Origin of the sequence: Solitalea longa (assembly GCF_002920915.1) — a bacterium.
GTDB lineage: Bacteria > Bacteroidota > Bacteroidia > Sphingobacteriales > Sphingobacteriaceae > Solitalea > Solitalea longa.
Genome location: NZ_PQVF01000012.1, coordinates 1 through 57,671 on the forward strand (window position 1 = coordinate 1; position 57,671 = coordinate 57,671).

The 57,671-nt window shown below is 38.3% G+C and carries 46 protein-coding genes and 2 tRNA genes (1 of these 48 running past the window's edge); 27 read left to right on the forward strand and 21 right to left on the reverse strand.

The window, feature by feature from the left end:
- Positions 1-136: 136 nt before the first annotated feature.
- From C3K47_RS15720 to C3K47_RS15730, 3 genes are all read right to left on the reverse strand, one after another.
- Positions 137-209: transfer RNA gene (locus tag C3K47_RS15720), tRNA-Lys, on the reverse strand.
- Between the two features lie 141 nt (positions 210-350).
- Positions 351-423, reverse strand: a tRNA-Lys gene (locus C3K47_RS15725).
- A 192-nt stretch (positions 424-615) separates the two neighbouring features.
- Positions 616-1,737 (reverse strand): GNAT family N-acetyltransferase, encoded by a 1,122-nt coding sequence (locus C3K47_RS15730; protein WP_103790118.1) that lies wholly within the window; start codon positions 1,735-1,737, stop codon positions 616-618.
- A gap of 88 nt (positions 1,738-1,825) precedes the next feature.
- On the opposite strand from C3K47_RS15730, the gene C3K47_RS15735 reads away from it, so the two are divergent.
- The gene (locus C3K47_RS15735) at positions 1,826-2,347 is read left to right on the forward strand and encodes a redoxin domain-containing protein (RefSeq protein WP_103790119.1); all 522 of its coding nucleotides are present in this window, start codon (positions 1,826-1,828) and stop codon (positions 2,345-2,347) included.
- A 213-nt stretch (positions 2,348-2,560) separates the two neighbouring features.
- On the opposite strand, the gene C3K47_RS15740 is transcribed toward C3K47_RS15735, so the two are convergent.
- The 5 genes from C3K47_RS15740 to C3K47_RS15760 all read right to left on the reverse strand — a co-directional run bounded on the left by C3K47_RS15740 (position 2,561) and on the right by C3K47_RS15760 (position 8,627).
- A complete protein-coding gene (locus tag C3K47_RS15740; protein ID WP_103790120.1) occupies positions 2,561-4,450 on the reverse strand; it encodes a hypothetical protein in 1,890 nt (629 codons plus the stop codon).
- 421 nt (positions 4,451-4,871) lie between these two features.
- The gene (locus C3K47_RS15745; protein WP_103790121.1) at positions 4,872-6,566 is read right to left on the reverse strand and encodes a lipocalin-like domain-containing protein; all 1,695 of its coding nucleotides are present in this window, start codon (positions 6,564-6,566) and stop codon (positions 4,872-4,874) included.
- Between the two features lie 238 nt (positions 6,567-6,804).
- Positions 6,805-7,017, reverse strand: coding sequence for a hypothetical protein (locus C3K47_RS15750; RefSeq protein WP_103790122.1), 213 nt, complete (start codon positions 7,015-7,017; stop codon positions 6,805-6,807).
- Positions 7,018-7,162: 145 nt separating this feature from the next.
- On the reverse strand, positions 7,163-7,723 hold the full coding sequence (scpB, locus tag C3K47_RS15755; protein WP_317043039.1) for an SMC-Scp complex subunit ScpB: 561 nt from the start codon (positions 7,721-7,723) through the stop codon (positions 7,163-7,165).
- A gap of 151 nt (positions 7,724-7,874) precedes the next feature.
- Positions 7,875-8,627 (reverse strand): hypothetical protein, encoded by a 753-nt coding sequence (locus C3K47_RS15760; protein WP_103790124.1) that lies wholly within the window; start codon positions 8,625-8,627, stop codon positions 7,875-7,877.
- Between the two features lie 301 nt (positions 8,628-8,928).
- Between C3K47_RS15760 and C3K47_RS15765 the strand changes: the two genes are divergently transcribed.
- The 8 genes from C3K47_RS15765 to C3K47_RS15800 all read left to right on the forward strand — a co-directional run bounded on the left by C3K47_RS15765 (position 8,929) and on the right by C3K47_RS15800 (position 18,450).
- On the forward strand, positions 8,929-11,391 hold the full coding sequence (locus C3K47_RS15765) for a thrombospondin type 3 repeat-containing protein (protein WP_103790125.1): 2,463 nt from the start codon (positions 8,929-8,931) through the stop codon (positions 11,389-11,391).
- A 349-nt stretch (positions 11,392-11,740) separates the two neighbouring features.
- Complete coding sequence (locus tag C3K47_RS15770; RefSeq protein ID WP_103790126.1) at positions 11,741-13,852, forward strand: DNA topoisomerase 3; 2,112 nt, start codon at positions 11,741-11,743, stop codon at positions 13,850-13,852.
- Between the two features lie 21 nt (positions 13,853-13,873).
- Positions 13,874-14,485 (forward strand): hypothetical protein, encoded by a 612-nt coding sequence (locus C3K47_RS15775; protein ID WP_103790127.1) that lies wholly within the window; start codon positions 13,874-13,876, stop codon positions 14,483-14,485.
- Between the two features lie 228 nt (positions 14,486-14,713).
- The gene (locus C3K47_RS15780; RefSeq protein ID WP_103790128.1) at positions 14,714-15,154 is read left to right on the forward strand and encodes a VOC family protein; all 441 of its coding nucleotides are present in this window, start codon (positions 14,714-14,716) and stop codon (positions 15,152-15,154) included.
- Positions 15,155-15,211: 57 nt separating this feature from the next.
- Entirely contained in the window at positions 15,212-15,571 is a 360-nt protein-coding gene (locus C3K47_RS15785; RefSeq protein WP_103790129.1) for a hypothetical protein, read from the forward strand.
- A 226-nt stretch (positions 15,572-15,797) separates the two neighbouring features.
- Positions 15,798-16,628, forward strand: coding sequence for a helix-turn-helix domain-containing protein (locus C3K47_RS15790; protein ID WP_103790130.1), 831 nt, complete (start codon positions 15,798-15,800; stop codon positions 16,626-16,628).
- A gap of 65 nt (positions 16,629-16,693) precedes the next feature.
- Entirely contained in the window at positions 16,694-17,203 is a 510-nt protein-coding gene (locus tag C3K47_RS15795) for an SgcJ/EcaC family oxidoreductase (protein WP_103790131.1), read from the forward strand.
- Positions 17,204-17,217: 14 nt separating this feature from the next.
- Positions 17,218-18,450, forward strand: a complete 1,233-nt coding sequence (locus C3K47_RS15800; protein WP_103790132.1) for an MFS transporter — start codon at positions 17,218-17,220, stop codon at positions 18,448-18,450.
- Between the two features lie 177 nt (positions 18,451-18,627).
- On the opposite strand, the gene C3K47_RS15805 is transcribed toward C3K47_RS15800, so the two are convergent.
- Both C3K47_RS15805 and C3K47_RS15810 read right to left on the reverse strand, forming a co-directional pair.
- The gene (locus C3K47_RS15805) at positions 18,628-23,205 is read right to left on the reverse strand and encodes a PAS domain-containing hybrid sensor histidine kinase/response regulator (RefSeq protein ID WP_103790133.1); all 4,578 of its coding nucleotides are present in this window, start codon (positions 23,203-23,205) and stop codon (positions 18,628-18,630) included.
- 76 nt (positions 23,206-23,281) lie between these two features.
- Positions 23,282-23,704: a DUF2141 domain-containing protein gene (locus C3K47_RS15810; RefSeq protein WP_207765314.1), complete on the reverse strand. Its 423-nt coding sequence runs from the start codon at positions 23,702-23,704 to the stop codon at positions 23,282-23,284.
- A 231-nt stretch (positions 23,705-23,935) separates the two neighbouring features.
- On the opposite strand from C3K47_RS15810, the gene C3K47_RS15815 reads away from it, so the two are divergent.
- Positions 23,936-25,111 carry a serine hydrolase domain-containing protein gene (locus C3K47_RS15815; protein WP_103790134.1) on the forward strand — a complete coding sequence of 392 codons (1,176 nt, stop codon included), beginning with the start codon at positions 23,936-23,938 and terminating at the stop codon, positions 25,109-25,111.
- Positions 25,112-25,244: 133 nt separating this feature from the next.
- Entirely contained in the window at positions 25,245-26,330 is a 1,086-nt protein-coding gene (locus C3K47_RS15820) for an acyltransferase family protein (protein ID WP_103790135.1), read from the forward strand.
- 50 nt (positions 26,331-26,380) lie between these two features.
- On the opposite strand, the gene C3K47_RS15825 is transcribed toward C3K47_RS15820, so the two are convergent.
- Entirely contained in the window at positions 26,381-26,683 is a 303-nt protein-coding gene (locus C3K47_RS15825; RefSeq protein WP_207765315.1) for an antibiotic biosynthesis monooxygenase family protein, read from the reverse strand.
- A gap of 155 nt (positions 26,684-26,838) precedes the next feature.
- Here C3K47_RS15825 and C3K47_RS15830 point away from each other — a divergent pair, with 155 nt between their 5' ends.
- The 4 genes from C3K47_RS15830 (at position 26,839) to C3K47_RS15845 (ending at position 31,084) form a co-directional block, all read left to right on the forward strand.
- The gene (locus tag C3K47_RS15830) at positions 26,839-28,134 is read left to right on the forward strand and encodes a Xaa-Pro dipeptidase (protein ID WP_103790136.1); all 1,296 of its coding nucleotides are present in this window, start codon (positions 26,839-26,841) and stop codon (positions 28,132-28,134) included.
- A gap of 122 nt (positions 28,135-28,256) precedes the next feature.
- Complete coding sequence (locus C3K47_RS15835; RefSeq protein ID WP_103790137.1) at positions 28,257-29,576, forward strand: hypothetical protein; 1,320 nt, start codon at positions 28,257-28,259, stop codon at positions 29,574-29,576.
- Positions 29,577-29,855: 279 nt separating this feature from the next.
- Positions 29,856-30,665: a mechanosensitive ion channel family protein gene (locus C3K47_RS15840; protein ID WP_103790138.1), complete on the forward strand. Its 810-nt coding sequence runs from the start codon at positions 29,856-29,858 to the stop codon at positions 30,663-30,665.
- Between the two features lie 11 nt (positions 30,666-30,676).
- The gene (locus C3K47_RS15845; protein WP_103790139.1) at positions 30,677-31,084 is read left to right on the forward strand and encodes a VOC family protein; all 408 of its coding nucleotides are present in this window, start codon (positions 30,677-30,679) and stop codon (positions 31,082-31,084) included.
- 94 nt (positions 31,085-31,178) lie between these two features.
- Here C3K47_RS15845 and C3K47_RS15850 read toward each other — a convergent pair whose 3' ends face one another.
- The 3 genes from C3K47_RS15850 to mqnC form a co-directional block, all read right to left on the reverse strand.
- Positions 31,179-32,567, reverse strand: coding sequence for a sulfatase family protein (locus C3K47_RS15850; RefSeq protein ID WP_103790140.1), 1,389 nt, complete (start codon positions 32,565-32,567; stop codon positions 31,179-31,181).
- A 455-nt stretch (positions 32,568-33,022) separates the two neighbouring features.
- Positions 33,023-33,316 (reverse strand): GNAT family N-acetyltransferase, encoded by a 294-nt coding sequence (locus tag C3K47_RS15855; RefSeq protein ID WP_103790141.1) that lies wholly within the window; start codon positions 33,314-33,316, stop codon positions 33,023-33,025.
- Between the two features lie 173 nt (positions 33,317-33,489).
- Positions 33,490-34,614 carry a cyclic dehypoxanthinyl futalosine synthase gene (gene mqnC, locus C3K47_RS15860; protein ID WP_103790142.1) on the reverse strand — a complete coding sequence of 375 codons (1,125 nt, stop codon included), beginning with the start codon at positions 34,612-34,614 and terminating at the stop codon, positions 33,490-33,492.
- Positions 34,615-34,869: 255 nt separating this feature from the next.
- Between mqnC and C3K47_RS15865 the strand changes: the two genes are divergently transcribed.
- The 3 genes from C3K47_RS15865 (at position 34,870) to guaB (ending at position 39,161) form a co-directional block, all read left to right on the forward strand.
- Positions 34,870-36,108: a M16 family metallopeptidase gene (locus tag C3K47_RS15865; RefSeq protein ID WP_103790143.1), complete on the forward strand. Its 1,239-nt coding sequence runs from the start codon at positions 34,870-34,872 to the stop codon at positions 36,106-36,108.
- A gap of 27 nt (positions 36,109-36,135) precedes the next feature.
- Positions 36,136-37,416: a M16 family metallopeptidase gene (locus C3K47_RS15870; protein ID WP_103790144.1), complete on the forward strand. Its 1,281-nt coding sequence runs from the start codon at positions 36,136-36,138 to the stop codon at positions 37,414-37,416.
- A gap of 272 nt (positions 37,417-37,688) precedes the next feature.
- Positions 37,689-39,161, forward strand: a complete 1,473-nt coding sequence (gene guaB, locus C3K47_RS15875) for an IMP dehydrogenase (RefSeq protein ID WP_103790145.1) — start codon at positions 37,689-37,691, stop codon at positions 39,159-39,161.
- Between the two features lie 114 nt (positions 39,162-39,275).
- Here guaB and C3K47_RS15880 read toward each other — a convergent pair whose 3' ends face one another.
- From C3K47_RS15880 to gpmI, 3 genes are all read right to left on the reverse strand, one after another.
- On the reverse strand, positions 39,276-39,815 hold the full coding sequence (locus C3K47_RS15880) for a hypothetical protein (protein WP_103790146.1): 540 nt from the start codon (positions 39,813-39,815) through the stop codon (positions 39,276-39,278).
- A gap of 66 nt (positions 39,816-39,881) precedes the next feature.
- Positions 39,882-41,483 (reverse strand): DUF6345 domain-containing protein, encoded by a 1,602-nt coding sequence (locus C3K47_RS15885; RefSeq protein ID WP_103790147.1) that lies wholly within the window; start codon positions 41,481-41,483, stop codon positions 39,882-39,884.
- A 230-nt stretch (positions 41,484-41,713) separates the two neighbouring features.
- Positions 41,714-43,237, reverse strand: coding sequence for a 2,3-bisphosphoglycerate-independent phosphoglycerate mutase (gpmI, locus tag C3K47_RS15890; RefSeq protein WP_165784716.1), 1,524 nt, complete (start codon positions 43,235-43,237; stop codon positions 41,714-41,716).
- 120 nt (positions 43,238-43,357) lie between these two features.
- Here gpmI and C3K47_RS15895 point away from each other — a divergent pair, with 120 nt between their 5' ends.
- The 4 genes from C3K47_RS15895 to C3K47_RS15910 all read left to right on the forward strand — a co-directional run bounded on the left by C3K47_RS15895 (position 43,358) and on the right by C3K47_RS15910 (position 46,163).
- Positions 43,358-43,750: a DUF4783 domain-containing protein gene (locus C3K47_RS15895; protein WP_165784717.1), complete on the forward strand. Its 393-nt coding sequence runs from the start codon at positions 43,358-43,360 to the stop codon at positions 43,748-43,750.
- Between the two features lie 55 nt (positions 43,751-43,805).
- Positions 43,806-44,648: a carboxylating nicotinate-nucleotide diphosphorylase gene (gene nadC, locus C3K47_RS15900; RefSeq protein WP_103790150.1), complete on the forward strand. Its 843-nt coding sequence runs from the start codon at positions 43,806-43,808 to the stop codon at positions 44,646-44,648.
- 66 nt (positions 44,649-44,714) lie between these two features.
- Positions 44,715-45,356 (forward strand): glycerol-3-phosphate 1-O-acyltransferase PlsY, encoded by a 642-nt coding sequence (gene plsY, locus C3K47_RS15905; protein ID WP_103790151.1) that lies wholly within the window; start codon positions 44,715-44,717, stop codon positions 45,354-45,356.
- A gap of 6 nt (positions 45,357-45,362) precedes the next feature.
- The gene (locus tag C3K47_RS15910; protein ID WP_103790152.1) at positions 45,363-46,163 is read left to right on the forward strand and encodes a M48 family metallopeptidase; all 801 of its coding nucleotides are present in this window, start codon (positions 45,363-45,365) and stop codon (positions 46,161-46,163) included.
- A gap of 66 nt (positions 46,164-46,229) precedes the next feature.
- On the opposite strand, the gene C3K47_RS15915 is transcribed toward C3K47_RS15910, so the two are convergent.
- The 4 genes from C3K47_RS15915 to C3K47_RS15930 form a co-directional block, all read right to left on the reverse strand.
- A complete protein-coding gene (locus C3K47_RS15915) occupies positions 46,230-47,516 on the reverse strand; it encodes an anthranilate synthase component I family protein (RefSeq protein ID WP_103790153.1) in 1,287 nt (428 codons plus the stop codon).
- A 45-nt stretch (positions 47,517-47,561) separates the two neighbouring features.
- On the reverse strand, positions 47,562-48,839 hold the full coding sequence (locus C3K47_RS15920; RefSeq protein ID WP_103790154.1) for an adenylosuccinate synthase: 1,278 nt from the start codon (positions 48,837-48,839) through the stop codon (positions 47,562-47,564).
- A 114-nt stretch (positions 48,840-48,953) separates the two neighbouring features.
- Positions 48,954-49,439, reverse strand: coding sequence for a Fur family transcriptional regulator (locus C3K47_RS15925; protein WP_103790155.1), 486 nt, complete (start codon positions 49,437-49,439; stop codon positions 48,954-48,956).
- A 118-nt stretch (positions 49,440-49,557) separates the two neighbouring features.
- Complete coding sequence (locus C3K47_RS15930; RefSeq protein WP_103790156.1) at positions 49,558-51,771, reverse strand: RelA/SpoT family protein; 2,214 nt, start codon at positions 51,769-51,771, stop codon at positions 49,558-49,560.
- A 296-nt stretch (positions 51,772-52,067) separates the two neighbouring features.
- Between C3K47_RS15930 and C3K47_RS15935 the strand changes: the two genes are divergently transcribed.
- The 5 genes from C3K47_RS15935 to C3K47_RS15955 all read left to right on the forward strand — a co-directional run.
- Positions 52,068-52,727, forward strand: coding sequence for a DUF4294 domain-containing protein (locus tag C3K47_RS15935; protein ID WP_103790157.1), 660 nt, complete (start codon positions 52,068-52,070; stop codon positions 52,725-52,727).
- Positions 52,684-53,178 (forward strand): glutathione peroxidase, encoded by a 495-nt coding sequence (locus C3K47_RS15940; protein ID WP_103790158.1) that lies wholly within the window; start codon positions 52,684-52,686, stop codon positions 53,176-53,178. Before C3K47_RS15935 ends, C3K47_RS15940 begins: the two co-directional genes overlap by 44 nt.
- 78 nt (positions 53,179-53,256) lie before the next feature.
- Complete coding sequence (bshB1, locus tag C3K47_RS15945) at positions 53,257-53,982, forward strand: bacillithiol biosynthesis deacetylase BshB1 (RefSeq protein WP_103790159.1); 726 nt, start codon at positions 53,257-53,259, stop codon at positions 53,980-53,982.
- 89 nt (positions 53,983-54,071) lie between these two features.
- Complete coding sequence (locus tag C3K47_RS15950) at positions 54,072-55,196, forward strand: TlpA disulfide reductase family protein (RefSeq protein ID WP_103790160.1); 1,125 nt, start codon at positions 54,072-54,074, stop codon at positions 55,194-55,196.
- 132 nt (positions 55,197-55,328) lie between these two features.
- Positions 55,329-57,671: the 5' portion of a TonB-dependent receptor gene (locus tag C3K47_RS15955; RefSeq protein WP_103790161.1), read on the forward strand. 48 nt of this gene lie beyond the right edge of the window; the window shows 2,343 of its 2,391 coding nt (coding positions 1-2,343); it begins with the start codon at positions 55,329-55,331; its stop codon lies beyond the right edge, outside the window.

A 57,671-nucleotide genomic window follows, 5' to 3' on the forward strand; every position in this document is an offset into this window, starting at 1 on the left:
CAGCTGAGCTACGGAATCTAATGTTTTTGATTCTTTCTTTCCGCCAGGACCCTCCCGATAAATCGGGATGCTCTACCAGCTGAGCTACGGAATCATTGTTACCTTTATTTGAAACTGTGTAACATTTCAGTTTTTGTGATCCCGCTGGGATTCGAACCCAGGACCCATACATTAAAAGTGTATTGCTCTACCAGCTGAGCTACGGAATCTAATGTTTTTGATTCTTTCTTTCCGCCAGGACCCTCCCGATAAATCGGGATGCTCTACCAGCTGAGCTACGGAATCNTACCAGCTGAGCTACGGAATCATTGTTACCTTTATTTGAAACTGTGTAACTTTTCAGTTTTTAGTGATCCCGCTGGGATTCGAACCCAGGACCCATACATTAAAAGTGTATTGCTCTACCAGCTGAGCTACGGAATCTAATGTTTTTGATTCTTTCTTTCCGCCAGGACCCTCCCGATAAATCGGGATGCTCTACCAGCTGAGCTACGGAATCTTTTCCCTGTTTAAACCATCTCTAGGGCGGTCTGTTTTGGGACTGCAAATATACAGGCTTTGATTAGTTTTGCAAACTAAATATTCAGCTTTTTTTAAATTAAAATTAACTGCCTGTTATTCAGGAAAAATAAATCGATATGTAGCATGAGTTTTAGATCGGGTTGCCCCCAATGCAGCATGAATAGCCTGCATTTTAGTGTTAAAATCACCTACCCATGATAGTTCCGCTTCGGTATAATGATTTTGCGGCAAAACATAAAACTGAAGTTTTCGAAACAATGCAGATTCAAGGCCGTGTTTCTGATAAGCTTGTTTGGTTCCCATCACCACCACTCGAATTCGATCCATTTTACCTCTCCATTTATAGTAAACAAATTTTAGCTTACCCCAAAGGTTAAGCTTGCCGTTCAGGTGCTTAATTATTTGGTTGGCGTCTGGTAAACAAACAATGAATGAAGCTGGTTCATTATTAATGTAGGCAAACCAAATCAACTGCTCATCCATTATGGGTTTCATTTTTTCAAAACTATCCAATAAGATCTCTTTCGAAATCGGAACAAAGTTTTCAAAATCCTGCCAGGCATCATTATAGATCTCCTCAAAATCGGCTGCAAACTTATCAAACTTGTTTACGGTTAAATATTCAAATGAATAGCCCGGCTTAGCAATTACCCAGTCTGCGATTTTTTCTACCCGTGCAGGAAGAGCAATAGGTATCGTATTAGTGTATTGCTGATAAGCCTGTGTAAACCCGTATGACTCAAAAAACTTTTGATAGTAAGTAGGATTGTATTGCATACCAAATGAAGGATGCACAAATCCATCGATAAGTAAGCCCCAATAGGTATCGTTTTCGCCAAAGTTGATGGGGCCATCCATCGCTTTCATTCCACGTTGAGCAAGCCAATCTTTACAGGTATTAAATAGCAGGAATGCAGCTTCTTTATTGTCGATACATTCAAAAAATCCCATTCCTCCGGTTGGATGCTCAGATTGATATGCTTTCTTCTGATTAATAAACGCTGCCACACGACCTATAAGATTACCATTGTTATCTTTTAAAACCCATCTGGTAGCTTCTCCGAAAGAGTGAAAATTATTGCGTTTAGGGTCAAAAATAGATTCAATATCACTATCGAGTGGTCTAACCCAAACAGGATCTTTCTTGTTAATAATTACTGCAACTTCCAGAAATTCCTTTTTCGTTTTGGCGTCTTTAACCTCAATAATAGTCATATAAAAATTTTAGTGTCCAAAAATATAAAATTGCTTGTGGCTTAGTTAAAAAAACAGAGATTTGTCGAAATAACCATTCAATAATCTTATGATAATAGGCGACAAACTTCCGGCATTTAACCTTAAGGGAGTAGACGGAGAAATGAGCAATCAGTATGCATATGCTGATAGATATGCGTTGTTGGTAGTATTTACGAATAATAGCTGCCCGGTAGCTGTAGCATATCGCAATCGGATTAAAAATATGCTTAAGCGTTATGAAGAGGATAATTTGGGTATCATTCGAATCAACTCGACAACAAAAAACAGTGAAGCTGAATCGTTGGAAGAGATGAAAAAAATGTATGATGAATTAAAACTCCCTCATTTGTATTTAATGGACGAGGATCAAACGGTGGCTAAGGCATTTGGTGCTACTAAAGTTCCCGAAGCATTTTTATTTAACTCAAAAAGAGAGTTGGTTTATAAAGGTGCAATAGATGATAGTTGGGAAAATGAAAATATGGTTACCAGGGTCTACCTGGAAGATGCCATTGAATCAGCACTGGACGGCATTGACGTAGATTATCCGGAAATCGATCCAATTGGGTGCGATATCATATTAAGTTAAACGTTGGATATCAACTATAGCTTGACTTACTTGGGTTGCTAAGATTGGAGTTCCAGTATAATAAAAAAGGTTGTCAGAATCATTTGGCAACCTTTTTTGTTTAGCTAATCTATATAAAACCTAATTACCGGATGGTTTAGGTTTAAATTTCATAACTAAAAGAGCTTCAATCATTAAATAGATTGAAGCTCTTTTTAGATTATTGATTTTCCATTAAAAAGTTATTGTTTTTCCGGATCCACCTGCCGCAATAAAGTCATTAATTGCTTTTAACTCTGCAGCTGTAAGTGTTGATGGCGCTGTTTTTCCTTGGTACGGAGCATTTACAAAAGGTTCATAACTATATTTACAGCCTCCGTCACAATCAGATAACGATCCTGTATAACTGGTTTCTGTGCGGTCAATGGTAGTTAATTTTTCATTCCGAGCCACATATAAGGGTCCGAATTCAAATTTTTTTAGAATGTTATTACCTAAGATATACTCCCATCCTCCTCCTCCAAAAGTAAGTTGGGGATCTCTTATGTCTGCAACCCACAAACTTCCAATTATATTGGGTATTCCGGGCAGGATGCTCTTTGCATAAAAAACGGAGTTGTAACCAAGGGTTTTCTCGTTATAATAAAAATATACATAGAAAGATCCCTTTTTGCCTAAATCAGGTCCTCCTTGTATCAGACTCAAAGCAGAAGGCATTGCCAATGTATAGTCACCAGCATACCAACCCAAACCATCTTTGGGTTCATATTTCGCCGTAATTTTTTTTCGATTGGAGATACCCATTGCCGGGTAGCTGTATACAACATCAAAAGTAAAAGTATGTATATCTTTAACGTTACCAGTAGCTGTAATTTTCAAGATATCTGCCACTGTGGTATAAGTTATTTTGATTTCAGGGTCAGAAACATTTTCAATTTTGATAAGATTGGCCGGGCTATTACGAGTTTCCTCAGTTGGCGTTGTGGCTATACCGCTGGCAAGTTCAATCAATTTTGGATCACCCGAAAACCATGATTTAATTCTGTTTACGGCTTTAACCACCCCATTATAGATGGATGTGGCTTTATTGGTAACCAACACAATATTTCTAAAAAATGCATTTGTGCTCTTTTCATCAGCAATTGAAACACCTTGATAGGCAGAGCTTACATTAAAAGAACGTTGAACACCTGTTTGAAAAACAAATTCAGGTTCTGCCGTAGTAACCGCTTCAGCCGTTTTTGTGTTGCTGTTTTGTCCGCTTAAGAGGATTTTAAGATTGATTACTTGCTTATTCTGTCCATTGTAAGCAAATAATACTTTCTTATAATCCAACGCTTTTTTGAAGGTGTAAAAAGAAGCTCCTAAGCCAGCAAGTCCCAGTACTTGTGTATAACCCGTAGGAGCAGCAATTGCCTCTGCAGAAAGGGCCAAAAGAGCCATCGACTCAGTTGCAAGCCCTACATAAGCAATAACCCCTGCACGATATTCCTGATCACTGTTGAATTTTGCAGGCACATCAATACCTAATCCATTGGTGCTTTTGGTATGAATTGCCTGTTCCGAAATATCAGGCATGTCAAAGTTTAATTTTTGAAGAACAAAAGCCAGTTCCTTCTTTTCTGTATCAGTTAAAGCTGCATATTTAGCCTTAAAAGTTTCTTTAAATACGGTTAAGGTATTGGCATCTTCAGTGCTTGAAACATCGGTAATGGCATCATCAAGTTGAGCCAAATAAGCATCTTTAACCTGGTCGGGATTGGTAATAGGTGAATAAGCTGAAATAGTTAAGGTCGGTTTCTCCTTAGCTCCAACAATAGAAAAGTCTAAATTCAACTGACCTGAAGGAATAACGGGAACTAAAAATGCAGCTGTTGTATCATCAATTTTAGTTAAGGTGACTTTTTTCTCCCCAATCAACATTTCCCATGATGATTTATCTTTTGGTAGTTCATAGTTTACTTTTACCAGGTCTCCAGGAGTAACAGTGGTTTTATCAAGTACTAAAATGTTTTCTTTTGGTATTGCAGGGTCAGAATCTCCCTTTTTACATGCAATGGGTAAGAAAAGAATAAATATGATGACGAGAGAGCAAAGCTTGAATGAAAGTAAGTTTTTTTGCATATCAACAGGTTTATTTTTTAAGTATATCGAGTGGCTAAAATGGATACAAATATTTGATTACGAAATACCTGTTACTAGGTAAATTGTAAAATATTTAAAATAGGACTGTTTAGTCAGTCTGTAAGAAAAAGAGCTTCGATCATTAAATAGATCGAAGCTCTTTTAAGATCATTAATTCATCTGTACCTATTAAATAGTTATTGTAGTTAAACTTCCATTAGCAATAAAGTCATTAATTGCATTTAACTCCACAACTTTTGAGTCTGCTCGGGTTTTGGGGCATAATTAATGGTTGGTAGTATGAAGAAAAAGAAAAAGGGTGACCGGAACTTTGTTAGGCCGGTCACCCTTCTTTATTTTGGTAGAGGGGTAATTTCTCGTCTCCTCTTTTCGACTATCAATTATTGATGAGTACTATTAATTATTGTCTGGTATAGGTTTCTAAATAAGAACCATGATTATCCGTGAATCTCAACTTTAAGGTTGTACCTGAAAGTAGAATAACCTGGGCGGATTGCGGACTTCCAATTACGTTTACCGATAAATTAAGCGTTCCGTTGTTTAAGGTATAAGTTCCCGAATATTCCGACTCGAGCTGGCAAGCACCATTAAATGGCTTATGAGACTTTCCAACATACGTGTTTTTTGAAGAGTTGAAACTTAACGTATTATTACCACTGCAAGGTGTGATAATGTCCGTTTGATTGCTTTCATCAACTTCAGAGATTAATTTCCAGGTTCCATTCAAAGAAGGATTATTTAATTTGGCGGTAATTTTTTTCCGTTTGCTAATACCCATTGCCGGGTAGCTGTAAACCACATCAAAGGTAAAGGTTTGATCTTCTTTAATAGTGCCTGTGGCTGTGATTGTTAAAATGTCTCCGTTCGCTGTTGTACTCAATTTAATGGCTGAATTGGAAACGTTCTCAATTTTAATCAGATTGGCAGGGCTGTTTCTAATTTCAGAAGCTGGAGTAGCCGGTATTCCACTTGCAAGTTCAATCAATTTTGGATCTCCCGAAAACCATGATTTAACCTTGTTTACCACTTTAACCACCCCATTATAGATGGAAGTTGCTTTATTGGTAACTAAAACTATTTTTCTAAAGAAAGCATTAGTACTCTTTTCATCAGCAATTGAAACACCTTGGTAAGCTGAACTAACATTAAATGAACGTTGAACACCAGTTTCAAAAACAATTTCAGGGTCTGCAGTAGTAACTGCTTCAACCACTTTTGTACTGTTGTTTTGGCCACTTAAAAGGATTTTAAGATTGATTACCTCTTTGTTTTGGCCGTTATACAGGAATAATACCCGTTTATAATCCAGCGCTTTTTTGAATGTATAAAAAGTAGCCGCTAAGCCTGCGAGGCCTAATGCCTGTGTAAAACCTGTAGGGGCAGCAATTGCTTCAGCAGAAACGGTCAAAAGAGCTATTGACTCGGTTACAAGTGCTACATAACCAATTACCCCTGCGCGATACTCCTGATCAGTATCGATTCTTGAAGGCACATCAATTAAATCGTTGGTGCTTTTACTATGAATTGCCTGTTCTGCAATATCAGGCATATCAAACTTTAATTTTTGAAGAACAAAAGCTAATTCCTTCTTTTCTGTATCAGTTAAAGCTGCATATTTAGCCTTAAAAGTTTCTTTAAATACAGTTAAGGTATTGGCATCTTCAATGCTTGAAACATCGGCAATAGCATTGTCAAGTTCAGCTAAATAAGCATCTTTAACCTGTTCTGGATTGGAAATAGGTGAATATGCTGAAATAGTTAAGTCCGGTTTCTCCTTAGCTCCAACAATAGAAAAGTCTAAATTCAACTGACCTGAAGGAATAACGGGAACTAAAAATGCAGCTGTTGTATCGTCAATTTTAGTTAAGGTGACGTTCTTTGCTCCAATCAATATCTCCCATGATGATTTATCTTTTGGTAGTTCATAGTTTACAGTAACCAGATCTCCCGGGGTAACGGTGGTTTTATCAAGAACCAAAATGTTTTCTTTGGGAATTTCCGGGTCGGAATCGCCTTTTTTACATGCTATAGGTAAGAGGAAAGTAAATAGAAAAACGAGAGAGCTGAGCTTAAATGAAAGTAAGTTTTTTGTCATATTAACAGATTGGTTTATAAAAGTATATCCAAGGGGCGAAAATGCCTACAAATATTTAATTACGAAATACCCATAAGTAGGTATTATTGTAAAGGGGGTTATTAATAGAAAATTTGTGGTCAGGAGGATCAAAAAAGAGGGGAGCCCTTGTAAAAGGGGAAGAGTAATATTGGGGTTATTCCCTTTTAATTCAAAAGTCCCCAATTTTTTTGGGGACTTTTATGTTTATGAAATAAGGTTAAAATCTGTCGTCGTCTTCAAACTCATCAATATCATCGAACGATCCGAAATCATCCATAGGCATTCCCATGTCATCATCATCATCGTCATCTAAAAAACGATTTTTAACGTTTTTGGCATCTTTAGGATTAAGAGGCTTCATACTTTTCTTCGGATCCTCTGTTGCACTTTTGCCGCTGGTTTTTTTAATTGGTTTCTTTGGCGTTTTCATTTACCTCTTCAAATTTAAATTTTCTACTAATAGATTCTTGGTTTAGATTTACTAGGTTATGGCTTATTTTTCTAGTTGTTTATTTCTTTAAATTCTATTTATGCAAAATTAAAAAGTTTTTAAATTCTAAAAAGCAGGTAAGAAATTAATTTTCCACCTGTTCTCCAATTTCGCTTCCGTTAGTGGCCTGTATATCTTTTAATTGCGGCAAATCATTCAATGAATTCAAGCTAAAGTAATCCATAAATAACTTGCTGGTGGTATATAGTAGCGGCCGACCCGGAGCATCACTTTTACCTGCAATGGTAATTAATTCTTTTTCCAGCAGTTTTTGTACACTGTAATCGCAATTTACTCCTCTAATTTGTTCAATTTCTGATTTGGTTATCGGCTGTTTGTAGGCAATAATAGCCAACGTTTCCATGGCGGCTGCCGATAATTTCTTTTTATTTCGATGTTGAATCAATGAGCTTACTGTTGGCGCAAACCTTTTTTTGGTCATAAACTGATAACCACCACTGAGTGCCACTAATTCAAAAAAATGTTCTTCTCCTTCGTATTTTTTGCTGATGGATTCAATGGTCTCATCAACCAGGTCACTGTTAACCTCCTGTTCGCTCACATTGCTTAAGCAAGCAATGATTTCGGACGTAGTTATGCTTTGTTCCGAAGCAAATATCAGGGCTTCAATATGTTGTTGAATCATCTCCATCTTTCGCAAAAATAGAATATCTCTTTATGCAGCAAAAAAAAATATTAAATTTTGATAATGATTTGATTTTTAAACTGTTAGTTGGGTTGTTTGCCGGTTTGAGAAAAAATCAGATCATTTGCGGAGTGAAAATATGGAGCAATTGTTAAAATCGGTAGCCGATACTTAATGAATATCTGAAGCCAGCCGACCAGGATGAATTGCTGTCATTCGCTTTAAATTCCTTGTTTTTAGCCAGGTCTTTTAAAAACGGATATCGCTCTGCCAAAGCCTGCATGTATTCCTGGGTTTTTTCATCAACATCAACATTCGTTAAGTCTCCGTTCATGTTTAGTTTCACCGAATAGTTAGATATTGATGGTCCGATTAAGATCATATCAATTGCTATTCTACGTTTTATAACAAATTGATAACCTAGTAAACCTCCGAAATTGAGAATGTTAATTTTACTATCCAGAGTAACGTCAGTGGTTCCTCCATCTGTAGTTGTTAGTGAAGCTAATTTATTGCTCTTAAAAGCATAATATGAAACATATGGGCCAACATATACCCCACGAGGAGCCTCGTGGCGGTTCTCACTACCCAAGTAAAAACGATAGTCTCCTGCAATGGTATAACCACTTCTCGAATTACTTCTTTTCTCTACAATTGTAGAGTTAGCCCCATGTATTATATCAGGTAATTCTACATAACCAACCTGAACATTAAATGCTTCATTGGGGCCAACAATACGTTCATAAGAGAACAATGCCGCTTTACCATAGATTAACTGAGAGCTTAAATTAAACTTAATAGTGTTTTTTAGTTGGGGCTTCAGCGAGTCGGTCGCCTGACCAAAACTCCTGGAAGAAATTGCTGTTAGAAAACATAACAAGTAATAGTAGTATCTGTATTTCATAGCAAAAGGGGGTTTACTTAAATTTACTATTTATAATCTACTTATCAGTTAATTTCTCATTGCTATTTTGTTGGTAATTAAGGAGTTTTGTCTTTTTTTTAGAATTTATTGGGATATTCTATATTAATTAAAAGGAATAATTTTATGATATTAAGCAATTGTTGTAAATATTTCTTTTCCAACAGTATTTTTATTTTCTTTGCCAAACAATTGATTAATAACTATTAATAAATAAATAATTATTGATCAGTGAATTAGCGGTAATTCAATTAAAAATTTAATTAACCTAACCCAATATTTAATGAGGAAACTTTACTCACTTTTTTTATTCTTTTTAATTTTCTGCTCTACAATTTCCGTTTCCAAGGCTCAACAGTTTTTAAGTTTACGTGGAAGTAACTATGCCGGTATTTATAATGTTTATTATAACCCTGCCGAAATAGTTGACAGTCGTTATACGTTCGATCTTAACCTTGTAAGCTTTTCCGGAAGTTTTACCAATGATTTTGGAACCTTAAATCGTAATTATTTCTTCGATAAAGGTTTTTTGAAATTGAATGTTAAGGATGATATGGATCCTTACTTGTCATTTGCTGAGGATAGCAAAATGCGTTCAGGATTAGGCAATACTACTATTTTCGGTCCTTCGTTTATGTTCACTTTTGGCAAAACGCGTCAGTATAGCTTCGGTTTATTTACCAAGGCAAATGCTTTTGTTAATGTTGATGGAGTAAGTGGTGAGTTTTCAACCCTGGCTAAGGACGATTTCAAAAATGATGCATTGCAGGGTAAGCCAATTGTACTGAATAATTTCCAAACATCAGCCATTGGTTATGGCGAGATCGGTGCAACTTTCGGTCGTGTGCTGTTTAATAAAGAGCAGAACTTTTTAAAAGGTGCTGTTTCTGTTAAATACGTTAGAGGATACGCTTCGGCTTATATCAACAGTAAGCAAATTTCTATGCAAGTAAATGATCCTGAAAACGGGATCGCTAAAATCACTACCGATTTAAGCATTGGTCATTCTAACAACTTCGATCCGAATACAGGCGATTTCCAAAGTGATAAAATTGGAGGTTCAGCATCTGCTGCCTTTGACTTGGGCTTGGTTTATGAGTTCCGTCCAAAGTATAGAAACTTCTATTACGAGATGGATCAGGTGAAAGATCGCGTTCGTCAGGATGTTAACAAATACATGTTCAAGGCTGCCATTTCAGTTACCGATATTGGTGGGCCGCTGAAATTTGAAAAGGGAAATTTTAGTCGTGATTATAAAATTAACAGGGATAATTATGATCTATCGGGCTTGCCTGATCCAACTGATTTAAAAGAATTTACCGATTATTTGGATGCTGATTTCGGTAACCAGGGAGCAAAAGTTAAAAACTATGAGTTTAACTTGCCTACTGCGTTAAATGCCAACTTCGATTATCATGTTTGGAGAGGTATTTACCTGAATGCAAATGCTTATGTTCCAATGAACAACAAAAGCAAGGTCAGTGCACATTATGTGAATATGTACAGCTTTACTCCGCGTGTTGAAACCGGTAATTTCGGTGTTTATTTTCCGGTAACCTATTCAGGTCACCAGGATTTGAATATGGGCTTTACCCTGCGTTTGGGTACGTTCATAATCGGTACAAATACCATTGCACCTGTTTTTGGAAAAGAAGATATCAAAGCTGCTGATATACATTTCGGAGTTCGTATTCCGGTGACCAAAAAACATCCTAGAGACCGTGATAACGATTTGATCTCTGATAGAAAAGATAAATGTAAAAGGGTTCCAGGCGAAGTTCAGTTCTGGGGATGTCCTGATACGGATAAAGACGGAATTCAGGATAAAGAGGATAAATGCCCTGAAGTAGCCGGTAAAACAGAATTTGGAGGATGCCCTGATACTGATAATGATGGAATTCAGGATAGCGAGGATAAATGTCCAACTGTAGCTGGTAAAGCAGAATTCGGCGGATGTCCTGATACCGATAATGATGGTGTTGTAGATAGCGAAGATAAATGTCCTAACGTTGCCGGTAAAAAAGAGTTTGGCGGTTGCCCGGATACCGATAACGACGGTATTATTGATAGTGAGGACAAATGCCCTGAGTTAGCCGGTCCAAAAGAATTGGGTGGTTGCCCTGATACTGATGGTGATGGAATCGTTGATCCACAGGATAAATGTCCTACCGAAAAAGGGTTACCTGAATTAAACGGTTGTCCGCAGAGAGATGCTGATGGTGACGGAGTGAAAGACGAAGTAGATGCTTGTCCTACAGTTGCAGGTCCGGTTGAAAACAAAGGTTGTCCTTACCCTGATACCGATGGTGACAGTGTTTTAGATAAGGACGATCAGTGCCCGAACACTCCTGGTGACCCGGCAAATCATGGCTGTCCGGTAATTGAAGAGGAAACCAAAAAGATTTTGGAAAAAGCCTTCGATAACCTTGAATTTACCACCGGTAAAGCCATCATTAAGAAAGTGTCATTCGCTTCTTTGACTGACCTTGCCTTAATTATGAAAGAAAACCCTGATTATATTCTGAAAATTGAAGGCCACACTGACAATGTAGGTAAACGTGCAACGAATATGCTGTTGTCGAAAAACCGTGCAAATGCGGTTAAAAATTACCTTGTGAAAAAAGGTGTTGCTGCTAATCAATTTAAAGTAAACTCTTTCGGTCCTGATAAACCAATTGCTGATAATGCTACAGCAGAAGGTCGTCAGCAAAACCGTCGTGTTGAAATGACGGTTATCTTCAAATAAAAAGAAAGACTTCCAATCTAATTATAAAAAGGCTCGCTGAGGGGAAACTCTTTTGCGAGCCTTTGTTTTTTGGGAGTACTTCGACTGCGCTCAGCATGACAGGAATTGAAACGTCAGCTTGACAAGAACTAAAATATCAGCCTAAGCGTAGTCGAAGGCCTTCTTAGCGGGGGCCAAAGTAAAGAGGTCAGCCTGAGCGTAGTCGAAGGCTTGATCTGAATTAGTAGACAACGCTTCGACTCCGCTCAGCGTGACGAAACTGTAATGTGTTAATTAAAATGATTATTTAGCGCTTTTAAACGATATTTGTCGCCCTTTAAAAATTAAGCTGAGTGTAGTATAATTGAATATGAAAGTTTGCATAGCCGAAAAACCCAGTGTTGCCAAAGATATTGCCGAAGTAATAGGAGCCAAACAACGAAAGGATGGCTATTATGAAGGTAATGGATACCAGGTTACCTGGACTTTCGGTCACTTTTGCACGCTGAAAGAACCTCACGATTATACCGAGCGTTGGAAAGCCTGGCGTTTGGAAGATTTGCCGATGATCCCGCCAAGTTTCGGCATTAAGTTGATAGATAATGGCGGGGTACAGAAGCAGTTCAAGGTAATTGAAAATTTGGTTGCCGGTTGTGAAGAAGTGATCAACTGTGGTGATGCGGGCCAGGAAGGAGAACTGATCCAACGTTGGGTATTATTGAAAGCCAAATGTAATGTACCGGTAAAACGCCTTTGGATCTCTTCATTAACCGAAGAAGCTATAAAAGAGGGCTTTAAGCAGTTAAAAGCAAGCGAACAGTTCAATAATTTATATGCTGCGGGCAGTGCACGCGCCATTGGCGATTGGTTGCTGGGCATGAACGCCACGCGTTTGTTTACCAAAAAGTTCGGGCAGGGGAAAGTGGTCTTGTCTATCGGCAGGGTGCAAACTCCAACCTTGGCCATGATCGTTCAACGTCAGAAAGAGATCAATGCTTTCGTTTCTGAGGAATATTTCGAGCTGAAAACCATTTACCGCGATACGGAGTTTACCGCTACAATTGATCGTTTGCGATCATTAGAGAAAGCCGAAAAAGGCTTGGAGTATCTTAAGCAGCATTTGTTCGAAATTACCTCATTCGAGAAGAAAGAAGGAAAGGAGGGTAATCCTCGTTTGTTCGACCTGACCTCCTTGCAGGTGGAAGCGAACAAAAAATACGGCTACTCGGCTGATGAAACGCTAAAATACATTCAGAATTTATACGAGAAAAAGTTTGTGACCTATCCAAGGGTTGATACCACTTATCTTTCGGAAGACCTTCACCCTAAAATAGCCGGTATTATGGAGCAGCTGACGTATTACAGTCAGTTTACGGCGCCAATATTGGCTAAACCCATTCCGAAGCTGAAGACCGTTTTCGATGATAAAAAGGTGACCGATCACCACGCCATTATTCCTACGGGTGTATTGCCAGTGGGTTTGAGTACCGATGAAAAACGGGTGTACGATTTAATTACCCGAAGGTTTATCGCTGCATTTTATCCCGAGTGTAAGGTATCGAACACAACGGTATTGGGGAAGGTTGGTCAGGTGGAATTTAAGGCTTCCGGGAAGCAGATCTTAGAACCCGGCTGGAAGGAACTCTACGCCAATGATAAAACCGAGAAGAAAGAAGGCGAGGAGGAAGAACGCATCATGCCGGTTTTTGAGGTAGGAGAGAGCGGTCCGCATGAGCCAAGGGTGCATCAGGGGAAAACCTCACCGCCTAAACCTTTTACCGAGGCTACTTTGCTGCGAGCCATGGAGACAGCCGGAAAACAGGTAGATGATGAAGAAGTGCGCGAATTGATGAAAGATAACGGTATTGGACGGCCATCAACCCGAGCCAATATCATTGAAACGCTTTTTAAGCGTAAATACATCGAAAAGAAAAAGAAGAACCTGTTTGCCACTCAAACGGGCATGGATCTGATCGATACTATCCAAAATGAACTGCTGAAAAGCGCCGAATTGACCGGAGCTTGGGAGCGCAAACTTCGACTGATAGAAAAAGGCGAGTATGCTTCGGATACCTTTAAGCAGGAGCTCATTCAAATGGTGGTTGACTTAACCAAAGAGGTGAAAAGCAACATTGGCAAAGTGATCACCATTGTTACCGAAGCTCCTAAAACAGAAGAAAAACCTAAAAAAGAAGCGAAGCCCAAAGCGCCTAAAGAGGCCGTTGCTATTGAAGAACTGAAATGCCCCAAATGCAAAGAGCATGTGCTTAAAAAGGGAAATACCGCCTATGGCTGTGCCAATTTTAAGGTATGTGGCTTTAAGGTTCCGTTTGAAGTGTTTGGCAAAAAACTAAGCGACAAGCAACTCTCCGACCTGCTGAGCAAAGGTAAAACCGGTAAAATAAAATGTTTTAGTGTGGATGGTAAAGAGGTGGAAGGGAAGTTAGTGTTTGATGCTGGGTTTGAAGTAAAGGTGGAATAATAGAATTTTGATAGGGGATACATGGGGGGTAAAGCAGGGGAAAGAGCCTTTAAAGTACTGCTAACAACTTCCGAACTAGGTGTTATCCGATTCCACAGCACTTCATACGACAAGTTTCGCGAACATTTTAATGCACTTGAGGTTCAGTTTGCGATAAAAAAGCTATTGAAGAAGCTCTATAAGGATATGAAAAACAAGAAGTATAGGTTTGTTTGTATTTTATTATTGGCGTTTTGTTTAAGTTCAGCTAGAGGTTTATCGCAAAGTCTTGATAGCGCCCGAGTATATGCTATTTCTATGCATAGACTATATAAGTATAGCATTAATAAAGCCTACATTCCTATGGAGGCCGAGCCTATTGTATTAAAGGATTCAAATCAGCTTTATAAGTTGTATTCAACAATAATAGATTCCGTTATAACTGGTAAAGGGAAAAGTATAAAAAGTAATTATCCTTATGACCTTAGACTATACTTTGAGTTTTTTAAAGATGGTAAAGTCGTTAAAGAAATTGGATTTACTACTCCAAACCAAGCATTTATTAACCTGTGTCTTTATTCCTATGATAAGAAAAAGCTCAAGAGTTTAGATAAATATATATCTGGACTATATGATTCATTTGTTATTAAGTAGCATCTCATGATTCAGAACAGGATTGTAAATTGGATGTATTTACAATCCTGTTCTGTTAATTGTCATGCAAAATTTAGGTTTGCTCACGCCATTGCAATTGACAACTTTCGCCAATTTAGACCGATATTCATGTAGCTATTGGCGCGATCAACCTCTTTTTTGACTCTTTTATACCTTATTTATTGGTAGTTAAGCAGTAGGTTTGAAACTTAAATCAATTTAATAACCATGGCACTAATCAATCCTCACATTAACTTCAACGGAAATGCCGAAGAAGCATTCACCTTTTACAAATCAGTATTTGGCGGAGAGTTTGCAAAAGTTATTCGTTTCAAAGACCTTGAAAGTCCTGAATTCCCTGTAGCAGAACACGAAAAAAATAAAATTATGCATATTGCTTTACCTATCGGTAAAAGTAATATGTTGATGGCTAATGATGTTCCGGAAAGCATGGGAAAAACAAACGAAAATGAGAACAGAAGTAAAATTGTAATAATTACGGAAAGCAAAGAAGAAGCCGACCAATTATTTAATGGACTTTCAGTTGGAGGGCAAATAGAAGGGCCAATCGGTGATAGTCCATGGGGTTCATATTTTGGTTGTTTTAGAGACAAATACGGCATTGAATGGATTGTGGAATTTGACCCAAAATTTAACGGAAAAGTATAAGCAGAAAACCCGAGTTGCTGGAAGAGCAAAGCCATACGACCAGTTCAAAACCATAGAATGACGAAAGACAAAATTTTAGAAATTGGGATTGACGACAAGGAGCGACTTTTTATTAAGCCGGAAAAAGAACGCTTTACGTTAATCTATAGAACAGCAACCGAAGTTCACTGGGATAATAACGGACTTTTTCTTTATTCACCCAAACCTCAAGGTTGGTCATATTTTGATTGGTTTAGACACATTACAGGTGTTACAGAAACGGAATGCAACTATAAACTTTTACTCACCAATAAAACCTTGTGGACAAACATTTCAGATGAATTAAAACAACAAATAATTGAATATCAAAAACAGACATATAATAGCTCTTTGTCAAAAAAGTGCTGGATGTGGCTAAATAAACTTTTCAGTAATTAAAATTCGCCAAGTGAAGACTCAAGGGACTGGATTACTTTGGACATTGGATAAAAGACAGTTGAGTTATAATTAGTCTGAGTGTGCGAACTGCTAGAATCTAATAGTATATCTACTTCATTTAAAATGGATTAGTTATTTTTAAAGGAAACTTGAAACAGTGCATAAACTAGCGTTACGGGAAATGCCATTTGTCGTTAGCCCATTGTAATAACATTAATAAAGCACCATGTATCAACAATTCTACGACCCACATCCAGCCTTGAAAGGATTTGTAAAAAACATCATGATGCACGAGGTGAAGTGGGAAGCAAAGGAAAACTCAAATACTTTTTCCATTCCCCCGCTTCCTGAACACAGCTTGGCCTTTTATATAAGAGATCTTGCGGTCTCAGAAAATGTGTCTACGAAAGTAAAGGAAACTCTTCCGCCTTCTATTATTGTTGGTCCCAATATCAATAGACATATTATTACAGCAGGACGTGATCATTTGATAATAACCGTAGCATTTCAGCCGGGAGGGCTGTATCGCTTTTTAGGTATACCCATGAATGAGCTTTTATGCAAGGATGCATTTGATGGGCTTGAATTACTTGGAAATGAAATAAACGAAGTAACTGACCGGTTACGTGAGGCTGATTCTTTTGATAAAATGAAAATGATGGTTGAAAGCTTTCTGTTTAAATACCTGGGCAAATTAGAACCAACCTTACCCATTGATTATGTTTTTCCTCTGCTTATTAAACAACGTGGATTACTTAAAATAGATCAACTGGCATCTCTTTCCTGCTTAAGCACACGACAATTTGAAAGAGTATTTCAGCAGCGTTTAGGATTACCTCCTAAGCATTTCTCTCGTTTAGTAAGATTTTCACAAGCCTGGATGGTAAAACAACAACAGCCCGGTATTAGCTGGCAAAAAGTTGCTTATGAATGTGGATATTTTGATCAGATGCACCTTATACGCGACTTCCAGGAATTTGCCGGGGCCAATCCCTCATCTATTGAATCGGAATTATTGAAATCACAAGCAAAAGTTTTTAATGAATTCTTTTGCTAGAATGTCGCTTTTGTACTATGCTTTTGCTTTCTGACTGAGATATTTTTACAAGAAAATTATCAGTTATGAAAAAATTACTTTCAACAATCGTCTTCCTGTCAATAGGGGGATGCCTGCTTGCTCAAAATCGCAGCAATGATGAAGCAGCCATCAATGAACAGGTTAATGCTATGATATATAGCTGGAACAATCACAATTATGATGATTTGAAAAACTATACTACTGATGACACCGATTGGGTAAATGTGGTAGGAATGTGGTGGAAAGGACGAAAAGAATCACAATATGCACATCAGATCTATCATAATACAATTTTTAAAACAACAATAATGGAGAAAAAGTCTGTGGCCATTCGTTTTGTGACTAAAGATGTGGCCATAGCCCACGTTGTGTTGCATATAAGTGGTGGCGACGTTCCGATGCCTGATGGGAAAAAACCGGAGCCGCAAGATGTGCTGGGAACAATTGTTTATGTACATCAAAACGGAAAATGGCTAATGACGGCAGGAGAAAATGTAATAATTGATAAAGGAGCACAACCGTTTGACCCAATAGTACAAATGCAGAAAAACTAATAAAGCCTTGCAATATGAACGCAAATCGTTTATTCCGTTACGAAAATAAACTGCTCGTATTACTCAGCTTTACTTTCGGTTTTGTAATATTCGACCGTGCGGCCATAAATTTTTTAGTGCCATTTTTTGATAAAGAGCTTGGCTTAAGCAATACTCAAATCGGTTTACTGACTGCTCTACTGGCCCTGGCATGGGCAATCTCAGGATATCTATTGGGTACCCTATCCGACAAAACAGGTAAACGAAAACATTATCTTATCATAGCTGTAGCCATTTTTTCAATTTGTTCATTTATCTCTGGCCTGGCCAAAAGTTTTGCCTTTTTATTGCTGGCTCGAATCATCATGGGTTTCGCTGAAGGCCCCGTGTTGCCACTTGCTCAATCAATAATGGTTGACGTTTCCACAGAAAAACGCAAGGGTTTTAATATGGGTTTTATGCAAAGTTTCGGGGGAGGTTTGGTAATGATGGTGGCTCCAATGCTATTGGTTTCGCTTGCTACAAACTTTGGTTGGAGAAATGCATTTTATATTGCTGGGTTGCCAGGTTTGGTTTTGGCTACACTTGGTTTTTTCTATATAAAAGAAAAAAATGTAGTGGAGGTAAAAGAAAACAGCCATAAAGCATCTATTGCTGATTTATTGAAATACCGAAATGTATGGGTTACAGTCTTACTCAGTTGTTTCATGATGACATGGATGTTTGCTCAAGTAACCTTCTTGCCAAAATATTTAATTTCAATTAAACACTTTTCAGGAGAAGATATGGGTAAAATGATGGGAGCATTTGGATTGGGTGGACTCATCTGGGGAGTTGTAGTTCCCACTTTATCAGATAAGTTTGGAAGAAAAGTGATGGTCATTATCTCCTTTTTGTTTAGCGCGCTAATGCCGCTTTGTTTAATTTATTCCGAAAATGGATTCGCCGGTCTTTCGTCACTCTTATTATTGGGTAATTGCCTTTCGGGATGTTTCCCCATTGTGCTTGCCACCATACCATCTGAAACTATGCCCCGTCAATATATTGCTCAAACAATTGGACTTGTTGGGGGTATTGGTGAATTAGCGGGTGGTTTTGCGGCTCCTGCAATAGCAGGTTGGGCCGCTGACCAATTTGGCTTGCAAGCACCGTTTTTTATTGCATCTGCTGCCGCACTCTGTGCAGGCTTGACGGCATCCCTCTTACAAGAAACAGCTCCTTCACTATTGAATAAAAAAAGTAATGATATTAAACCTGTAGTAGTATAATAATATAATCTAAAAGGGATTGATACAAATACAAAGCAAATGACCTTTTGATGTGGACCATTTCCTAAGTTAGTGCTACAACAAACATTAAGAGAATCCACACCTGACTTTCATAAACAAAGATGCTCAATCAGGATTACATCTTTATTAACCTGCTTACCAATGCCTTCCCCGGGCTTATATTTTTAATGATTTTAACTGTTTTACTATTTTATCATTGATCTCGATAGCTTCTTCTATTCGTGATGTGCATAAATCAAGTTCTGTTTTTTGCCTGGCTGAAAGTTCGATATCTCTCAGCAATTCATATAAAGTGGTTGCCTGAAACAAGCCTACAGGTGATTTAGCTTTATGTGCCTGCTGGAATACTTCTTCCCATTTGCCTAGCACAATGCTTTCTTTAATACGCTGTAAAAGAGGAGGAATTGTATCCGCATAGATCAGGATCATGTCCCTGGTGTATTCATCATCCTCCATCGATTCGATCTGACTCAGGCAGAACAAGGCTCCGTGATCCTGATGTATTGTTTGGGCAGTTACTTCAACAACTTCAACAACCTCACTCTTAATTAAATATTTGGAAAGCATGTTATAGAAAACGCTAAATTCAAACGGTTTGGCTATATAATCATCCATCCCCACTTCAATACAATTTTCGCGCTCGCCTTTCATGGCCTCGGCCGTCATAGCAATAATCGGAATGTCGGTCATTTTCAACTCTTTCCGGATATGTTGTGTGGCCGTAAATCCATCCATTTCAGGCATTTGACGGTCCATCAGGATCAAGTCAAACTGCTCACCTGTTTCAAGTACCTCAATAGCAATTTGTCCGTTACCGGCAACAATTATTTCCCCTCCTGCATTTCTCACCAGGTTGATAACCAGCCTTTGATTGATCTCCTGGTCTTCGGCCAGCAGGATGCGTTTTCCTTTAAATGTTTCAGGTGAAATATTTAATACACTGTTTTGTTTTTTAATCGAATCTTCATCACCAATTCCAAAAGGAAGTGTAAAGGTGAAAACAGACCCTTTGCCTGCTTCGCTTTGTAAAGACAAAGTCCCGTTTTGTAATTCTACCAATTGTCGGGTAATGGACAATCCCAGTCCTGTTCCTCCGTATTTGCGCGTTGTGTCTTGCTCTGCCTGCGTAAAGGGGGCAAAAACCCGTTTTTGTTGCTCTTCTGTCATGCCAATTCCGGTATCAGAAATAGCTACAAAAATTTCAACGCTATCATTATCCGGTTTGCTTTGGATACCACAGTGAATGGATACTTTTCCCTTTGAGGTAAATTTCAGGGCATTGCCTATCAGGTTTACCAATATTTGACGAACCCTTACAGGGTCGCCTGTCAGCACAGGAGGAACCTCGTTTTCGATCATCAACTCCAATTGAATGTCCTTTTTCAGGTTGGCCCTGAAGTTCGATTCAAGGCATAGTATTATATCGATCAGACTGAAGTTGATAGATTCAAAGGTCATTTTGCCTGCCTTGATCTTGGAAAGATCCAAAATGTCATTGATAATAACCAGCAAGGTGTCGGATGAAGTTTTTACAGCATCAGCAAATTCTTGCTGTTCATTTTTTAATGAAGTATTCAACAGCAAGCGGTTCATGCCAATAATCCCATTCAAAGGCGTACGGATTTCATGGCTCATGTTGGCCAGAAACTGTTCCTGTAGTTTTTCAGAAGCTTCGGCTTTTTCTTTGGCAATGAGCAGTTCAGTCTCTACTTTTTTCTGTTGGGTTATATCTTTCCCAAAGATGGTAATGGCAACCGCCTTATTGTCTTTTCTGACCACCCCAAAATTTAATAACAATTGCAAAAGTGTCGGACCGATCTCGTGCGTATATTCAATTTGATAGGGTCCTTCTGTTAAGGCTCGGTTATAGTATTGGAGCCAGGTACGTGTATATTCGGGTGATGATGGAAGGATGTCCTTTGTGGTAATCCCTGGTTGAATGTCTATTCCTTGTTCTTTGAAAAAATCTCTGAAGGTGCTATTGCATGTAATGAGGCTAAAGTCCGTTGCATCCATTGTCCAAATGAAATCAGTAGTGCTCTCGAAAATGGCTTTTGTGAATTCAGAACTCGCCTCCGCCTGATCTTTAGCAATAACCAGTTCCTGTTCAATTTGCTTCTGTTCGCTAATATCGGTTAGCACCCCGTCCCAGTAGGTAATTCCATTGACCTGGGAGGGAGTAGTGCAAATTGAAACCCAGCGCATTTGTCCTTCCATGTCAAACATCCTGGCAGTATGAACCAAAGGCGACATATTGGCAAGCGACTCTTGTTCCTTGCAAAAGAACGCTGCTAAATCATCCGTGTTAAACCTACTGTAGAAGATGTTAATATCCTTCATGGCCTCCTGAGGGGTGCAACCACATAACCGTTTAATACCATCACTGATAAATGTGTAGTGTCGTTTGTTGTTATGGTCAAAAATCTTTTGAAAGACCAGTCCATTTGACAGATTATTGGCGATTTGCTTTGTTTGCATTTCGCTTTTTTCGGCCCTGTCTTTAGCCGCTAATAGTTCAGCTTCTGCCTGTTTCTGGTCAGTAATATCGACGATCACCCCGTCCCAATAAAACAAGCCGTTTGATCGGTAAGGAGTCGAGTTGACAGAAAGCCACCGGATGTTTCCATTTTTTCCAATCACCCGGTAAATATGTTTAAATGCTGACATGGTAGCCATCGCCTGCTGTTCAGCAGCAACAAGCGCAGCAACATCGTCGGGATGGGTGGTCCTCTCAATAAGGGTCGCATCGTTTATGGCTTCCTCTAGGGTACAATCGTACATTTCTTGCACCGCGCTGCTGGCAAAAGTGAATTGCCGCTTACCATCCTCCCGAAAAACCATGTTGTAGATCATCCCATGAGCAATGTTGTCGGCCACCTGGTGCAGTTTTGCTTCGCTTTGTTCGGCCTTTTCTTTTGCCGCTAACAGTTCAGATTCGACAAGTTTCTGTTTGGTAATGTCAGTTGCCACGCCGTCAAAGTGGAGTACGCCATCGATGTAGCGGGGGGATGAGTAAACCGAGGTCCAGCTAACTTTTCCGTCCTTATGAACCATTCTGAATGATTCATTGAATGGTAACATTTTTTCTATAGCCTCCGCTTCGATCTTTTGAAATGTTTTCGCGTCATCCGGATGAACTTTGCTATAAAGAACGTTTGCATCTTCTAATAGTTCTTTTGCCGTGAAACCATACATTTTTTCAACAGCATCGCTCACAAATTTGAACTGTCTTCTGCCTTCACCGTAAAGAGCCACTTGATACATCATCCCATTTTCCAGACTGTTGGCCAACTGGGAAATTTGCTGTTCGCTTTGTTCAGCCCTTTCTTTTGCCTTGATTAATTCTTCTTTTAACTTGATGTCGTTGGTCATGTCTGTTCCAACCCTGCCTATCCCCACTAAATTGCCTAAAGAATCCCAAAGAGGGAATTTTAATAAAGCCAGATGGACACCCTGCTCTTGTTGAGAAGGATTTACTTTATATAAACGGGAACTTAGCACAAAATCTATTTTTTCATGGTTTTTAGCTTCTGCAAGTTCCTTCTCTACCTGAATGCTATCCACCGCTTCCTGAGAATAAAGCTCGCTGGGCAGTTTTCCCACCACGTCTGTACCAACAAAATCATTAAACCGCTTATTGGCCATTATATAACGCCCTTCCAAATCTTTTGCCCACATATAAGCGGTACTGTTGTCGAAAATGGTTTGGGCCAGCAGATTCTTCCTTTCTGCTTCTTTTTCCCTGCATATATTTTCTCCAATATGTAAGTAGTAGATTTCTCCGCCAATTCCTATTGTTGAGGACGACATTCGCAAATGGACTCTTTCCTTGTCAGTTCTAATAAAAATCAGCTCATCAACTAATACTCCTGAATTTTCTGACAGCCATCTTTGCCTTTCATTTTGTACGGGATAAGATTCGGGAGCTAAAAACTCGTAAGCGTACTTTGCCAGTATCTCTTCCTTAGTGTGGTCAATAGTAGCGGCGGCCTGCTTACTAACTAACTTAACATTCAGGTTTTTATCGGTAATCCACACATTTGCAGGAAGGTTCTCTATAAATTGGAAATAGTTCTCATTCTCGGCTTTGGCAACGGCTAACATCTGCCTGATTTTTTTACCATCCTTAATTTTAATAATGATAAAACAGGCACATACTAGAACAGCTAAAAAGAAGGCTAATGCAGAGTAATTAGCTTGGGTCCGGTATTCATTATTTTCTCTTTGATAATATTGCAGCAAGCCAGACTGTTGTTCTAAAAAGGTGGTTATTTGCGAAGTCAAAAACTGTCTGTTTGCACCTGCTTTAACAAATATATCTTTCTTGGTGCTATCTGTTCGAAGCACATAACCACATTTGGATACTTCTTCCAGGTATGATTTTCTTAATAAAGCCGTTGCTACAATCGAATTACAAAGCTGTTGCTCCCCATTCTTTTCAAGAAGTGATTCATTATTTTTTAAGACGCTAATCTCCCGGTCTATTTTTTGGTAGACATCGGTCAACTGTTTTGGTTGCACAGCATCCGGATTTAACAGCATTTCCCGACTTAAAAAAGTAGCCATCGTTAATTTTTCAGAGAGGGACCCAACCGTTTTTATTTTGCCTTGAATAGTATTAACCTGTTCACTGGTTTCTCTTTCTTTGTTTACAGCCCTGATATTAACCATAAGAATTGCCCCCAATAAAATGATCAGGGTTATTATTATAGTGATGTTTATTTTCTTTTTCATTTGAGTTACATTCAATTCATCATTATGCTTACACTACAATCTGAAGTGACACTAAGTACTTAGGATAACAAGGCGATTAATGAGCGGTAGTCATTTCAATACTAATTTTAGAATCTTTAGTGATGATGAATTTGGCATCTTCATATTTAGGAGGTCCCATAAATCCTTTGGCATTATTGGAACAGGCAACCGGCTCTTTGGGCATTCCGATGAAATTTTTGTCTAGCTTACCATTGTTATTAGCATCATGATAAACCAAAACACTATATTCTCCATTGGGAATCCCTGTAAAAGTTACCGAGCCAGCATTTGATTTTATTGGAGATGAAATCGTTTTGCAGGCATTTTTTAGAAATCTTTCTTTAGAGTTGTACAGCTCAACGGTTAGTTTTCCTGTATTGTTTTTTAAACTGGAAACCGAGACGGTTAAATTCGAATTTTGTGCTGATCCTATGCCGGAAAAAAATAATATTATTGGGATAAAGAGTGTCAACATCATTATTGTTTTAAATTGAACTTTACCAAAACATAAACTGAGGTAATCGGAAATGACCTCCTTTGCTGTTTTTAATTCAGAAAAATAGCCTGCAATTCTACGGAAATCAATCAGTTAAAAGACTGATATAAATCAATTTATGAGTAAGGAGTTTGAGATAGCCCTCAATCTTTGCGAGTTTGTAACGCGTGCGAAATACTGATAAGTGCCAGTAATGGTAGTAACTTTATTAACATGGAACCTTTCAATGATAAAACACTGATTTTTGCAAAGGACTATTTTAGCGGTGCAGACAATGATCTTGTCTTTTCTAATTCATCAACAAAAATGAAGTGCTTGCTAACCATTTTGTTTTTTGCCATTTCAACTCACTGTTTTGGGCAAACTACTGTTCATTTTGCTGATTCTATTCGAAATTACTACCACATTCCTGAATTGTCGTATGCGGTAATTGATAGTAAATCGACAATAGAAATTGCAGCCTTGGGAAAACATTCCATCAATCTTCCGGATACCGCTACTTTAAATGATCGGTTCCATCTTGGTTCAAATACCAAGGCAATGACTGCTTTTATTATTGCTAAATATGTAGAAAGCGGCAAAATGAGTTGGGCAACCCGGTTCTTTGACCTTTTTCCTGATTGGAAGGAAAAAAGCGATTCCGGCTATGCAACTATTACCTTACAAGACCTGCTTTCTCACAAAGCCGGAATTGCACCACTCCAAGGGGAAGAAGGAGATCCCGAAATTCCAGATTTTAAAGGAACACCCCAGGAAAGAAGAAAACTATTTGGACAGTTTGTATTGACATTAGCACCTGCCAAACTCGATGACCAACATTCGTTTATTTATTCAAATGCAGGTTATACTTTGGCTACCCTGATGTTGGAAAAAACAAGTGGCAAAAGTTGGGAGGAGTTGGTTGATCAGGTTTTTAATAAAGATCTGAAATTGGCGGTCCAATTTTCCTGGCCAGAAAACCAACAACACAAAGATACCTGGGGACATCGTTTTGAAAATGGAACGCTTATTCCCGTACCCTCTACAATTGATTTTCACTTAGATTATACCGAACCTGCCGGAGATTTGAACATTCAGCTAAAAAACTATATCAAATTTATTCAACTCAATTTACAAGGACTTAACGGTCAGAATAATTACTTAAAAGCCGAAACCTATCAGTTTATCCACAAAGGGGTTAAAAACTATGCGTTAGGATGGTATAATATTTACGAAGGCAATAAAGAGTTTTCTACTCACGGTGGAACCGTAGGAACTTACTATACCCTTGTTCAAATTGACAGAATAAAAGGGAAGGCTTATATAATTTTCACCAATTCTTTTAATCAGGATACACAACAAGGCGTTAAAGTTCTAATGAGAAAGCTGAAAGAAAATTATGGCAGTTAATAAAGATTAGGTTAATTGTCTTATAAACTCATGTTCTCAATAGCCCAATCGTCCGAAATAACATTATTACACTTAAAGCTCTGGGCTAACTAAAATATATTTTCTATCATTGGGCCCAATTTTACTGTAATCAATGAGCGAAGTATTATTAAACCCTCCTGTAAAAACTAAACAACATTTTAAAATTCTCGACGGATTAAGAGGTGTAGCGGCCTTGGCTGTGGTGATCTTCCATTTTATGGAATGGGTTTTCACTGACTACACTAAAAATTTCATCGGTCATGGTTTTCTTGCTGTTGATTTTTTCTTCTGCTTATCCGGGTTTGTAATCGCCTACGCGTATGATGATCGCATGGAGAATATGGGAGTTAGGGAATTCTTCAAATCGAGGTTTATTCGATTACATCCCCTTGTTATTTTGGGGACAGTATTGGGTGTGATTGGATTTTTTTTCGATCCCTTCGCTGCATATCCAGCTTTCGGTTTCGGGAAGTTTATTTTGCTGGTTCTTTGCTCTGTTTTTCTTATCCCGCTTCCAATTATGGAGGAGCGGTTTTTCAACCTGTTCTCTTTCAATGCACCTGCATGGTCATTGTTTTGGGAATACATTGCTAATATTTTTTATGCTTTTGTTTTATACAAAATTGGTCGTCGCTCACTAATTGCCTTAACAATAGTTGCAGGATTAGGCATATGCTTTATCAGCTATCGAGCAGGAAACCTGATGGGAGGATGGGGAAGAGATAGCTTTTGGGATGGAGGTGTTCGTGTTGCCTACTCTTTTTTAGCCGGACTTTTGATTTACCGATCACAATGGATCATTAAAAACAAAATTGGCTTTACGGGTTTGGCTATTTTATTATCCATGGCTTTCGTAATGCCCTCGTTTAAATGGAACTGGTTATCAGAAACAATGGTTGTGCTTTTTTATTTTCCATTGCTGGTTTCTCTAGGGGCCGGAACCTTTTTATCAGCACAGGTTGAAAAGGTTTGTGAGTTTTCCGGAAAAATTTCCTATCCCCTGTATATGACCCATTATGCAGCCATATGGATCTTTGGGAATTATTACACGAGTAAAAAACCTCCTATGACCGACTTGCCTCTTATCATCATAAGCGGAACCATATTATTAATTTTGATAGCCTATGTGGTTATGGTGGTTTATGATGTACCTGTAAGGAAATACTTAACGAAGATAACTCGGAATAGAAACGTCTGAATAGATAAGAATTCGGATAACTTGGAGTATTTCCAGCCTACTATTTAACGTTAAGATGCGAACACCTCATAATGCTGCACATTTACTTCAAATCCTAAAAGGAAATCATTGTCTTCGGGATAATACTTGGCTTTTTCGAACTCTTCCCCTGCAAATAATTTGATGGTTTCCAGATTTTCCCAATAGGTGATCAGCATAAAATGGCCTTCATCATTTTTTAACGACCGTAAAAAAGACAGCCTGATAAACCCGGGTGTTTTACGGTAGTCGGGTATAGCCACTTCCTTGAGGAACTCAGTGTAGGCGTCAAACTTTTCAGCCTTGGTTTTGCCATGCCATATTCTTGCTATCATAATTGTTTTATTAGAGATTTTCACCTCAATTTACAAAAAGCAATTTTCAGCTGGTCCATGGCTTGCCGAAGTTTATGATTGAAATTGACTTGAAAGTGCATAAAGTGATTAATAACTGAAAATGTTATCTTACACACTATACCTAATTTACAACTATGAATAAAATATCGTTTACAATTATTTTACTCCTTACATCCTGCACTACATTATTTGGACAAGCAAAAATTAAGGCTATCAAAGCAGGAAAATTAGTTGATGTTATAAATGGGAGGGTCCTCAGTAATCAGATTATTTTAATCGACAACAATAAAATAACGGAAATAGGTGCATCGGTTGTTATTCCACAAAATGCCGAGGTAATTGACCTGAGTAATGCCACCGTTCTACCAGGCTTAATTGATTGCCATACTCATTTATCAAGTGAGCCCAGTGAAGATTATTATGCGGATCTTTTCAGGAGTACCACCATTGATATGGCAGTAAAAGCACATATTTATACCGAACGGACATTACTTGCAGGATTTACCACTTGTCGTGATTTAGGTTCTGGTGATTTAGTGGATGTGTCGTTACGTAACGCTATTAATGCAGGAACTATTGAAGGTCCTAAGATGTTGGTTGCCAGCTTTATGATAGGATCAACAGGAGGGCATAGTGATTTTACCGGTTTTAATCCCAACATCAGTTTTGTAGGAAATAAAGATTTTACCGGAGTAGCTGATGGGGTGGATGAAATTAGAAAACGTGTGCGCAACAATGTTAAGTGGGGAGCTGATGTAATTAAATTTTGTGCCACAGCAGGTGTGTTAAGTGAAGAAGAAAGCGTAGGTGCTCCGCAATACAGTTTCGAAGAAATGAAAGCCTTGGTGGATGAAGCACATATGTGGGGTAAAAGAGTAGCTGCGCATGCACATGGTACGGAAGGAATAAAACGTGCTGTAATGGCAGGAGTTAATTCTATTGAACATTGCAGTATAATAGATGATGCAACCATAAACCTCATGAAAGAGAAAGGAACTTATATGGTGCCCACCATGTATGCTTTGGATTACATCATCAACAACTTCGCACAAAAAGGATTTCCCGAGAAAATAATAAACAAAGCAAAAAGTATTGCTAAGCAAAAAGAAGAAGGCTTGGTAAAAGCAGTTAAGGCTGGAGTGAAAATCGCCTATGGTACCGATGCGGCTGTTATGCCTCATGGATTAAATGCAAAAGATTTTGGTTACCTGGTAAAAGCCGGAATGACCCCAATGCAGGCTATACAAACAGCTACCGTTAATGCAGCAGATTTACTGGATATAACGGCAAAAACAGGCTCCATAAGTGTAGGGAAATACGCTGATATAATAGCTGTAATTGGCGATCCGTTAGCTGATGTAACCCTTCTTGAAAAAGTAAAATTTGTAATGAAGGATGGTGTTGTTTACAAAAATGAAACAACTAAATAGTTTTTCACTTTGCTATCTTTTCTTAAGTAGGTTTCCTAATCTTTGAGGGTTGGGTAAGGATTTCTATATTCCTTAAGCAAGAAAATTAAGTATTTTGCCTAAGATGCAAAAGTTTTATATTCATGTCAGTTAGGTTGATTTTAATTATACTGTTTTTTATAAAAGCAATTAATTCATCTGCACAGTATGGAAAGCAAGATTCAAACAATTCAGAGATTGAGTTGAATAGTATTGCTCAAAACTATGTACGCCTGGCATTGACCATTGGACAATATGATCCTAAATTCATCGATTATTATGTGGGCCCTGAATCCCTGAAACCCGCATCAATCAAAAGAGATGTATTCCCTAAAGACAGCCTGCTACAAACTATTGATAAACTTCAGGTCGAGTTGAAAGGAGTTATTACCGTTACTTCAGAGAGTGAATCAACAAATAGGATATTGTGGATGCAAAATCAGCTAGTTGCATTTAAGCGGAAGGTGCTTTTTCAGAGTGGTGAAAGACAACCATATGATCAGGAATCAGTGGAGCTGTATGGTGTAAAAGTACCGGGGAAAACTGAAGATGATTACAAAAAGCTCATGATGCACCTTGACGAACTACTTCCTGGTTCAGGACCGGTTGTGGATCGTTACCAGAAATTTACCAATGCATTTTTGATTCCACGCGAAAAGATTGATACAGCCATGATAACAATCCTTAAGGAGGCGCGGGCTAGAACAATTAACAGAGTTTCATTACCGCCGGGAGAAATGTTAAGGTTAACTTATGTTCCCGGTGGAAATAATGTATGCATGTATCAGGGTAATAATATTAGTAATATATCATTTAACGATAATGCCCCCGTTCAACTTGCTTCTCTTTTTAATACGGCCTGTCATGAGGGTTATCCTGGGCATCATGCAAATTTTGTTAAACTTGATGAAAATCTTTACCGAAAAAGAGGATGGATAGAATACAGTGTTTTTGCACTGCATAGTCGCGATCGTTTCATTGCCGAAGCATTGGGTGTGATGGCTGTTGAAATGATTTTTCCTTATCAGGAAAAGGTCAATTATTCTAATGATGTTTTGGTTAAGTTGGTTGGTATTAAGGATTCTCGCCTCGATTTGTATTTTACCGTATGGGATATCAAAGAGCAGCTTCGAGAATCTTTAGTAGACGCTGCACGTGAAGTAGCTGATGGTAGGATGGATAAAGAAACAGCGATGCGTTGGATACATAACTACGCACTTGTTGACTCAAGTAGGGCGGAACTCTACTACAACGGCCTATTAGTGGGTTTCAGAACTTCATTGGTCTGCTATTACTATGGAGCCCAACTTGTAAGAGACTACATGTTGGCAAAAGCCGGAAATGATGAGAAAAGGCGTTGGGAGATTTTTGATTGGCTGCTGAGTAATAAAATTTGCCCTAATGATCTTAAAATAATAGATTGAAAGAAGAAAGTTGATTCGTACTACCTCCTATGCCAATTTTTGCATCAGGCGGATTGATGTTGTAAACTTGAAGCGGATGCTGCTTATTAAGCTTTAGAAATCAATTGGTTCGATAGCTATAAGGGTTGTTTTTTTTTAGACTTAACCGAAGTCAACCCTGAAAGTCTTGGATGTAATGCAAAAAAATACACATCAAACCGAGACTTTATTTAATCCTGAATTTTTTGTTTAAATTATTTATTCACAAACACATACGTTATACTGTAATAATAGTTCAATATGGATAAGATAAATAATTACTCGACAAGATTTATTGATTGGCTCACTGTCTTCGGCCCCAAAGTTATTGGTGCATTATTAGTCTTTATTATCGGGCTTTACTTGATCAACATGGTGGCACGATTGGTTTCTACAGGATTAAGGAAACGTGGAATCGATGTATCTCTCCAATCTTTTTTAGGAAGTTTGGTAAGTATTGGATTGAAAATATTGCTCCTTATTACCGTTGCCGGTATGATAGGTATTCAAACCACTTCTTTTGTTGCGGTAATTGGTGCGTTAGGTTTGGCTGTTGGTTTGGCATTGCAGGGATCGCTGGCAAATTTTGCAGGTGGAGTTTTAATATTGGTTTTTAAACCTTTTAAAGTAGGGGATTTTATTGAATCAGGAGGGCAAACGGGAAATGTGCTGGAAATCCAAATTTTCAATACTATTTTACTTACGCCTGAGAACAAAACAGTAATACTTGCGAATGGAGCAGTATCAAACGGTACCATAATTAACTATAGCCGACATGGGAATTTGCGGGTGGACATTACAATGGCGGTAGCGCCCGATAACGATATTGAAAAGGTACGTACCGTTGCATTGCAGGCAATTGAGGCAAATAAATTTGTTTTAAAGGAACCTGCTCCATCGGTAAATGTAATTAAAGTAGGTGATGGGATGATAACCCTTGCAATTCGTCCTTATGCTGCATCTTCTGAATACTGGGATGCATTTTTTACAGTGCAGGAAGATGTGAAAAATGCATGGGATAAAAATGATGTTGCCGGACCGATCCCAACCAGGGTTATTATAAATAAATAACCCGACTAACAATGAAGCACAAAATAACAGGAATGGCCCCTCTGCTAATGGTTTACGATATGCAAACCTCCCTGGCATTCTACTGCAATGTGCTGGGTTTTAATTTGATCGAATCGGCAGGACCCCAAGATGATATTGGTTGGGTATTACTTCGATTAAATGATATTGAATTAATGCTGAATACTCAATACGAAAAGACTGACCGACCAGATAATCAGGAGTTACTTCGGAATGATCACCATGGCGATGTGTGCCTCTATTTTGCATGCAATGATATTGATGGATTGTATCAGTCGCTTAAAAGTAAGGACATAGCCTTAAAAGAACCTTATATTACCGGTTACGGCTGGCAAGCTCTTGATTTAACTGATCCCGATGGTTTTAAGTTATCGTTTCATAAACCCATGCATACGTTTTAAATAAAAGGCTTCAGATTTTAATCTGAAGCCTTTTTCTTCTATTTAATTCCAACAACTCAAATAAAATATTTCTTAATAAGACTGAAATTCATTGTTATTTGGTTATCACTGCTTCAATATTACTTTTAACAGGTACAAGGGTGGATTGATGTTTTGAAACAATATCCTGAATATGAGCAACAATATCAGGTTTCTTATCAATGATATTATTCGTTTCAGATGGGTCAATTGCAAGATTGAACAACTCCAACTTTTCAAATTTTTCTAGTTTTTCAGGATATCCAATAGGGTTATTCTTGTAATAATACAACTTGTAATCGCCTACTCTAACCGCAAACAGCTTAGTGCCATGATAGAAAAACATTTCATTTCTTGGATTGCTATTTTCGCCTTTTAATACAGGAGACAAATCATAACCATCTGTTTTTAGATCTTTAGGAAGCGATACATGAGCAAGACTGCCAATTGTAGCCAATAGATCCAAAGTACTTCCAATCTTAACCTCTACTTTAGGTTTCAGGTTTTTGGGAGACCAAATGATAAAAGGCACACGGGTTCCTCCCTCATAACTTGTTCCTTTTGCTCCAAATAACGTTCCTGATGATCCTCCGTGATCTTTGAATAATTTCCAAGGTCCATTGTCTGAGGTAAAGATCACATACGTGTTTTCATCTAAACCTTGCTCTTTAAGCGTTTTTATAATTTGACCTACACTCCAATCCAATTCCTCAATTACGTCTCCATACTTCCCACCTTTACTTTTACCCACAAATTCTTTTGATGTAAAAAGAGGAATATGCGGCATCGTATGAGCTAAATATAAAAAGAAGGGTTTGTCTTTGTTTTTCTTAATAAATGCAACGGATTCTTCAGTATATCGCTTTGTAATTGTTTCCTGATTGGCAGGTTGTTCAATAACTTCTTTGTTTCTGATCAGCGGTACATTGAAGTCTTTAAAATCCGGTTTAAAATAATTTTCGAATTCATATTTTTCAACACGATCCATGTCATTTGAATAGGGGATTCCAAAATAATAATCAAATCCATTATTAAGCGCAGTATAAGGTTCTAAATGTCCCAAATGCCATTTGCCAATTGCTGCTGTTTGATAGGATGCGGTCTTTAATAATTCGGCAATGGTAGTTTCAGATTCTGGTAATCCTCCGGATGAATTAGGGAACAAAACGCGTCGGGTATCGCTTTCCATACCGATTCTAACAGGAAGCCTTCCGGTCATTAATGCAGCTCTGGAAGGGGTACAAACATTGGCTGCAACATAAAAATTTGTCCATTTTTGGCCTTCGCTTGCTAATTTATCCAAGTTTGGGGTCAAAATTGAAGGATTTCCATAGGTGCCTAAATCTCCATATCCTAAATCATCCGTAAAAATTACTATAAAATTAGGTTTGCTGGTTTTTTTTTGGCTGTGCACTGAATTTATTATTAGTAAAAATGCACTTAAAAGAACAACTATTTTTTTCATAAATATTCTGTTTAAAATTTTGCTTCTGAGGGATTTTCCTTGTATTCGAAAAATACTAATGGGGGATAAGTAGAAAAGGGTTAATAGCAACTGCACATTCGACTAAGAGTGCCGAATGAAAAAGATTTGCTTGGTAAAAAAGAAGTGTTTTTGATTGTTTTCAAACTATTAGTATTAATAATTTATATTAAGCTGTAAACTCTATTATTCCTATAGGCAATATAGATTAAAATTTAATTAACCGCCAATAAAAATTATTTTTTTAAAATATTAATACTAAAATACTTAAACCCATAACACATTCCAGGCTGGATACCTTTAAGTTTAAATTTGTAAATGTTTGGAAATTGCAGCAAGAACGGCAGTTAAAGATGCGTGATCGTACATACAATGATTTGCCAAAGAACTAATAAAATGGCCCTGTTAATGCGGGCCATTTTTATGTTTTTGAAGTTCTATTGAACATTATATCCTTCAGCTAAAATTCGTTTCCACTCCGGATGTCTTTTGAGATAAGAAGCCACAAAGGGGCAAAGCGGAACCAGTTGCTTGCCCTCTTCTTCAATCATTTTAAGCACAGTTTCCACGAGTTTCTTTGCAACGCCTTTCCCTTCCAGTTCAGGAGCCACTTCGGTATGGGTAAGGTAAACACTGTTTCCGGATAACATATATTCTATAAAAGCTTTATGACCTTCTACTACGGTTTCGTAGTGCTTTTCAGTTCTGATCACATTTAATGCTGTTTCCATTCTGTGAAGATTTAAACAAAAGATACATCTTTTCTTAACCCCAGCAAAGAACAAAAAAGGGCAGTCGATTTGGCAAATGCTAAAGGACGGTAGATTTTACTTTTATTAATCATATAAAAAAACTCCCCTTTAATTTAAAAGGGGAGTTGATATTTTGTGATGTTAAAAGCTAATTAATAACTGATTACCTGGTCTTCCAGGTGTTCAGGCAATGCTCTGAACTCATATTGCTGATTGCGCAACTGAGGGGTAAAGCCGGCTTCCCTTATTGCCTCTTGAATACCGCTTGCCGTAAATCGATGAGGCGCACCTGCCGCCGAAACAACATTCTCTTCAATCATAATCGATCCGAAATCATTAGCACCCGCTTGTAAACACAGCTGGCCAACCTGTTTACCCACAGTAAGCCATGAGGCCTGAATGTTTTTAACATTCGGCAGCATAATGCGGCTTAAAGCAATCATACGCAGGTATTCATCACCGGTAACGGTATTTCTTACGTTTCGTATGCGGCGTAAAAGGGTTCCATCATCCTGAAACGGCCATGGAATAAAGGCTAAAAATCCTTTTGCATCTGCAGGTTTTTCTGATTGAACTTCGCGTAGCCAAACTAAATGCTCAAATCGTTCTTCCAAAGTTTCAACGTGGCCAAACATCATTGTAGCAGAAGTTGTTAAATGCAATTGATGCGCTGCCCGCATTACATCCAGCCATTCGCGGCCGCTGCATTTTCCTTTCGAAATCAATCGGCGTACCCGGTCATTTAAAATTTCAGCACCTGCACCAGGTAGCGAATCCAAGCCAGCCTCTTTCAATGCCGATAAAACTTCGGTATGCGAAAGTTTATCAAGTTTAGCAATGTGTGCAATTTCCGGTGGACCTAAAGCATGCAGTTTTAAAGTTGGATATAATCTTTTTAGTTCTTTGAAAAGATCAACATAATAACTTAAACCCAGGTCAGGGTGGTGACCGCCTTGTAATAATAATTGCTCGCCACCGTATCTAAAGGTTTCTTCAATTTTAACCTTATAGGTCTCTATATCGGTAATGTAACTTTCCTCATGGCCTGGGCGACGGAAGAAATTACAGAATTTACAATTGGCTATACAAACGTTGGTGGTATTTAAGTTTCTGTCGATGATCCAAGTGACCAGGTTATCCGGCTTTTGAATCATTCTTAACTGATGACCAACGTGCATTAACTGGGCCGTTGATGCGTTTTTAAACAGGAATAATCCTTCATCAGCGGTTAAAAATTCAAAATTGAGGGCCTTTTCTAATAATTTTTCGGTATTCATTTTACGGATACTAACTCCTAAAAGGGGTACGAACTAAAGATCGACAAATATAAACCTTAGCTTACTAATGAAAGAATGATTGAATGAATGAATGCAGAATATTGCGTCTGTTAAATATCATATTTTTAAATTGACAATCGTTATCAATTAGAAAAGCAGGTGCAATTAGCAGTGAACACTTTGCTCTTCTAGTTGACTATTATTGATTATCGATTAACTTATTTATTTTTGTCACCCCGGTTTAACAAAATCCTGATGATAAATTTCGAACGATTTACTTTAGATAACGGACTGCGTGTGTTGGTACATGAAGATCCGGCAACTCCAATGGCTGTTTTAAATGTGCTTTATGATGTGGGTGCGCGTGATGAGGATGAGCATAAAACAGGCTTTGCCCATTTGTTTGAGCACCTTATGTTTGGCGGTTCTATTAATATTCCGTCTTATGATGAGCCTTTGCAAAGGGTAGGAGGTGAGAATAATGCATTTACTACTAACGACATAACAAACTATTATATCCAGGTTCCGGCGGTAAATCTTGAAACTGCTTTTTGGTTGGAATCGGACCGTATGCTTAGCCTTGCCTTTTCCGAAAAAAGCCTGGAAGTGCAACGCAATGTAGTGTGCGAAGAGTTTAAACAGCGTTACCTGAACCAGCCTTATGGTGATGTTTGGCTGAATCTTCGCCCATTGGCATTTAAAACCCATCCCTATAAATGGGCAACAATAGGCAAGGAATTGTCTCATATCGAAAATGCTACTCTGGAAGATGTAAAAGACTTTTTTGCCAAGCATTATAACCCTCAAAACGCTATTTTGGTTGTTGCCGGAAAAGTGAAACTTGAGGAGGTGAAGCAATTGGCCGAAAAATGGTTTGGGCCCATTCCTTCCGGACAAAAATACGATCGCAATCTGCCTCAAGAACAGTTGCAAACCGAGGCTCGCACACAAACTATACAAGCAAAAGTTCCACTTAATGCTATTTACAAGGCCTTTCATATTGGCGACCGCAATCAAAAGGAATTTTATGCCACCGACTTGATCTCCGATTTACTTTCACGTGGTGATTCTTCCCGTTTATATCGGTCATTAGTAAAGGAGCAACAGTTGTTTAGCGAAATTAATGCTTATGTTTCAGGTGATATGGACCCGGGCCTGTTTATTGTTGAAGGTAAATTGGTGAATGGCGTTGAAATGGAACAGGCCGAAGCTGCTATAGAATCGGAATTGAACCGGTTAAAAAATGAACAACTTCAAGCTGATGAATTAACCAAGGTGAAAAATAAGATTGAATCAACCATGGTGTTCTCTGAACTAAATCTGCTCGACAGGGCCATGAACCTCGCTTATTTTGAACTGTTGGGTGATGCCAATAACTATAATTTCGAAAGAGAGAAATACCAGGCAGTTACAGCTTCTCAAATTCAGGAACAGGCCAATAAAATTTTTAGCAGCAGCAATTGTTCTACCTTATATTATTTAAGTCAGAATTAATAGTACCTAAAACCATCATTGAGTAAAATGATATTAGATAGAAAATCAGAGCCGCAGTTTAAGGCTATTTCAAACATAAAACTTATTAAACCCGAAGTTGATAAGCTGAAAAACGGTATCAGCTTATATTTTATTGATGCTTCTGAAGCGGATTTAGTACGGGTGGAATTTATTTTTTCGAATACCCAGTGGAGCATTGATCAACCTTTGGTAATTGGAGCCACCAATTCGATGTTAAATGAGGGAACCCCTCATTATACAGCCTCTCAGTTAGCTGATAAAATTGATTTTTATGGTGCTTTCTTTCAGCATGAGGCCGGCTTCGACCATTCAAGCGTTACGCTTTACAGCTTAAACAAGCACTTGAAAAGTACCCTTCCAATTATAAAGGAGATCATTACCGAAGCTTGTTTTCCCGAACAGGAGCTTGCCACCTATGTTCAAAACAGCAAGCAAAAATTACAAGTCAATCAACAAAAAAATGATTTCCTGGCACGTAAAAAGTTCAACCAGGTTCTTTTCGGAGATCACTCTTACTATGGATATAATGTTCAGGCTGAGGATTACGATAAATTAAGCCGCGAACAATTACTGGGGGTGCGCCGCAAACAGTATACAGCAAATAACTGCACTATCATTGTTTCAGGGAAAGTAAAGGCCGAAGAACGTCAACTGATTACCGAACTATTTGGTAACGAAGACTGGCTTTCAGAAGAATTATTAAAAGTTGATCAACCTCTTCTTAAACCTTCATCAACGGCTAAGCACCTTGTAGAACGGCCGGATGCGTTGCAATCGGCTATTCGCCTGGGGAAGCCATTGTTTAATAAAACCCATCCTGATTTCCAATCGATGCAGGTATTGAATACCGTTTTTGGTGGATATTTTGGTTCGCGTTTGATGTCGAATATCAGGGAAGATAAGGGGTACACTTATGGAATTGGTTCGGCTATCGTTTCACTTAAAGATGCCGGATATTTCTTTGTGGCCACGGAGGTTGGAGCAGATGTTTGTTCCAATGCCTTAACCGAAATCTATAAAGAGATTGATATATTAAAGAATAATCCTATTCCTGAAGAAGAACTGAGCCTTGTTCGAAATTATATGCTTGGCTCTTTCCTAGGAAGTTTGGAAAATGCCTTTTCGCATGCCGATAAGTTCAAGGGCATTTTATTCTATGGCCTCGATTACGATTATTACGATAATTTCTTCGAAACAGTTAAAACGGTAACACCGCAGCATCTGCAAGAATTAGCCAATAAATACCTTGCCGATGATTTTCTGGAAGTTGTGGTAGGTAAGAAGTAAACCAGTCGACAGTAAGCAGTCAACAGTTCTCAGTCGCCGGTCCACAGTCCCTAGTACTTTGTCTCAAGTTTGTAAGATGAGATAAACAGATAATACTGGGGACTGTCGACTGCAGACTGACAACCTACTGCCGACTATGTATTGCATGCTGAACACGGCCATTATTTCGTCATAAAAGAACCAAATGCAAAGAATCTTTAATTAAGGGTTTCGCATACCGGAAATTTTCTTTACCTTTGCCCGGCAAATAATAACTCCTAAAATTATTTGCCATGCATTTAGACCCATCAAAATTTGTTCTCGACGGCCTTACTTACGATGACGTGTTGCTGATTCCAGCGTACTCAGAAGTTTTACCACGTGAAGTTAACACCCAATCTAATCTAACAAGAAACATTAAGATCAACGTTCCAATCATCTCTGCTGCGATGGATACCGTTACCGATGCTGAGTTGGCTATTGCCATTGCTCAAGCGGGTGGTTTAGGTATGATCCACAAAAACATGAGCATTGAAAAGCAAGCTGCTGCTGTTCGTAAAGTAAAACGTTCAGAAAGTGGTATGATTCAGGATCCTGTTACCTTAACTGTAGATGCTAAATTGAGTGATGCTTTACGTTTAATGAAAGAGAACAAGATCGGTGGTATTCCAATTATCAATGGCAACAATAAACTGCTTGGCATTTTAACCAATCGCGATCTGCGTTTCCAGAAAGATGTTTCTCTGCCGGTTAGTGAAGTAATGACTACACAAAATCTTATTACTGCTCCGGAAGGAACAGATTTGATGAAAGCAGAAGAAATCCTACAAAAACATAAAATTGAAAAATTACCGGTAGTTAAAGCCGATGGTACGCTTGCTGGTTTAATTACCTTTAAGGATATCCAAAAGTTCAAAGCTTATCCAATTGCATGTAAAGACGAACATGGTCGCTTACGTGTTGGTGCTGCTGTAGGTGTAACTGCCGACACTATTGAACGTGTTACTGCATTAGTTAACGCTGGTGTTGATGTAATTACAGTAGATACAGCTCACGGCCATTCCAAAGGAGTTATTGAGATGGTGAAAAAAGTGAAAACCACTTTCCCTAAACTAGAAGTAATTGCTGGTAACATTGCTACAGCTGAAGCTGCTTTAGCTCTTAAAGATGCTGGTGTTGACGGTGTTAAAGTAGGTATCGGGCCTGGTTCAATTTGTACCACACGTATTATTGCCGGTGTTGGAGTACCACAGTTAACGGCTGTTTTTGAGGTAGCTAAAGCCTTAAAAGGTACAGGTGTTCCTGTTATTGCCGATGGCGGTATTAAGCAAACTGGTGATATTGTTAAGGCAATTGCTGCGGGAGCGAGTTCAATTATGGCGGGTTCGTTATTTGCAGGAGTTGAAGAATCACCAGGTGAAACCATCATTTTTGAAGGTCGTAAGTTTAAATCATATCGTGGAATGGGTTCTGTTGAAGCAATGGAGCAAGGTTCAAAAGACCGCTATTTTCAGGATGTTGAAGATGATATCAAAAAATTAGTACCTGAAGGTATTGTGGGTCGTGTTCCTTATAAAGGCACATTGGCTGAGGTGATGTATCAGTATATCGGTGGATTAAAAGCCGGTATGGGTTACTGCGGTGCTCGTACAATTGAAGATCTGCAGGAAGCTAAATTTGTACGTATTACCGCTGCAGGTATGCGCGAAAGCCACCCGCACGATATTACTATCACTAAAGAAGCTCCAAATTATTCTACTAAATAAAGAGTTTTAAAAACCACAGAGTTACACAGCGATCGCAAATGTGAACTCTGTGGTTTATTTTAACAATCAATTAATCACAGGGAACTTCGTGCAACTCCTCCGCCTAAGTCTTTATTAGTTGAGAAACTTTCCCTCTACCACAAAACTGCTTTCCTTTAATAACTTCGATTGTTGCTTTCTTTCGATTTTATAAAATTTATTCGGAATATATTCTAATTTTTCCACTAACTCATAAAGCTCATTGTCAGTAGTGTTTAAAATTGAAATGGATTTAATAGTTCCATCAGGATGTTTTATAATGCTTATTTCACGGGTTTTTAAGGTGGTATCAATGGCTTTGTAAACTTCAGAAGTGTCGGATTTATTCACCAGGTAACTTTTATTCCATGCAGGTTTGTTAATATTCGAATTAATAAAGACACTCAGTTCTGATCGCCAAATCGTATCCTGAATAACTTTAGATTCAGTTTTTCCGTTGCTATTTACAGTTTTGCTGATCTTCGGATGTTCAATGTTCAGGCGATTCACTTCGCTTTCAAAATAGGCCTTGATATTAAAGTAAGGGCTATTAGCGGTATTTTGATGTTTCGGTGAGTTTATACAAGAAACAGCAGATAGAAGTACTACTAAAAAGGAAAAAGAAAGTTTATTCATGCAATAAAAATAAGAAGCGGTTGACGAAATTTCGTCAACCGCTTTAAAATGTTTAAAAATGAGCTATTACCCCATAACAGGTACTCTTATTTTATAACGTTTACTAAAATTGCTATCTAAATCAACCTCCACATCTTTTTGGTGAACCACTAATCCAAGGCTTCCTGAAAAGTCATAACCAATTTTTTCACGAAGAACGCGATAATTTGCTGATGATGGAATTCCATTTGAAGAGCTCCGGTTTACAATCCGTTTTACTGATTCATTGAATTTTTGTTCGGTTTTTATCTCTGAAGTTTTTCCATTTGCAGGAGGAGCATCGATTATTGAACGTGGTTTATCTGTTTCACCGATAATTTTTTTACATGTATTGTAAATATTTGTGATTTTACCATCATTATCAATGCTAATAGCAATCAAACCATGATCAGAGTTAACGCTTTCAACTCCTTTATGGCATTGTCTGAACTGAATAATGGTTTCTATTGCAGAAGCTTTTTCCATTGTTCCGCTGCCATTTAAAGTGCCACCAGAGGTAAGAACATGGCGAGTGTTACCTAGTTTTAATTCTATTTCACCATTGAAACCTAAATCGCCAATTGCCCGTTCGGCAATACTTATTGCCTTTTTTTCATTTATCAATTCCTGATTATTTAAGTTTGCTTTGCCAAAATGAATATTTAAAGCACCCTCATTATTTACATGAAGTTTAATATCCTTTGAATCTATAAGTTTATTGCCTTTTTCATCAAATTGAATAAGTTGTGCTTTTGTTTTTGGAACACCGATTTGGTTAGCGATTTTTGCGATCCGCTCATCATTAAAAAGTTCTCGGTCAATAATTATGGCCTTTTTTTCCTTGGGTAGTTTTAACTCGGATGTTAATGACCTGGTAGGTAAGGTCCCTATCCATTGCCATTGATACCAACCCTTAGTTACAGGAGTTCTTGAGAAGTACCGCTCTGTATTTAACCGATTGATCGCTTCCGAAGCATTTGCTCCGGCAGCCATTACAACTGGTACTTGGTTATGACTAATTCGCCAGCTGGCATCTAAAAATGCCCGGGCAAAAGTTTTACCTTGCTTCCATCCATCCCAAAAATATTGACCATACTCAGGGGCATCAATACTAGTGGTTTCATATCCAAAGAGCATTCGCAGTCCTCCCTGGTTTGGAGACCACCAGGTTCTCACGGGATTGTCAGGTCCTGAAACTCTTAATGAAAAACAAGTTGACCAGAATAAGTAACGAAGTTCCTCATTAGCAAAGGCCATCCTATTGGAAAATGCCCAATCTCTGTTGTCCCACAGTCCACCTAATGGTAATTGGAATACTCCATTGCCATCCATTCCTCCATGGCCTGAATGGTAAAATACCATTACAGAGTCCATTCCATAAGTGTCTTGCCAATTGTCATAAGTTTCTTCATACTCCCAAACTCTTACCCCCGAATCTTTGAACCAAAAATTGGCAGGTTGAAAAGAGGTTGGATAGTCCAAAAAACCTTGAGCATCCTCATGCGTGTAAGTAAGTCCACTTACATTTGAAAAGGTTTCAAGACTGTTGGCGCCATAGTAATCAGCACTGCCAGCTACTATAGCTTTTAATCCTTTTTGAGTAGTTACTTTTTGAAAAGGATTCGCTTTGATTAATCTTTTGAATTTCATAAGTGTAGGATTTAATTGATTATTAAGAGTGTTTTTCAGGTAAATAGAATCATGGGTAGATTTTTAGTAATGACCTGATGGTCAGATTGTTATGATGAAGTTATTGTTTAATATTCTTTTCTGCAATACTGCTTTACAAAATGAGTAGTTATACTCATTCAGTTAGGGTCAAAAAAAAACAGGTTATCAATCTATTTTGATAACCTGTTTTTAAAAAAGAATTAATGTACTTATACCAATTCAAAGCCAGTCATTTCTGCTGACTTTTGAATATTCATCATTTTTAAAATGGTAGGAGCAATATCACCAAGTTTACCATTTTTAACCGAAGTAACATCCTTGTCTATTACAATGCATGGCACCAGGTTAGTTGTATGTGCCGTATTCGGAGTTCCATCATCATTGATCATATAATCGGCATTTCCATGGTCGGCAATGATGATGAATGAATAGCCGTTTTCGATACCTGTTTCCACTACTGATTTAAGACAACTGTCTACGGTTTCAGCAGCTTTAATTGCGGCACTGAAAACACCTGTATGGCCAACCATATCGGTATTGGCAAAGTTTAAGCAAATAAAATCTGGCCATTTACTTTGTAACTCCGGCAAAATTGCATCCCTGATATCAAAGGCGCTCATCTCAGGTTTCAAATCGTAAGTGGCCACTTTAGGCGAAGGGCATAATAAGCGTTTTTCACCTTCAAATGGAGCCTCACGGCCTCCTGAGAAGAAGAATGTAACGTGAGGATATTTCTCGGTTTCAGCAATGCGAATTTGGGTTTTACCAGCATTTTGAAGTACCTCTCCTAAAGTCATTGCCAGGTCATCCTTAGTAAAGATCACTTTAACATCATTAAAGGTCTCGTCATAAGTAGTCATGGTCACATAAAATAGCTTAAGCTTTTTCATGTCTTGTTCAGGGAAATCTTCCTGCGTAAGTGCTTTGGTAATTTCGCGGCCACGATCGGTACGGAAATTAAAGCAAATAACTACATCACCTTCTTTTATGGTAGCTACCGGCTGTCCATTGGCATCAACTTTAACAACAGGTTTTAGGAATTCATCCGTAACATCTTCGGCATACGAATGTTCAATGGCTTGTTCAATATTGTTTACCGCTTTGCCTGCACCCTTAACCATTACATCGTAAGCAAGTTTAACACGCTCCCAGCGATTATCTCTGTCCATTGCATAGTAACGCCCCACTGCCGATGCCACAACTCCTGTACTTTGGGAAATATGCTGCTCAAGTTCTTTCATAAAGCCTAAGCCGCTTTTCGGATCGGTATCTCTTCCATCTAAAAAGGCATGAACAAATACATTCGGCAACTGCTGCTCAGCTGCAGCTGATAACAATCCTTTTAAATGGTTGATATGTGAGTGTACGCCCCCATCTGATACTAATCCTATAAAATGAACACTTTTGTTCTCTTTTTTAGCATAATTGAAAGCATCAACTAAAACGGGATTTTTGTCAATTTCGCGCTCTCGAACTGCTTTATTGATGCGTACAAGTTCCTGATAAACAACTCGTCCGGCTCCTAAGTTCATATGGCCAACTTCCGAGTTGCCCATCTGCCCCTCAGGTAATCCAACCGCTTCACCTGAAGCTTCGAGTTTTGAGTTCGGATACTTATTTACGATTTCATCAAAAAAAGGAGTGTTTGCTTTGTAGATGGCATTTGAGTCATCCTGGCGACCGTAGCCCCATCCATCCAGGATGATGAGGGCAATTTTTTTACTATTTTCCACAATACAAATATATTTTTTTAACAATAAAAGTCTCTAAAAATTAAAGAAAACTCTCTGTTTTAACGCAATTTGGCACTATTTGTGTATTAAAAGGGCTTGAAAAAATAATTTAATAAGATCGTGAGTAAAATACTTTTAATAGTATCATTAATATTTTTTGCCCTTCCGGGAGGAAAACACCAGGATGATACCATTGAAGTGATCACTAAATCGATTGAAACGGCCAACACCAAAGAAATCTCTAAATACCTCAATTCCTCAGTAATTCTTTCCATTTTAGATGATGAAAATGTGTATAGCAAAACACAGTCGGAAATGATATTGAGAAGTTTTTTTGTTAAATATCCCCCCGTTCAGGTAAAGCTTAAACATACCGGTTCCTCACCCGAAGGTATGCAATATGCAATCTGTTCTTACCGTACCTCATCCAGTACATATCGTCTGTTTTTTTATATGAAACAGACCGGTACCAACACCCTCATTAACGAGCTCAGAGTAGAGTCAGATAAATGAGTTTTCCTCAGTTTTGCCAACATTTTTTTATCTTGCCGCATTAAATTGTGACGTTTTGGAAAAAGAACTTGTTAAACAGTTTATTATTAGTTCATTGGCTGAAGATGTTGGAGATGGTGACCATACTTCCCTTTCAAGTATTCCGCAGGGAACCCAAGGAAAAGCCCGCTTACTTATAAAAGAAAATGGAATTTTAGCTGGGGTAGATCTGGCGAAAGATATTTTTGCTACGGTTGATCCTGAACTTAAGCTCGAAATTTTTATTATTGACGGAACTTTAGTTAAAGTTGGCGATGTTGCGCTAACTGTTTTCGGAAGTGTGCATTCAATTTTAAAAGCAGAGCGTTTGGTTTTAAACACCATGCAACGGATGAGTGGTATTGCAACTGTAACCAATTTGGTTGTTAAGCAGCTTGAAGGAACTTCAACGAAAGTGTTGGATACCCGTAAAACCACACCCGGAATTCGTTTTCTGGAGAAATGGGCGGTTCTAATTGGGGGCGGTGTTAATCATCGCTTTGGATTATATGATATGATCCTCATTAAAGATAATCATGTTGATTACGCCGGAGGGATTAAAAACGCGATCGTTAACGCGCATAATTATCTGAAACAAACGGGAAAAAATCTTCAAATTGAAATTGAAACACGTAATTTAGACGAGGTTAAACAGGTGATCGATGTTGGTGGAATTGACAGGATTATGCTTGATAATTTCAGTTTCGAAAATCTGCGACAAGCCGTTAAATTGATTAATGGTCAGTTTGTTACGGAAGCTTCGGGAGGAATAACGCTTGAAAATGCGCATGATTATGCTCTTTGTGGAGTAAATTATATATCTATGGGAGCCTTAACTCATTCGGTGAAAAGTCTTGATATGAGCCTTAAGGCAATGTAGTTCAAATTGTCGCTCTCAACGTTTTTGAATATTTTTAATAAAGTTTTTGAATAGAAAACGATTCTGATGATATCAACTCAATCGTTAATTGCTCTCTTTTTAGCCTATTTACTTGGTTCTATTCCTACTGCTGTTTGGATAGGCAAGATTTTTTATGGGATTGATGTTCGTGAGTATGGTAGCGGAAACGCGGGAACCACTAACACCTTTCGGATTCTCGGCAAAAAAGCGGGAATTCCGGTGATGTTAATCGACGTTTTTAAAGGTTGGTTGGCGTGCTATCTTGCGCATTGGTTTTCAAACTATCCCCCTGAATCCATTCAGTTTGCCAATTTTCAGCTTTCTTTAGGCATTATTGCCATTGTAGGGCATATCTTTCCTGTATTTGCCGGTTTTAGAGGTGGTAAGGGAATTGCCACACTCTTCGGAATGGTGTTGGCTATCCATTTGCAAGCCGCATTATGTTGTTGCGTTATTTTCCTGGTGATACTAATTTTTAGCCATTATGTGTCATTAGGCTCTATGATTGCCAGTTTCTCCTATCCTGTTTTAATGATTTTTGCTTTTCATGTTGGCAATAAGTCCGTAATTTTGTTCGGTGTTTGTGTGGCGGTATTAGTTTTGGTAACTCACCAAAAAAATATTGAACGATTATTGAAGGGAAAAGAAAGTAAATCTTACCTGTTTAAGAAAAAAGTACAGAATTAATTTACTATGAAGTTAAAAGTTATCGCTCTTGTAGTGGCTATTGCCCTATTGGAAGCCTGTTCACAAGTTCCGTTGACAGGCAGAAGTCAGTTAAGTCTTGTTGATGAAGGTCAAATGCTTTCATTGGCTCAATCCAGCTATACTGATTTCCTGAAAGAAAACAAGGTAGTATCATCAACCAATAAAGATGCTGCTTATGTTAAAAAGGTTGGAAATAACTTGATTGAGGCGGTTAAAACCTTTATGAATCAAAAAGGATATGGTGATCAGATAAAAGACTACAAATGGGAGGTAAACCTGGTAGAAAGCAAAGAGCTTAATGCCTGGTGTATGCCGGGAGGTAAAATTGTAGTTTATACTGGTATTTTGCCGGTAGCTAAAGACGAAGCCGGTTTAGCAACCGTTATGGGCCATGAAATAGCGCATGCGATTGCCCGTCATGGTGCAGAACGTATGTCGCAACAAATGGCTATGGAATACGGAGCTGCAATCGGATCAGCGGCAACTTCTAAAAATGCCCAATACCAGTCTGTATTTAATCAATTGTATGGTGTAGGGGCTCCGATTGTTATGTTGAAATATGGCCGAAATCAGGAGTCGGAAGCTGACCGTTTGGGACTTACCTTTATGGCTATTGCTGGTTATGACCCTAATAAAGCAATTGATTTCTGGCAACGGATGTCAACTTCATCTCAGGGTCAGCAAAAACCACCTGAGTGGTTAAGCACACACCCTAGCGACGAAACTCGTATTGCCGGTATTCAGAAATATCTTCCAGAAGCTTTGGAATATTATAAGAAGAAGTAAAAGGATTAACAATATTAAATAAAATAAAAGGCCTGAAATGTACATTTCAGGCCTTTTATTTTATTTCTATTCAGAATAAAGTGAAACCCCTAATGTTTCTAAAATGGCTTTAGCTTTTAACAGGCATTCGTTGTATTCTTTTTCGGCGACAGATTGATAAGTAATTGCACCACCCACCTGAAAAGACAAATACTTGCTTTGCTGATCATAGAGTATACTACGGATCACTACGTTAAAATCAAAATTACCGAAAGGAGTAATATAGCCTAAGGCTCCTGAATATACTCCTCGATTACTTTCTTCCAAGTCTTCAATAATTTCCATCGCCCGTATCTTCGGAGCGCCGGTCATTGAGCCCATTGGGAAGCAATATTTTATAGCATCGGTAAAATGGAGTTTGTGATTTAGTGTAGCTGAAACCGTTGAGATCATTTGATGCACCTGTTTAAAGGAATAGATTCCAAAGAGCTCATCCACTTTTACTGAAGCAGGTTCGGCACAACGTGTAAGGTCATTTCTAACTAAATCAACAATCATAACATTTTCGGCCTGTTCTTTTAGATCATTCTTTAAAGCTGTTTTAAGCCTCTCATTTTCCTCAGGGTTGTTACTGGTTGGGGCCGTGCCTTTAATTGGCTGAGAATAGATCTTTTGCTCTTTTTTGACCAAAAAACGTTCGGGGGAGGCACAGAGTATAAACTTTTGATTCAATTTGAAGAATGAAGAGAATGGCATCGGAGACCTTTTGTTCAATTTCATCCAAGTATCGATCGGATCAATACTTGCCTCTTCGGCATAAAATTCCTGGCAAAAATTAAGCTCGTAGATATCTCCTCTTAAAATGTGCTCCTTAATTTTCTCCACTTTAGCCAAATAAGTTTGCTTATTTATTCGTGGGGTTATTGAGGAGTTTGAAAAGGTAGTTAATGGTTTACTTTCAATGTTATTGATCGTTTGCCAAAGCTTTTCTTCCGAAATTGTATTGTCGTTTGAAATGAACTCAACTGAATTTCCTTTTATCCGTATGATAAATGTAGGCGCAAAAAAATAAGCTAAAGGAAAATTCAGGTGGTCTGGATTTTCCGACCGGAGGTCTTCAAGTTGATTTTTTAAATCGTATGAAAAGAATCCAAATAACCATTGAGGGTGTGACTGATGAAACTTTTTAAGTGTCGTGAAATAAGGTTCAGTACCGGCAGTCAGGTCTTCTTTACTACCGGCAGCAATTATGCAGTCGTACGAGCCATAAGCATCTTTATAGTTATTCGAATCGAGATAGCAACAGGCATTAAAAGAAGAAGCCCAATAAAGGGCTTTCTCTTTGAATAGATTTATGTTTTCGGTTTTAAACAAAATCAGAAATATAAATGAATTGAACTTTTTGAGTTTTACTCACTATTACTTCAAAATCAAGGTCTGAACACGATCAGGTCCCACTGATAAATATTTAATAGGAACTTCAAGTTCTTTCTCCAAATAATCGATATATGCTTTTAGCTTAGCAGGAATTTGCTCAGGCTTAGTAATACCTGTTAAGTCTTCATGCCATCCATCTAACTCTTTTAAAACAGGAACGGCTTCAACTGTATTGATATCATACGGCATATAGTCAATTCTTTCACCGTTATAATCATAATGCGTACAAACGTAGATCTTTTCAAATCCGCTTAATACATCCGCTTTTGTCATTACCAATTCAGTAGCACCATTCAACATGATAGCATACTTAAGAGCAGGCAGATCAATCCAGCCTGTACGACGGGCACGGCCTGTAGTAGCGCCAAATTCGTGACCGATACGACGTAATTCTTCGCCAGTTTCGTTATTTAACTCAGTAGGGAAGGGACCTCCGCCAACACGAGTACAGTAGGCTTTGAAAATACCGATAACTTCACCAATACGGTTAGGAGCAACGCCAAGTCCGGTACATGCTCCGGCTGTGGTAGTATTTGAAGAAGTTACATAAGGATATGAACCAAAGTCTACATCTAACATTGTTCCCTGCGCACCTTCAGCCAGTACTTTCTTACCTGATTTCAGGTAATTGTTTACCAAATGCTCCACATCAACCTGAGGGATTTGTTTTAACAGTTCTAATGCATCAAAAAATTTAGCTTCACGTTCTGCTAAATCAGAATAGTCAAATTTATACTGATCTAAAATGCCTAAATGTTGAGCTTTTATACGTTGATATTTTTGGTCGAAATCTTCCAGCATTGTATCGCCAACGCGTAAGCCTTTGCGTCCAATTTTATCGGTATAAGTTGGGCCGATACCTTTTAAAGTAGAACCGATTTTCTTATCACCCATATTGCTTTCATAAGCAGCATCAAGCAATTGGTGAGTAGGTAAAATTAAATGTGCTTTACGGGCGATCATTAATTTTCCGGTTTTAATCGGGTCGTAGCCGTTAGCTTGTAAATTTTCAATTTCGCGTTTGATGATAATCGGATCGATTACCACGCCATTACCAATCAGGTTTAGGGTGTTTGGATTGAAAACTCCCGAAGGGATGGTATTTAAAACATATTTTTTACCATCAAACTCCAGTGTATGGCCGGCATTTGGTCCGCCTTGAAAACGGGCGATCAAATCATATTCAGGGCTCAACACGTCTACAATTTTACCTTTGCCTTCGTCGCCCCATTGCAGGCCTAATAACACATCTACGCGCATAGTTGTACGAAAATTTATTAACAGTTACTGTTGTGATATAATAGGAAAACCGATCAGACGTACTTTGGTACGGTACTGATCAGCCGTTTTTATTTAAGTGTTTTGAAAATCAGATCAAGCGGTTTTGTTTGCGTATGATTCACACTGGCCGCCATCACGTAAACGGGTACAGGCGCCATAAAGATTTAACGAGTGATGCTTGATCTCAAATTTTAATAAGTCACCCATCATTGCCTGAATTTGCTGAACACGAGGATCACAAAACTCAACAACCTTACCGCAATCCAAACAAATAATATGGTCGTGTTGACGATAGCCATACGATTTTTCGAACTGAGCCATGTTTTTTCCGAACTGATGTTTAGTCACCAGGTCACATGAAACTAAAAGTTCCAAGGTATTGTAAACTGTAGCACGACTCACCCTGTATTTTTTGTTTTTCATGTGGATATACAATGACTCCACATCAAAGTGATCATTACGGGAATAGATCTCTTCTAATATTGCAAATCGCTCCGGTGTTTTACGAAGGCTGTTTTTTTCTAGATAACCTTCAAATATCTTGCGAACGGTTTGCGTTGTTTCAGCTGTTGATGGCATAATACTTTTTAAAAGCAGGTCAAAAATATCGTATTTATCCGATTTATATCAATTTTTTATTAATAAATCGCTAAAACAGATTGAAATACAGTTTTATATTTAAACAAAGCAAAGCCAGTTAAGATTGCATATGATCAAATCTGTAAGCACTCAAAACGCCTTTTGCATCGCTTAATTGTTTAATAAGATTGTTCAGGTGATCAGTGTCATGAACATACAGCATTATTGAACCCTCAAAAATACCGTCATGACTATCTACCGTAATCGAACGAATATTTACTTTAAAATCGCTTGAAATAACCTTGGTTATATTGTTAATTACTCCCACATCATCAATTCCCCGAATTCGAATGCCTGCTAAGAATGCAATTTCTTGTTGGTTGGTCCAGCGGGCTTTTACAATACGGTATCCGAATTTCGACATTAATTTTACTGCATTCGGACAATTGGTTCGGTGGATCTTAATTCCATCGCTTACCGTTACAAAGCCAAAAACGTCATCTCCAGGAATAGGATTACAACATGGTGCTAGCTTATAATCCAGCTTGGTCATGTCGTCGCCGATCACAAGAGTGTCGTCAACCTTTTTCTTAATGGTTTTAACATAATTGTCGAGCGATTGAGGTTCAATCTTTTCAACCGGTTTGTTTTCCGGAATTCGTTCCGAATCAAGGAACTCCTTTAAATCATTTTGATCGAACTTGCCGATCGCTGTTTTATAATAAAGATCCTGAATGCTTTGGATGCGATTATGGTTGGCAATTTTATGCAACATGTCGTGGTTGAAAGGAATCTTTAGCGACTTCATTTTTCGCTCTAAAATTTCCTTACCATCCTCGGCCACTCTTCTTTTCTCTTCTTTTAATTGCGATTTTATTTTCGACTTGGCTTTGGCTGTGATAACGATATTAAGCCAGTCTTCTTTTGGAGATTGCTTTTGAGAAGTCAGAATTTCAACCTGGTCGCCATTTTGAATTTTGTAACTAAGCGGTACTAATTTGTGGTTTACCTTGGCACCGATACATTTACTTCCAACATCTGTATGGATATCAAATGCGAAATCAAGGGCTGTGGCTCCGTTTGGAAGTTTTATAAGCGATCCCTTCGGAGTAAATGCAAATATCTCATCCGAAAAAAGGTTCATTTTAAAATCATCCAAAAAGTCGAGTGCATTTGAATCAGGACTGTTCAGTGTTTCTCTCACTTTCTTAATCCATTGATCCAAACCGCTTTCGTTTGAAGATTCTTTATATTTCCAATGGGCGGCAAAACCTTTTTCAGCAATTTCATTCATCCGCTGAGTACGGATCTGAATTTCTACCCAGCGTCCTTTAGGGCCCATAACGGTTGTATGCAATGATTCGTAGCCGTTACTTTTAGGGCTCGATATCCAGTCTTTTAATCGATCGGGGTTGGGAAGGTATAAATCAGTTATGACCGAGTAGGCTTTCCAGCAATCGGCTTTTTCCGATTCTGGAGAACTATCTAAAATAACACGGATGGCAAACAGGTCATAAACTTCTTCAAAAGGAACGCCTTTGGTTCGCATTTTATTCCAAATAGAATGAATGGATTTTGGGCGGCCCATAACTTCGGCAGTTAACCCTTGCTCCAGTAATGCATTTTGAATAGGTTCGATGAACTCTTTAATGTATTTGCTCCGCTCGGTTTTTCGTTCGGCTAATCGTTGGGCAATGAACTTGTAGGTGGCCGTTTCGGTAAACTTCATCGCCAGATCTTCAAGTTCTGATTTTATAGCGTACAAGCCTAAACGGTGGGCCAACGGTGCATATAGATAAATTGTTTCAGAAGAAATTTTTAACTGCTTATCACGAGGCATATGCTCCATTGTACGCATATTGTGCAAGCGGTCGGCCAATTTGATCAGGATCACGCGAACATCATCGGCCAGTGTAAGCAGCATCTTCCTGAAATTTTCTGCCTGAATAGAACTGGTATTGTCAAAAACTCCCGAAATTTTGGTAAGGCCATCGATGATGGAAGCAACCTTTTTGCCGAACTCACGCTCTATATCTTCAAGTGTTAAGTGAGTATCTTCAACCGTATCATGAAGTAGTGCACAAACAATGGAGGTAGTTCCTAGGCCAATTTCCTCTGCACAAATTTGTGCAACAGCAATAGGATGATAGATATAAGGTTCGCCGGATTTTCGGCGCATATCCTTATGACTATCAAGCGACATGTCGAATGCTTTTCGGATCAGTCGTTTATCACCCTTTTGCATGGTGGGCTTGCAGGCTCTCAAAAGCGCCCGGTAGCGCTTTATTATCTCGTTCTTTTCAGCTTGTAGGTCTATTACCAATTCCTTCATAAATCAGTCAGCCTGTTGTGGAGTTAGCAAAATAAATTAATCGTTATAAGTGTGGTTAGCACTTTTTATAAACGGAGTAGGTTGTTTAGGGTCCGTAAAGTTATTGTTTTTTTCTTAAAGTTTGGTGGTTTTATCGGCCTTCGGTTACGAAGGCCAAGGGTATAAATATTCTTTTTAAATAAAATTAAAATTGAAAATTTTTATTTGTTGTATGAACTTGTTACTTTTTTGATCGTTTAAGAAAGGTAAAATTGTGTAATGAATGCATTAGCATTAAATTTGCAAACATTGTGGCTATGATAAATCCATTGAAAATAACGGTGTTGTGTGCGTTGCTGTTTGTCGCTTCGGGGGTGAAAGCGCAGCACCAATGGATTAAGGGAAAATACGATACTATTGTGGTGCAGGCCTATGTTTATCAGGGCGATACGATTCCTCACATTTGGTTAAAAGAAGTAATGGTAAGCGATTACCGTATTTGGAAAAGTGACCGTCAGCGCGATAAATATAACAAGCTTAAACGTGATGTATTGAAGGTGTTGCCTTATGCCAAATACGCCGGTTATCGCTACCGTCAGCTAGAATACCAGTTGCTTGCGGCAAAAAATGATGCCGAACGTAAGCAAATGGTTAAGCAATGCGAAGATGAAATAAAGCGGAACTTTGAACGCGACATCCGCAATATGACCATTAAACAAGGAGCTATTCTGATAAAATTAATAGATCGTGAAACAGGACGTACCAGTTATGTGTTATTAAAAGACTTGAAAAATGGATTAACCGCTTTCTTCTGGCAATCGATAGCTAGTGTTTTTGGGAATAGTTTGAAAGAACATTACGATCCGGTAGAAGATTATGAGATTGAAAATATCATTCAATCAGTAGGTGATCCCGACTATATGCAAGCGTATAATGAATACTACAAATATCTATCATCACAAGGTATCAAATATTAAAGGCGAAGAAGTTTCGCTGGAGCAATTTAAAGGTAAGGTGCTTTTAATTGTAAATACCGCTACTGAATGTGGTTTAACGCCCCAACTGCGCGATCTTGAGCAATTGCATGAAGAGTTTAAGGGACAGGAGTTTGAGATCTTAGGGTTTCCTTCCAATGATTTTGGTGAGCAGGAGCCACGGTCCGAAAATGAGATCCAGGAGTTTTGCATGGTCAATTATGGAGTCTCATTTCCCATGTTTTCTAAGATTCATGTAAAGGGAGAGAATGCCCATCCATTTTATAAATTTCTTTCAGAAAAGAAACAAAATGGCAAGGTTAATTCTAAACCGCTATGGAATTTTCACAAATACCTTATCGACAAAAATGGTTACGTAGTTGATTATTTTCTGCCGGTTACCAAACCGCTGAATTCACGAGTAAAAAGAAAAATAAAGGCATTGCTTGAATAAGGCAGTGCTCTCAGGTCAAGAACTCTAAGTTGTGACCATTTTTAATCAAAAACCTAGATCAAAATCTTTAATTAACAGATGAAACTTGATATTCTGGTATTCGCTGCGCATCCCGACGATGCTGAATTATGTTGTGCAGGCACTATTGCCTTGCATGTGAAGATGGGCAAAAAAGTTGGCGTAATTGATTTAACACGAGGGGAACTGGGTACTCGCGGTACAGCTGAAACCAGAGCAGCAGAAGCCAAAGACTCATCAGCAATTTTAGGTTTGAGTGTTCGTGAAAATTTGGGTTTTGCAGATGGTTTCTTTGTTAATGATAAAGCCCATCAATTGGAAATAATTAAAATGATCCGGGAATATCGACCGGAGATCATTTTGGCAAATGCGTTAGCCGACCGCCATCCTGATCATGGGCGAGGTGGGCAATTGGTTCGCGATGCTGTTTTTTATTCAGGTTTGAGAAAGATCAGCACTTCCACTAAAGGAGAAATTCAGCATGAATGGAGACCTAAAACAGTATTTCACTATATGCAAGACCGCTTGTTCGTACCTGATCTGGTAGTAGGTTTTGGTCAGCCTGAAATGGATATAAAAATTGCCTCATTAAAAGCGTTCAAAACCCAATTCTTTAATCCCGATGACAAATCGAGCGATCCTCAAACTTATATTTCTACACCAGCGTTTTTCGAAACGGTAACAGGCCGGGCAAGGGAACTGGGAAAACCTATTGGTGCCGCTTACGGAGAAGGTTTTGAAGTGGAGAAAATGCTCGGTGTAAATGATTTGTTTAACCTTTTATAAGTCAACTTAAGAAACCTGAATCATACATCTATATAATTATCACTTAAAATGTTGTAAATTTCTGTAAAGCATATTTTATAGAAATTCACATGGATTTTAAGCGCTCTCTCTTCCTCATTTTACTGTTAAATTCATTCATTTCCAACGCGCAACCAGTTATTTATCCCTATAAAATAAAAGGACATATTGATGGCGTTGGAGATAGTAAAGCTTACCTTTTCTTTTATGATAAAAACAGGGGGCTTAGAATTGATTCGACTGATACACAAGGTGGCGACTTTGTGTTCTCAAGCGTAGTTGCAGAGCCCGTAATGGCTTATTTGCTAACTAAATCAGCCTATTATTCATCCAACTATAAAAAACAAACCCCCTTACGGTTTTTTATTGAAAATGGTTATACCATTGAGATCTATGGCAGGTATGGCCAGCTTGATAAGGCACAAGTTCAAGGAGGAGAGATCAATGCTGATTATGCACGTTATCAGAATTCAACCCAAATTATTAATGGTAAAATAAGCATTATTAACACTCAATTGAAAACAGCCGAAGCTGATGACAGAACTCAGCTTTTGAATGATTTGAGCGCCGCAAATAGTAAGTTGATTGAACAAACTGTTCAGTTTATAAAAAAAAACCCTGATGATTTATTAAGTGCCTGGTTAACAGGGAACGTTGTTGCAGAACACTTTCCTTTAGCAAGGGTGGAAGAATGTTACTATGCATTGAGTGCAGAGGTAAAACAAACAAGCTGGGGGAAAAAACTTTCGGCTCAGTTTTTCTCTGATAAAACAATGCATAAAGGAAGCAAAGCGCCGGATTTTAGCAAAAAAGGAGTTGATGGAAAAGATGTTTATTTAAGTGGCTACCGTGGAAAATATGTGCTGCTTAATTTTTGGTCTTCCTGGTGCGAGCCTTGTCGCTCCAATAACGCCCAGTTGAATAAATTGAATGAAGAATATAAGGATAAGAATTTTCAGGTCATCAACATTTCATTAGACAGCGATTTGGATCAATGGGTAAAAGCAATCAGGGCTGATCAGTTGAAAGGAGTAAACCTGAACGCATTTTTTAAAGATAAGGAGGGAAAGTTGGCGGTTAGTTACAATGTACGTTCATTACCTGAACAGATCCTTATTAGTCCCGAAGGCAATATTATCGAAAGGTTTACGGCAACAGAGAAAACCCGAAACAAGCTCAATTCATTGCTTAAATGAATAATTGCAGCATTAATTATCCCTCATTTATCAACTTAAAATTACTTTAAACTTTTAATTAAATTTATTTAGAATAATTAAAAATAGCATTTATATTTGCGTTCATTATTTTTAATCATTCCAAATAAAAACATGAAATCATCTATACTTAAATTACTCTTTATCTTATTTGCGTTAGCTAGTCCTTTATCAATATTTGCACAGTCAAATTTTGGTGCTGTAAAAGGCGTAGTGAAAACATCAGATGGTAAACCTGCCGAATTTGTAAGTGTTGCCATAAAAGGATCAACTAAAGGATCCACTACCAATGAAAAGGGGCAGTTTGAAATTAAAAGGCTTCAGGCAGGTGATTACACAATTATTGTTTCATCCCTAGGTACCGAAAGTCAGGAAAGAAGCATTTCAATTAAGTTGGGTGTTGTTTCGACGCAAGATTTTGTATTAAAAGAAAATGCTAATGCTTTAAGTGAAGTAGTAGTTACCGGTAATAAAAATAAATACAAGGTTAATAACCCATCTTCTTCATTACGAGTTGAAACTCCCCTTGCAGAACTTCCGCAGAACGTTCAGGTGGTTACGAGTAAAGTAATTAAAGACCAGCAAATTTTTGATATGCTTGAAGGGGTTACCCGCAACGTAAGTGGTGCTATTAAACTTGAGCATTGGGATAATTATGCCCTTATTAACATGCGTGGTTCACAGATAGCAGCATTTCGTAACGGAATGAATGTGCAAATGCCATGGGGCCCGCTTACCGAAGATATGAGCATGGTTGAAAACATTGAGTTTGTGAAAGGTCCTGCCGGGTTTATGATGTCATTAGGTGAGCCAAGTGGCTTTTATAATGTAGTGACTAAAAAGCCTACAGGTGTTAATAAAGGAGAAGTTGCGTTTACCCTGGGAAGTTTTAACACTTATCGAGCTACCGTTGATTTAGATGGCAAGTTGACCAAAAGAGGGAAGCTTCAGTACCGTTTAAATGTAATGGGCCAGCAAAAGGAGTCGTTTCGTAAGTTTGATTATAACGACCGTTATACCGTTGCCCCGGTATTAAAATATGAGTTCAATGATAACACTTCGATTACCGCAGAGTATACTTATCAATATTCAAAAATGGCAATGATCGGGGCCGCATATGTTTTCTCACCAAATGGTTACGGAGACCTACCTCGCAACTTTACAACTGCAGAAAAGAATCTTGCTCCGTCGTCAATTAATGACCATAGTAGTTTTTTAACTCTTAATCATAAGTTTAGCTCTAACTGGAAATTCACGACCCAACTGGCTTATTTTGATTTTAGCCAGGAAGGTAGCTCAATGTGGCCAAGCAATTTACTGGAAAACGGAGATTTATCTCGTGGTGTAAGTATTTGGGATGCGAAAGGTACCAATACGCTAGGACAGGTATTTGTTAATGGTGATGTGAAAACGGCAAATATTATCCACCGTATTATTGGGGGTGTTGATTTAGGCCGGAAACATTATTTGGCCGACTGGAGCCAGGGATTTGCTTTAGACGGTTCTCAAACCTTTAATATTTATAACCCTGTTTATGGAACCGTTCCTGAACTTCCTGCATTTGATCGTTCAAAACCATTGAAAGATCGTGCCGGAGATGATGAGTTACAAAAATACCTTGGGCTTTACGCTCAAGATGAAGTGAGCTTGTTTGATAATGCAGTGCGAGTTACTGTAGCTGGTCGTTATACATTTGTTAGACAAGATTTAGTAGACTGGAGAGGTGAGAATAGCACCAATGATGGCAAATTTACACCTCGTATTGGTGTAAGTGGATCTATTAACAAAACCACAACACTGTATGGATTATATGATCAGGCCTTTGTTCCGCAAGTTGGTAAACTTACCGAAGGTGGTGCAGTAACTCCTTATACAGGAGATAATATTGAGTTTGGTGTTAAAAAAGACTGGTTTGGTGGCCGTTGGAATACCACTGCAGCTATTTATAGAATCACTAAAAATGGTGTTGGACAAGCTGATCCGCAATCAGCCGATCCAAATAATCCAACTTATATCCAACTTGGAGAAACTCAGGCAAAAGGTATTGAACTTGATATCAAAGGAGAGCTTGCTCGCGGTTTAAACCTTGTATTCAACTACGCTTATACTAACAATAAAATTACAGAAGATACAAATCCAGCTTTGAAAGGTGAACTTATCCCCGGATATGCTAAACACTTAACCAATGGTTGGTTATCATACCGCTTTAACAATGGTTTATTAAAGGGCTTTGGAGCATCTGCTGGTTATCAGTGGCAAATTGATCGATCTACCTGGAATTGGGGAGCTGTAGACACTAAGGGACTACCAGATTATTTTAGATTAGATGGAGCCTTGTCATGGCAAAACAGCAAGTTTAAGGTTGATTTAAATGTGAACAACCTGCTTAATACTTATTTGTATACTGGTTCTGCTTATGATGTAAACTATGACGGAAAAACCGAATATTCATGGCAG

Coding starts and splice junctions, on each gene's coding strand:
- C3K47_RS15950 (WP_103790160.1), top strand. CDS start 54,072: ATGGATTTTAAGCGCTCTCTCTTCCTCATTTTACTGTTAAATTCATTC.
- C3K47_RS15850 (WP_103790140.1), bottom strand. CDS start 32,567: ATGAAAAAAATAGTTGTTCTTTTAAGTGCATTTTTACTAATAATAAAT.
- C3K47_RS15790 (WP_103790130.1), top strand. CDS start 15,798: ATGTATCAACAATTCTACGACCCACATCCAGCCTTGAAAGGATTTGTA.
- C3K47_RS15745 (WP_103790121.1), bottom strand. CDS start 6,566: ATGACAAAAAACTTACTTTCATTTAAGCTCAGCTCTCTCGTTTTTCTA.
- C3K47_RS15880 (WP_103790146.1), bottom strand. CDS start 39,815: ATGAATAAACTTTCTTTTTCCTTTTTAGTAGTACTTCTATCTGCTGTT.
- C3K47_RS15765 (WP_103790125.1), top strand. CDS start 8,929: ATGAGGAAACTTTACTCACTTTTTTTATTCTTTTTAATTTTCTGCTCT.
- C3K47_RS15920 (WP_103790154.1), bottom strand. CDS start 48,839: ATGCGCGTAGATGTGTTATTAGGCCTGCAATGGGGCGACGAAGGCAAA.
- C3K47_RS15770 (WP_103790126.1), top strand. CDS start 11,741: ATGAAAGTTTGCATAGCCGAAAAACCCAGTGTTGCCAAAGATATTGCC.
- C3K47_RS15835 (WP_103790137.1), top strand. CDS start 28,257: ATGTCAGTTAGGTTGATTTTAATTATACTGTTTTTTATAAAAGCAATT.
- C3K47_RS15760 (WP_103790124.1), bottom strand. CDS start 8,627: ATGAAATACAGATACTACTATTACTTGTTATGTTTTCTAACAGCAATT.
- C3K47_RS15935 (WP_103790157.1), top strand. CDS start 52,068: ATGATAAATCCATTGAAAATAACGGTGTTGTGTGCGTTGCTGTTTGTC.
- C3K47_RS15810 (WP_207765314.1), bottom strand. CDS start 23,704: ATGATGTTGACACTCTTTATCCCAATAATATTATTTTTTTCCGGCATA.
- C3K47_RS15855 (WP_103790141.1), bottom strand. CDS start 33,316: ATGGAAACAGCATTAAATGTGATCAGAACTGAAAAGCACTACGAAACC.
- plsY (WP_103790151.1), top strand. CDS start 44,715: ATGATATCAACTCAATCGTTAATTGCTCTCTTTTTAGCCTATTTACTT.
- C3K47_RS15930 (WP_103790156.1), bottom strand. CDS start 51,771: ATGAAGGAATTGGTAATAGACCTACAAGCTGAAAAGAACGAGATAATA.
- mqnC (WP_103790142.1), bottom strand. CDS start 34,614: ATGAATACCGAAAAATTATTAGAAAAGGCCCTCAATTTTGAATTTTTA.
- C3K47_RS15925 (WP_103790155.1), bottom strand. CDS start 49,439: ATGCCATCAACAGCTGAAACAACGCAAACCGTTCGCAAGATATTTGAA.
- C3K47_RS15830 (WP_103790136.1), top strand. CDS start 26,839: ATGAATAAAATATCGTTTACAATTATTTTACTCCTTACATCCTGCACT.
- C3K47_RS15845 (WP_103790139.1), top strand. CDS start 30,677: ATGAAGCACAAAATAACAGGAATGGCCCCTCTGCTAATGGTTTACGAT.
- C3K47_RS15940 (WP_103790158.1), top strand. CDS start 52,684: ATGAATACTACAAATATCTATCATCACAAGGTATCAAATATTAAAGGC.
- C3K47_RS15910 (WP_103790152.1), top strand. CDS start 45,363: ATGAAGTTAAAAGTTATCGCTCTTGTAGTGGCTATTGCCCTATTGGAA.
- C3K47_RS15840 (WP_103790138.1), top strand. CDS start 29,856: ATGGATAAGATAAATAATTACTCGACAAGATTTATTGATTGGCTCACT.
- C3K47_RS15780 (WP_103790128.1), top strand. CDS start 14,714: ATGGCACTAATCAATCCTCACATTAACTTCAACGGAAATGCCGAAGAA.
- C3K47_RS15735 (WP_103790119.1), top strand. CDS start 1,826: ATGATAATAGGCGACAAACTTCCGGCATTTAACCTTAAGGGAGTAGAC.
- C3K47_RS15730 (WP_103790118.1), bottom strand. CDS start 1,737: ATGACTATTATTGAGGTTAAAGACGCCAAAACGAAAAAGGAATTTCTG.
- C3K47_RS15775 (WP_103790127.1), top strand. CDS start 13,874: ATGGGGGGTAAAGCAGGGGAAAGAGCCTTTAAAGTACTGCTAACAACT.
- bshB1 (WP_103790159.1), top strand. CDS start 53,257: ATGAAACTTGATATTCTGGTATTCGCTGCGCATCCCGACGATGCTGAA.
- C3K47_RS15870 (WP_103790144.1), top strand. CDS start 36,136: ATGATATTAGATAGAAAATCAGAGCCGCAGTTTAAGGCTATTTCAAAC.
- guaB (WP_103790145.1), top strand. CDS start 37,689: ATGCATTTAGACCCATCAAAATTTGTTCTCGACGGCCTTACTTACGAT.
- C3K47_RS15750 (WP_103790122.1), bottom strand. CDS start 7,017: ATGAAAACGCCAAAGAAACCAATTAAAAAAACCAGCGGCAAAAGTGCA.
- C3K47_RS15740 (WP_103790120.1), bottom strand. CDS start 4,450: ATGCAAAAAAACTTACTTTCATTCAAGCTTTGCTCTCTCGTCATCATA.
- C3K47_RS15800 (WP_103790132.1), top strand. CDS start 17,218: ATGAACGCAAATCGTTTATTCCGTTACGAAAATAAACTGCTCGTATTA.
- C3K47_RS15785 (WP_103790129.1), top strand. CDS start 15,212: ATGACGAAAGACAAAATTTTAGAAATTGGGATTGACGACAAGGAGCGA.
- C3K47_RS15805 (WP_103790133.1), bottom strand. CDS start 23,205: ATGAAAAAGAAAATAAACATCACTATAATAATAACCCTGATCATTTTA.
- C3K47_RS15815 (WP_103790134.1), top strand. CDS start 23,936: ATGGAACCTTTCAATGATAAAACACTGATTTTTGCAAAGGACTATTTT.
- C3K47_RS15820 (WP_103790135.1), top strand. CDS start 25,245: ATGAGCGAAGTATTATTAAACCCTCCTGTAAAAACTAAACAACATTTT.
- C3K47_RS15795 (WP_103790131.1), top strand. CDS start 16,694: ATGAAAAAATTACTTTCAACAATCGTCTTCCTGTCAATAGGGGGATGC.
- scpB (WP_317043039.1), bottom strand. CDS start 7,723: ATGATTCAACAACATATTGAAGCCCTGATATTTGCTTCGGAACAAAGC.
- C3K47_RS15865 (WP_103790143.1), top strand. CDS start 34,870: ATGATAAATTTCGAACGATTTACTTTAGATAACGGACTGCGTGTGTTG.
- C3K47_RS15885 (WP_103790147.1), bottom strand. CDS start 41,483: ATGAAATTCAAAAGATTAATCAAAGCGAATCCTTTTCAAAAAGTAACT.
- C3K47_RS15825 (WP_207765315.1), bottom strand. CDS start 26,683: ATGATAGCAAGAATATGGCATGGCAAAACCAAGGCTGAAAAGTTTGAC.